Genomic DNA, 57,671 nt, shown 5'->3' with positions numbered 1-57,671 from the left:
TTAGAAAAAATTAATCGAAAATCAGAAGCGATGCAAGCCTTTTGCAATGCCCGCGAAATTTATCACGCAATGGGACTTGATGCAAATCTGCAAGATTGTAACCATGCGATTGAGCTTCTTTCTCAAAATATTTCAACTCTAACATCTCACTTCTGGTTTGGGAGATGGTTTAGTCATTTGTCGCAGTTGCTCAAAAATGGTTATAACTAGTAAGATATCTCATCACTGACTTAGATAGTGTGAGGATGTTTTAAAAGCATTAGGTAATTTCTAATCGTCAAAATAGATTAGAAAACCCACTTTTAAAATATCCTCTGAATATCTCAAGAGGATGGGTACTTATTGAATACTGCAACCGAGTTATTGCGATCGAAGGTAAACACAGTAAACGGATCTTTTTGATTTCCTATCTCCATCCCAGGAGTGCCTACAGGCATTTGGGGGACAGATAAACCAGCAACATTTGGCTTTTCTTGAAGCAGACGTTTAATATCGTTTGCTGGGACGTGTCCTTCGATGACATATCCATTAACAATTGCTGTGTGGCAAGATGATAAGTTATCCGGCACGTTGTACTTTTGTTTAACTTTTTCAATGTCAGGCGTGGGAAAATCTGTAATTTGAAAACCTTGTGTCTTTAAGTGGTCAATCCACCCGCCACAACAGTTACAATCGGGACTGTGATAGACAGTGGCATTTAGCGCTATTGGTTTTGATGGTATCTGTTTATCCTGGATGTGCTTAGTGGTACTTACTAGTTGAGCATTACTCATAGAAGCAGTGCTTCCCAAGATCCCCAACACTCCTGTTGTGAGGCAAATTGTTAGCACTGCACGGCTCAAGATGGGAAGTAACAATTTTTGCCAGCAATAAATAAACTGTTTGTGCAACATCTAAGGCTTCCTAAATCCGATAAAGCAAAAGCTATTCCTTATTAGTCATCATAACTGCAAACATCTGTAGACGCGTAGGGCTTGTCGCCAGACATCGCTCTTTGACCTTTTTTAATTAAAATTGGTATAAGTGTTTAGACTACCAAACTCGTGAATCTTGGAGTCGTAGTCGTCGTGTTGTTTCTAAAGTTGAGTATGAAGCGAAGGGAACTAATATTCGTTTTGTTGTTACTTCAATGACTACCAAGAAAGTACCTCCTGCTCAACTCTACACGCAAAAATACTGTAAACGAGGTGAGATGGAAAATCGCTTTAAGGAGTAATAACTTGAACTTTTTAGCGATAGAACCAGTACGCACACATTTGCAGGAAATCAATTACGTTTGTGGTTCTCTTCTATAGCTTACGTTTTGATGAATGCATTTCGACATCAATGTTTAGCTAAAACGGAATTACAAAATGCTTAAGTCGGAACTATTCGTACCAGTCAGCAGCAATCTTAAATACACATATAACAGATAGTGAATTATTTGTTAAGAAAGCGAAAATATTTTCCAAGTCCTGGCAAATCAATCTAGAATAGAAATAAGAGTTCGCAGTTAGCCCATTCGCCTCTATTCAATGGCTTAGATATGTGGACATAAGTAATAAAACAGCATTTGGGAACAAAACGATCCCCATTTACGTCGCATAAATGTCTTGCCTCTGGTTTTAGTGACGCACATTAAGCAGGATACAAGTTATGAGGAGCAATTGCGCTCGCGCAGACTCCCATCATAATAAGTACTTTTATCTTCGGAATACGCTTATAGACAGGTTCAAAAACAGTCAGAAACAAACTCAGTAAATCACCGTCATTACACATATCACACACAAAGGAAAACCCTCTTATGACTCGCCTACATCAATGGAAATCTGGAACTGTTGCACTTATGGCAATCGCCGTTACCACAAGCGTCATTAGCCCTCTATTCAGCTTTGCTCCTGCGAATGCACAATACAACAGAACTAGTCAATATGGAAACGTTACCATCCCTTCTGGGGTAAATTTTCCTGTCACCTACGATAAAGAGACAATTACTATTGCTCCTGGGGAAAGTAAATCTATAACCTTGAGAATAGCCAATGACATTATCGACAAAAATAGAAATGTCTTAATTCCTGCTGGTACTAAAGTAAATGGACGGCTAGAATCTGTTGACTTAGATAATTATTCAAGAAATACAGATGATAACCAAGGAAAAGGCGTGCGGTTTGTCGCTCAGGAATTAGAATTTTCTAATGGTCAGCGCCAGTCGATTAATGCAAGTTCTCGGACATATACCACAACTCAAAGAGTTTCACAGGGGCCTAGCACTAGTCAAGTTTTAACTGACGCAGCTATTGGTGGAGGTGCTGGTCTTTTAGGTTCACTAATTACTGGTAACAACAGAATTGACGACTTAAAACCTGTTCTTGGTGCAGCTGCGGGTGCGGGTGCGAGTGTCCTGTTGCGGAAAAAAGAAGTAAATGCATTTGTCATCAGACCCGCACAAGATTTAAGGCTCACACTGAATTCTAATTTGAATTTAGTACTACAATCCCGCTACTAGATTTAACTCTATTCAAGTCGTGAGTTTAATCATCCCTGATATGCGATCGCCACTTTAAATATAGTGTGCGATCGCATTCATTTTTAGACCTAAAAAAAATTATTTAACAGCAACTACTATACCTCTATATCGTCTTAATCAGTATCGATACTTATTGAATTAAGCTATCAAAACAGCTAATAAAATCGGCTTTATTTTATTCTCTATCTAAAAGAGTATTCAAAATTACGTAATATCCTGATACTTTTTGTTAAGTAGTAGTGATAAAGGAGCCTTTTCTTGTGGCGATTCAAGGTTTTAGTTTAAGCACATATCTTGCAATTCCCGTGGTGTTAAGTCTTTTGGCTCAGGGAGAAAAGATAAAAGCATCTTTAGTTGAAAACGTCCGTCAGATATCCACTAACAAGGAAATGAGCCTATCTAGCCGCGAGCTAATTAGTGCGAATTCAACACCGAAAACATACTACGTTAGTGGTACTGGAAACGACAAGAATAGCGGACTTTCTACTTCATCCGCATTTAAAACAATTCAAAAGGCAGCAGACCTTACCAACCCTGGTGATACAGTATTGATTATGAACGGGGTATACACAAATATACCCAATACTGGAAGTGTAGTAAGTATTAAACGTTCTGGAACTGCAAATGCATGGATTAGGTATAAAGCATATCCTGGACATTTCCCAAAAATTCAGCACAATACATGGAACGGGATTGTAATTTCAAATGGAGCTTCATATATCGAGATCAATGGGTTGGAGGTTGTCGGGAACAATGCCAACATAACCCTTGATTATGCGATGAGTCAGAAGACTAACAAACTAAACCCACTGACGAATGGAAACTGCATCAACATTGACGGACGAACCAGCGGTCATGTTCATCACATCCGTATTCTGAACAATAAAGTTCATGACTGTGGAGGAGCAGGGATTTCAGCGATTCAATCAGACTATGTGACAGTAGATAATAATGTGGTGTTCAATAATGCCTGGTATGGTGTTTATGCTTCTAGTGGTATTTCAATGTTGAATAGTTGGAATTTTGACAAAAACCAGGGATACAAGATATTTATTACCAACAACAAAACTTACAACAATCGCATGTATATTCCTTGGATTGCAGTCGGAAAGATCACAGATGGTAATGGCATTATTCTCGATACTTTTAGAAACGATCGGAGTAACTCGAAATTGGCTGCATATACAGGACGGACTTTAGTTAAAAACAATCTTACATTTAATAATGGTGGCTCAGGTATTCATGCATTTTCAAGCGATCGTGTTGATATTGTAAATAACACGGCTGTTTTAAATAATCAAAGTCCAGAAATTAAAGGTGGGCAAATATTTGCTTATTCATCATCTGATGTCAAAATTCTAAATAACATTTTGTATGCTTTCCCCGGCAAAGATGTTAATAATAACACGAAAAATCAAAACGTTATTTACGATTATAATATCTATCTCAATACTTCTAAGATAAGTGTTAAAGGGCCTCACGATATTGTTGCAGACTCAGAGTTTTTGAGTAAGCATCCCACTCTTGAAAAAATATCTGATAATTGGAAATCGCAGCTAGATAAACAAAATCCGCCAAAGCGGACTTATGTAGAGTCTAAGTCGGCAGGTTTTGTATGTGACTTGGTGACTTATAGCCTGCAAGGGAAACCCATCCAAGTGGGATGCTCTCCGCTATCTTTAGCTCAAACTGCTTTTTCTGATGTTTCATCTAACTATTGGGCGGCACAATTTATTCAACAATTGTCACAACGAGGTGTAATTGCCGGATTTCCTGATGGTAGCTTCCGCCCTGAAGAATCGGTCACACGCGCTCAATTTGCCGCTATGATCGACAAAGCTTTCCCAAAATCACAGCAACGACAGGCGATCAATTTTGCTGACGTTCCCAGCAACTACTGGGCATCCAGTGCCATTCAGCAAGCCTATACCATTGGTTTCTTATCTGGATATCCCGGTAATCGCTTTCAGCCTAACCAAGCTATTCCCCGCCAGCAGGTTTTAGTTTCCCTCGCTAACGGTCTGAAATTTACTTCTGGTGGTAATACCGAAAGCACTCTGAAATATTTCAACGATGCCTCTAACATCGCTAGCTACGCCCGTAGCCCGATCGCAGCTGCAACTGAAAAGCAAATCGTTGTAAATTATCCTAATGTAAAGTCTCTGAATCCAAGTGCAACGGCTACTCGCGCCCAGGTAGCAGCTTTTATCTACCAAGCATTGGTTAGTTCTAGCCAAGCGCCAGCAATTAACTCGCCCTATGTAGTGTCTAAACCTTAGCAATTAACTGCCTGATGTCGTGGCTGCTACTAGGTTTAACTGGATTCACGTCGTAACTTTAATCATCCCTGATATGCGATCGCCACTTTAACTATAGTGTGCGATCGCATTCATTTTTTATCCTAAAAATTAATTTGCCAGCAACTATTATACCTTTATATCGTCTTAATCAGTATCAATCTTTCTTGGAATACTGCTTTAATTAGGCTGACAGCTAATAGGGTAATTACACTACTCCTATTGTCTGCTTCATTTGACATAGATTTGGGAAAAATGACTGTATTACTAAAGTAATGGTTTTTACAAAAAACAGAAAAATTTGGGAACCAAAGATATTAGTAATTGTCTAATTAATTAACAGTAAAAAAATAATTACACCTGGAGTTAAAAATTAATGTTTACTTTAAATCGTTTGCAATCTGGAACAGCTGCACTCATGGCTTTGAGCATCACAGTCGGCACTGTAGCGCCTTTGATTACCGCTTCACCATCTTTAGCTCAAACCACTTTTTCTGATGTTTCATCTAACTATTGGGCATCACAATTTATTCAACAATTGTCACAGCGAGGTGTAATTGCCGGATTTCCTGATGGTAGCTTCCGCCCCGAAGAAGCAGTGACACGCGCTCAATTTGCCGCTATGGTCAACAAAGCTTTCCAAAAATCACAGCAGCGATCGCCAATCAATTTCGCTGATGTTCCCAGCAACTATTGGGCATCGAGTGCCATTCAGCAAGCCTATACCATTGGTTTCTTATCTGGATATCCCGGTAATCGTTTTGAGCCTAACCAAGCTATTCCCCGCCAGCAGGTTTTAGTTTCCCTGGCTAATGGTCTGGAATATAGTCCCAGTGGCAATACCGAAAGTACTCTGCAATACTTCAACGATGCCTCTAACATCGCTAGCTATGCCCGTAGCCCGATCGCAGCCGCAACTGAAAAGCAAATTGTTGTGAACTATCCTAATGTGAAGTTCCTGAATCCAACTGCAACCGCCACTCGCGCTCAGGTAGCAGCTTTTATCTACCAAGCATTGGTTAGTTCTAACCAAGCTTCAGCAATTAACTCGCCTTATGTCGTGGCTGTCGGGTCTACTACTCCAACACCTGTATCAGTCACAATTCCTCAAGGGACTGCTATTCCTGTGAAGTATGACAAGGCAGAAAAAATTCTGGTTACAAAGGATGAAACAGCGCCTTTAACATTGACAGTATCCCAAAATGTGGTGACACAAGACGGATCTGTAGTGATTCCGGCTGGTAGTCAAGTTATTGGTCAACTCAAACCTGCTACAGGCGGTTCTCAATTCGTTGCTGAAAAATTGGTTTTGACCAGTGGTCAAGAGTATCAACTTAACGCTACTTCTGAAGTGATTACCAAAACTGAAACCGTGAAGAAGGGTACTAGTATTGGTTCAATTATCAAGAATACTGTATTAGGCGCAGGTGCAGCGACTGCGGTATCTGCTGTAACTGGCGATCGCGCGATCGCCACAGAAGAAGTCTTGGGTGGCGCTGGTATCGGTGCGTTGGTTGGTCTGTTCTTCGGTAAGAATAGTGTTGATTTAGTGGCAATTGACCCAAATACCGATTTACAAATGACAATCAATCAAAACTTGTTGGTTTCACTAAGATAGTCATTGGTCATTGGTCATTAGTCATTAGTCATTAGTCATTAGTATTTACAAAGTACAAAGGACAAATGACTAATTTTGAACTTCCGGCAACCAAATAATAAACGTAGTCCCCGGTGCATTGGGTGAAGTTAATTTAGAGTTGATAGCAGGGCTGAAAACCTCGATTTCGCCCTGCATTTGCTCTATTAATTGTTTAGCGATCGCTAACCCTAAACCTGTGCCAGGGATTTCTGTTTGCGCTTGTACACCCCGATAATGCCGTTCTCCAAGATGTTCTAAATCTTCGGGTGGAATACCAGGCCCGTTGTCACTGATGATAATTCCTTGAAAATTAGCTTTTTCTTGCCCCGCCTGAATCAAAATTTTGCCCCCAGTGGGAGTGTATTTCAAGGCATTATCGATGATGTTAGTTAAAACCTCTCGTAATGCTTTGATGTTGGCGCGTACTAAGGGTGAATTCTGTTGAATTTCAGTTATTATTTTTAGCTTTCGCTCTTGGGCGATCGCTTTAGCTGATATTAATAATGGTTCTAATATATCTGCTAACGAGCAGTCAACGGCTTTATCTCCCGTTCCTGGCAATAATAACGGCGGTTTAGCGGATTTTTGGATAGTTGCTTCCACAAATACTTCATGTTCGGGTAGATGTAGCGGTGCTAAATCTTCCTCTGTCAAGTCAATTACTTGATCGAATTGTTGCAGTAATTCTTGGAGGCGATCGCTTTCCCGCACGATACTATTTGCCACATCCCGGTTGGTGTCTCCCGGTCGGAGTCTCTTCAACAGCAGTTTACCAAAAGTCCGCAACGCTGTTAATGGGTTACGAAACTGATGCAATAGATTATCCAGCAAATCCCTCTGTTTTTCTTGGAGAATTTGTTGTTCGCGCAATTGATCCTCAAACCATGCCCGCCGTTGATCTAAGATACAAGCGATCGCTAATGTTTGGGCTATTCGTTGAATCTGACTTTCTTCATGTTCATTCCATGCCCGATCTTGCCTACCCGTCACCAGTAACCCCATCATCACACCCTCATAGACCAGAGGTAAAACAATTTGGTTGCCACTAAAGAGGTATTCCTCTTTTAGATGGGGTTGAGATGCCTCAGACTCCTGTGATGAGGTTGGAGATTCCGATCCTGCTGTCAATAACCTTCTGCGATCGTTGGGTAATATAAACACATTTCCAACTTGAAGTTGCTTGTGTACTTTTGTCTCAGCACTCTCTTCTCCTGGCGGTAATAATGCTGTTTCCGGGTAAATTACCACTGGAATCAGTTTGGCCTCACCAGAAGGAGTCTCTACCAATTCTTGTGTCAGGTACACAATACTTAAAGTTGCTCCCAGCCCTTGGGTTAGCAGCGCTATTTGCTCTCGACACAGAGCAATAAAATCGGAACTGGCAGACATTAACATTTTTTAGCTCTTGCTCAAGATTACAGATTTTGAGGCATGATGATAAGAGAGGATACTTAATTTTTACCTCACTCATTTGATAAAGCTTAACTAAAATCTTCTCAGTGATGGTTTCTTTGTACCAAGGGATTATATCCTTAGGTAATTTTGTTTTCTCTATTTTCAAAGATGTTAACTTTCTTGCATTAAAAGGTTAAAAACTATTGATATTTTGAACTAGAACTTATATAATGACGACGGATTTTGTAGCTAACACTACAATCTATAGCTTGAAAGAGGAGGACAATAGATTGGCAAGGAGACGCAAAAGGAAAAGTCGCCGTCGTCAAGAAGGACGGCGGATTCTGGAGCACGTGCCTCAATATAGCATCGAGAGTGGCGAAGAAAAACCTGTGACCGCAGCGAGAAGATTCATTCAAGCTGAAGGGATTTTGCCACCGGCGTTGCTACTCGTAAAGCGAAATGAACACACTACAGATCGTTATTTCTGGGCAGAAAAGGGACTGTTTGGTGCTCAATACGTAGAGGAAAACCATTTCTTGTTTCCTAGCTTGAGGGTATTAGAACCTTCGCCAAGTCAAGAAACTCTTGCCTTAGCTAGTCGGTAAAGCATAGACAACCATCTGACGGATTGGATGTGGCTCCTGACTATCATTAACTAGCAAAATTGCTAAGTTTATGCAAAATTTAATTTTTTTTTAGTTTGGAGCTGATTTGCTTTTTAAGGCTAATCTAGGTAATTGGAAAATCAACTAGTCTCAAACCAAGCAAGATTGCATGGGTTGATACTAATGTCATGATACAGAAGGGAGTGGGTATAGAGCCAAGCGCCTCCAAAAGCGCTAGTGAAGTTGCGCTCTAATGCCGTAAATTGTTAACCAAGCTCTGTCAACGAATTTAAGTTAATGAATTTAAATTTTTCCCCACAACTTATGTCGTGGGGAAAATTGACAAAGTAGAAGTCTTGATTTCCTCCTTCCTACTTTTCATTATCTAAAGATTAGATCGGGTCAGAAGTCTGCATATCACATTTAAAAAAAACAACAATTATCCATCAGCCTTAAGCTGTAGTGTCCTCTGTAACTCGCTGAGTTCATCTCGATGGGCAACTACAGTTATCTTGCTTGAGGAGGTTTGTTCGCTCTTAGTTGTTTCTACTTTGAGTGATACCTTCTCAAGTCTTCCAGATTTTTTCCAATAAAATAGACCACTTAAAGGTGACAGCAGTACCAGAGCCAGAACAAGGGTACTGAGGTTAGGAAAAAGCAGGTATACGACTAGCGATAGACAAACAATCCCAGTCGCTGCCAGCATGGTTAAAAATATAGCTAAGAACCAACTGGGGCGAACATTACCTTCAAAAGTCACTTTATTTTGTTCTCGGTCTAGCGCTGCCACTCGGTAAGACCGGGAGCGAAAATACTCTTTTAATTGAGACATTAAAGCAGCTTCATCTTGCTCGGATACCAGTTGCACTGTTTGTATGCGGTCTTTAGTCGAGGCACGAATAAAGAAAAACAGCCCAACCGATAACAACAAGGTTAGCAGGAACGTAGATGGCAGAATAGCAGTATCCATAACTTATTGTTAGTGTTCGACTGGAGGAGACCTATCCATTATCAATTATTCGTTACTTTGTCCTCCTGTTGATGTAGTTAAGCCATTGAAAAGCTAAATCCTGCGCTTGAACTTGCCATTCTGGAGAAACTTGGTACATCCGTCTGGGCCGTCCTCGTCCTTCCAGTTTCTTCCAATATCCAGTGATTGCCTTTTCGTCTTCCAGAAATTTGATTGCACTATAAAGTACGGTATCCGAAAGCCGATAGGTTGGATATTCAGTTTCTAATTGCTCAATCAACTCGGTTCCGTAGGATTCACCTTGTAACAAAACAGACAGTATGTAACAAACTGCTACTTCCTGACAAAGGTAAGTTGGCGGAGGACTCTCAAAGAATTGATATATATCCTCTAGTTTCATGGTTAGTGAATGGCTAAAAAAATGCCTTAGGGTGAGGTCTACAATCCTTGTAGTCAGTATACAGTGCTACTGCTAAGTGAGTAACCTATATAATGCTACTTAGACTAGATATCCATTGCGTAAACACAAAATGATTACCCACATCTGTGAAGTTGTGGGACGAGTTTGCGAGTTTTAGGGATACAGGAAATTTCCCCTTACCCAAGCTCGATAGAGTGTGGTGAGGAGTGAACAGAGAGTGGCAAAGTTACTTAGTTTGGTCAGATTACGGCAAGTGCCAAGCCCCCACCTAAAGGCGTGGGTTTTCTGACTGTCTTGGTGTTAAGTGATGCCGAGCTAGTTAGAACTGCTTAAGCAATAAAATGCCATCGAAGAAATTTTACAGGTAAAATGCAATTTTGTCTGTAAAACTTAATAAACACTTTGTTTTACAGTGATTTTCCCCATGCAAATCCGAAAAACTTAAGCTAAGGGATATGTCGGGTTTAAAGCTGCTACGGTCGCGAACATACTTAAGTAGTAAGCATTACTGATTTGCTGGACAAGAGAATCTCTTGTCCTATTAGATAAATGTGATAGTAAATTTATCAAATAGGATGCAAAGACTAGGAGGCTAGAGACGCGAAGTGCGATACCTCTGAACAAAGTTCTCCATATCCCTATATCTTTGTATCCTTTAAAAGCGTCCCCAGCACATTGGCGATCATTATGTCACAGACTCCCGATGCTCCATCATCTTCATCTTCTTTGCGGGCAATTGCCCAAACCTTTCGCCTTACAGGTTGGATTAGCTTCTGGATTCAGCTAGTACTAGGCGTTGTTTCTAGCATAATTGTGTTGCTATTCGCCATCTTTAATCAAAGAACTGGTAGTTCTAGTAATAATCCTGGGACTGGTTTTGGCGTATTTTTAGCAATTTGTGGACTGGTTGTTTTGGGTGGAGGTATTTATTTAGCTTACCGTTACACTAGAATTGGCAAGCAATTGGAATCTTCTAATCCCAGTAACCGCCCTCGGAAAAGCGAGACAGTGCAAGTATTACGCTTAGGGCTGTGGGTGAATTTAGGGGGAACGCTGGTGACTCTTTTGGGGGCGCAGGCGATCGTTGGTACACTGGTAGCAAGATCCATATCTCCCCAAGCGATAACTACGCAATTTTTTGACCCTACCCGCATTATTAGCGGTCTAGATATGCTTGTGGTACAGGCAAATACCAACACCGTATCAGCCCATTTTGCAGGGGTTATAGCGTCACTTTGGCTACTCAATCGCATTAACCGACCTTAGTTATGAGTTTTGAGTGCTGAGTCTTCAGGAGTCAAAAGAAATTAATCATAATTTAATACTTAACCCAATATGCTTGGGTTAAATGCAGTATATGGTTTCTTAGTACTGGCAGTGATACTAGGGTAAAATCTTCATTAAGAGATTGAGACTGGATTTTGGCAATAAACTTTGTTTTTCCAGTCACAGCAAACCAAAATTACTATATGCTAAATGCTTAATGTGTTAACTGTATTGACAGGAAGATTTTAGGCTAAAAACTGAGAAAAATCTGTGCTGGATATCAAGCAAATACGGGAAAATCCGCAATTAGTTCAAGAAAGATTGAATAGTCGTAGTGGAAAATACGACATTGAACCGATTCTACAGTTAGATCGGCAACAACGAGAACTAGAGGGGACACGCAGTCAACTCCAAGCTCGGAGCAACGAAATCGGTAAAATTGTCGGGCAAAAGATTAAATCTGGGAGCAATCCTCAAGACCCAGAAATTCAAGCTTTGCGGGATGAAGGTAACTCTGTCAAAGCGACATTGAGCGAACTGGAACCTCAGGAAAAAGACCTCAAAGCTCAAATCGCTCAACTTGTACTGGCGCTTCCCAATTTACCAAGCGACTCTACACCCCTTGGGAAAAATGAGGAAGATAATGTAGAAGTTCGCCGTTGGGGTGATGAGTACATTCCCAAAAATCCGAATATTATTCCTCACTGGGAAATAGGCGAAAAGCTAGGTATTCTCAATGTTGAACGGGCTGTAAAAGTTGCCCAAAGTCGGTTTGTGGCTTTGGTGGGTGCTGGTGCGGCATTGGAGAGGGCATTAATTCAATTTATGCTGACTCTCCATACTCAAGCTGGATATGTGGAAGTCAGTCCGCCGTTGTTAGTTAATACCGAATCTTTGACGGCGACCGGTCAGTTGCCCAAGTTTGCCGAAGAAAGCTTTAAATGCGCTGATGATGATTTGTGGTTGATTCCGACTGCGGAAGTTCCGGTTACAAATCTCTACCGGGGTGAAATTCTTGCTGCTGAAGATTTGCCTATTTACCACTGTGCTTTTACTCCCTGTTTTCGCCGCGAAGCTGGTAGTTATGGGCGCGATATGCGGGGATTAATTCGCCTGCATCAGTTTAACAAGGTGGAAATGGTGAAATTTGTCGAACCTAGTACGTCTTTTGATGAACTGGAAAAATTGGTGGGGAATGCAGAAGCAATTTTACAGGCGTTGCGGTTGCCTTACCGAGTAGTAAATTTAAGTACTGGGGATTTGGGATTTGCCTCTACCAAAACTTATGATTTAGAGGTTTGGTTGCCTTCTTCTGGCAAATACCGCGAAATTTCCAGCTGTTCCAATACTATAGATTTCCAAGCAAGACGGGCTGATATTCGCTTTAAAGAGGCGGGGAAAAAAGGTACTCAGTTCGTACATACCCTGAATGGTTCGGGTTTGGCTGTGGGGCGGACTATGGCAGCAATTTTGGAAAATTATCAGCAACCTGATGGGACGGTGAGGATACCGGAAGCGCTGCAACCTTATTTGGGACGTGAAGTATTGTGATTTGTCATTGGTCATTGGTCATTTGTATTTTACCAATGAGCTATGCCCCATGCCCCATTCCCAATGCCCAATTAGAATAGAGATAACTATAGCTTAATATTTTCACTAATTTACTCTATGTCAGTTTTAGCAGCGATCGCAGTCTTGGCTGTTTTAATCTTGGTACACGAGTTGGGACATTTTGTTGCAGCCCGTTCTCAAGGCATTCTCGTTAACCGTTTTTCTTTGGGTTTTGGCCCAGTTCTTTTGAAGTACCAAGGTTCACAAACCGAATATGCTGTCCGCGCCTTTCCCTTGGGTGGCTTTGTGGGCTTTCCCGATGATGACCCTGATAGCGATATTCCACCCAATGACCCAAATCTGCTGCGTAACCGTCCAGTTTTAGACCGGGCGATTGTCATCAGTGCCGGTGTAATTGCAAATTTAATATTTGCCTATTTGGTGTTGGTTCTACAATTGGGTATCGTCGGCATTCCCAAGGAATTAAACTATCAAGCTGGTGTCGTTGTCCAGCCTGTTAATCAAGAATCTGTTGCTTATCAAGCAGGTATTCGGGAAGGTGATATTATTCTGGCTGTTAACGGTCAGGAACTCCCAGCTTCTGATAAGTCAACTCCTTTGCTGACCAAAGAAATTCAAACTCATCCCAATCAGCAAATCGAACTGAAAATCCAGCGTGAAAACCAACAACAATCCATCAAATTAACACCAAAACTGGGAGCCGATGGCAAAGGTGTTGTTGGGGTAGCGCTTAGTCCAAATGCTACAGCAATTTATCGCCGTCCTAATAGTCCTTTTGAAATTTTCGGTCTTGCTGCTAACAGATTTCAACAATTATTTGTTGGCACACTAAGCGGTTTTGGTCAGTTAATTACCAACTTTCAACAAACTGCTGGACAAGTTTCTGGCCCAGTTAATATTGTCAAAATTGGTGCAAAATTAGCTGAGGATAATGCTGTAAATCTGTTGTCTTTTGCGGCAATTATCAGCATAAACTTAGCTATTATCAATATTTTGCCTTTACCCGCCTTGGATGGCGGACAATTGGCTTTTCTGCTGATTGAAGGTTTGCGCGGTAAGCCTGTACCGGCTCGGATTCAAGAAGGTGTAATGCAAACTGGCTTGGTGTTACTCTTAGGCTTAGGAATTTTTCTGATCGTCAAAGAAACTACTCAATTAACTAGCCAATTGGAGTGGGTACAAAAATTATTCCAGTGAGCGTTACCCGCAAATCTTTATCTGAAAAGCAACGGGCGATAGAAATTTTAACTCGTTTGAAGCGTCTTTATCCAGATGCTACTTGCTCTTTGAATTACTCAACGCCAGTACAATTGCTGGTGGCAACGATTCTGTCGGCTCAATGTACTGATGAGCGGGTGAATAAAGTTACACCAGCTTTATTTAGTAAGTTTCCTGATGCTGCGAGTTTAGCGATCGCTGACTTGGTAGAATTAGAAAGCTTGGTGCGTTCCACAGGGTTTTATCACAATAAAGCTAAAAACATTCAAGCCGCCTGTCGGATGATTGTTAACGAGTTTGACTCTGTTGTGCCAAACCAAATGGAACATTTGTTAAAGCTTCCTGGTGTGGCGCGGAAAACAGCAAATGTAGTTTTGGCTCATGCTTATGGCATTAATGCTGGCGTAACGGTAGATACTCACGTCAAGCGTCTCACTCACCGTTTGGGTTTAACTGAGCATACAGACCCCGTTCGGATTGAGCAAGATTTAATGGGTTTATTGCCGCAGCCTGATTGGGAAAATTGGTCAATTGGGTTGATTTATCATGGTCGTGCTATTTGTAAAGCACGCTCTCCCGTCTGTGTTGCTTGCGAGCTTGCGGATTTATGCCCTACTGTGAATAAGCCGGTGGTTGTAGGGTAAACGACACAAGTAACCCCAGAATTGATGGAGAAACTGTAGAATGGAGAACGGTGTCTTTAAAGAAGTTAGAGAATAATGGCAAAGAAGAGCATGATTGAGCGCGAGAAAAAGCGCACCAGGTTGATAGAAAAGTATGCTGACAAGCGAGAAGCCCTTTTGGATGAGTTCAGAAGTGCAGCATCTCCTTTGGAGAAGTTGGAAATTCACCGCAAGATTCAACAGCTACCCCGGAATAGTGCGCCCACCCGCCACCGCAATCGTTGCTGGTTGACTGGTCGTTCTAGAGGTGTTTACCGCGATTTTGGGTTGTCTCGGAACGTGCTTCGAGAATGGGCGCATGAAGGTCTATTGCCTGGAGTTGTTAAGTCTAGCTGGTAAAAAGTTATGAGTGATGAGTTATGAGTGATGAGTTATGAATCAAGACAAACCTAACTCCTAACTCCTAACTCCTAACTCCTATTGACCACAACACTTATCAATTCCCAGACTTTCTAAGAGTAGATCGCTGACGGCGTTGGCGATCGCAAACTCTCCATAGAAGCTATGGGAAAAATCATAGGACTGCATCTCTGTGACAATGGCAATTACCAGAGAACCAAGGTCGTTTTCTCCTTCCATCCGTTGACGCACAAAAATCTGTGCGGCTCGTTGAGCAATATTTTGGTTTACCGCTTCGGGGATAAATTCTGTATCTAGCCACCGTTGTAAACGCTCTCGTAACCATTCACCTTCGAGCAACGGATTTTCGGGCGGTGGTAGGGTAATGGGTGGAATTGGTTGAGTCATCTTTATTTATATTAAACGCAGAGGGACGCGGAGGGAAACGCAGAGGAACGCTGAGGTTGAGTGATAGCATCAAATTGCGTTTCTAAGAGTGTTTTTTTATATTTATTTATGCAATATGATATCGCCGCTATTGTTGATGGTTATGCACAAGGCTATTTTCTCATGGCTGATGAGCGCGATCGCCTGAGTTGGTACGGAAGTCGCGATCGGACTTTTATTCCTTTGGATGAACGGTTTCGCTACCCCAAGTCTTTGCAGCGTGTCTTGAATCAAGAGCGGTTTAGTGTGGCGATTAATCGGGACTTTCAAGCTGTGGTGGCTGGTTGTGCTAACCGCGAAACAACTTGGATTTCACCGGAATTGCAAAAGATTTACTGGCAACTTTACCAGAATGGTTATGCTTTTAGTTTTGAAACTTGGCAAGGTGACGAATTAGCTGGGGGAATTTTAGGAATTGTCATTGGCGGTGCTTTCATTGGCGAGTCGATGTTTTACCACATTCCCGAAGGTTCAAAGGTGGCGATGGTAAAGTTGGTAGAAAGGTTGCGCCAAAGGGAATTTGTGTTTTTTGATGCCCAAATGATGAATCCGCATTTGGAGAGGTTTGGCGCTTATCGGGTTGAGGATGAAGAATATCAAGGTCTACTTCAACAAGCGTTGCAACTTACTTGTAATTTAGTATAAATAATGACAATATTCTTAATATTGAAGAAGTGATTTGATTGATGGTTTCCATTGTTATCAAACATGGATGGTTTCATCAAATTCTTGGGCAATGTGCCCAGAATGGTGGGTTTGTTTTTATTGCGCTATTGGGTGACTTGGGTAGCGAACTAGAAATCATCTCATATCGGAGGGTTGGAGAAGATCCAATGTTTCCTCTTTCAGACTACATTGAGGGACAACCTCCAAGTATTTTACAGAGATGTGAGGATCTATTTGGAGAATCAGTTAATGCAGTGTGGGTACGGGCTAGAATTCCAGCCGTATTTGGTTCTAATATTTTGATCGGCTTGTCTGTTCCAGACTACAAGTATGGACTCATAGAGCAAATGTTCATCGCTTGTGAGCTAGGCTCAAATGGATACTGGACAGCATACCCATTCATCTGTGAAGATTACAACCTTCGTGCTGGACTGCGTTTTTATCCAGATGCTTCATTAACTGAGATTTATGAACGTATTGCCAAGGCGTTTTGGGAACTATTGCTTCTTGAACCTAAAAGTGTTTGTGCATTCCGTGATGGCTACCTACACTATAACGATATGGATGATGAGGAATGGCATAATGTGGTATTTAAGCATGGTATATTCAGCATTGAAATAATAGACTCTCCCTTATTTTAACAATTAATTAGCAGCACCAAAATGTATTTATTCTTTAGCTCTAATTTAATTTAATTGCACAATCAATTGTGGGTGAGTTACATCACTTCAATATATACTTGGGGCTATGATTTTTGATTGACATAAAACGTGATTAATCTAGATATTAATACCGCAGTTGTATTCATTGCTAAGGGTTGTCCTGTTAGTTATTATAGAAACTACGAGCTTTCGTCAACAAGCAACAAGTGGTGATAGCCAGTGATAGACTAATTCCATTTCTGTATGAAGGTGCGCCGAACTATATGAGGAACGAACCGCAAAGGACGCAAAGAGCGCAAAGAAAGAAATAAGAAGCAAAGGAAATTTAATGCAGCTTCACAAATAAATGGTATAAGCAATAAAAAATTACCATACCATATATCGTTCAATACTTGTATCATTCTATAGATAGTAGAAATAACAATTTTACAAAGTTATTATTCAGCCTGTTAATGCCTGAAAAACGTGTATGTACCCTGGAATAATACCCAGGGTTTTTTTTCATAAAAACGGGAATATCCCAATTTGGCAAAAATATACGTAACTGACGCAAAAACCCTTTTAAATCCTCTTATATTTGTGTTCTTTGTGTCCTTTGCGGTTCGTTTTTTATCCTCCGGGGTAAGTCAAAATTCCTTATCAATTACATCCGATCAACACACTAACCTGCGATCGCCTATTTTTTAAGATATAACGAGTTTGAAAATACATCCTAGTACCAAATGCCCAATATTGATTTCACCCAAAAGTTGCAAGGTTTAATGCAACGGGTAGATATTTCTAGTTTTAAAGCGCTCAGTCGTGCTGCTGGTGTCTCAGAACGTCAAATTTTGCGGTTACGACAAGGAAAACTAGAGCAGATGCGGGTAGAAGTACTGCTTAAGCTTTCCTTAATATTACAGATGCCATTGAGTGAATTAGTCGTAACTTTTTCAACCGGAGAGTTGTTACAGGATAAAACAGCCTCAATTCAGGAATTATTGCAAGAAATTGCAGATTTAAAAAAAGAGTACCAGCGATCGCAACTTCAACTAGAACAGCAGCGAGAGATATTAGTACAAGAATTCCAGCAGTCAACTTTACAATTGCTGGAGTCTTTGTTACTGCAATGGCCAACAGCAGCACAGAAAGCGCAGGAGAATCCACAGCTAGCAGCAGTGAAAATAGTCCCGTTGGTGCAGAAACCCCTAGAAAAACTTTTACAAGCGTGGGGAGTAGAAGCGATCGCACCTGTGGGAGCAGAATTACCTTATAATCCGCAGCTACACCAGCTGATGGAGGGAACTTCACAACCTGGAGAAACAGTCAAGGTGCGCTACACTGGCTACCTTCAAGGTGAGAAGCTGCTTCACAGAGCCAAAGTTAGTCCTGTTTGAAAGAGTTAGGAGTCAGGAGTTATAAATTTATAACTCTTTACTTTTTGTGTTGGATGTTGAGAAATTATAAATATTGGGAATACTAGAGTAGCTGAGGCGATCGCCTCAGAGAACTTTCTGGTAGAGCCTTAAGGGTTGTTTTAAAAGTAGTCGGCTCTGATATTAGGCACTTATCGATCTCCCCTAACCCACGCCAGTCGCTCATGGGGGAAACCCCCAAGACCGCGCTGGCTCCCCTTAAAAGGGGGGAAACGGAATCAAAGTCCCCCTTTTTAAGGGGGATTTAGGGGGATCTAAAAGTATTTGATACATCACTAAGGACTTTTCAAACATCCTCTTAGTGTATTGAGATGGTAGTCCAGAGGTAAATTCTTTCAATTATGTAAGTAATTGGACATAAATAAAAAAATATTTGCGAAATAATCTGAAAAGCAGTAACTTCAGCTTGTAGATTCAGTATATCCCTAAATCAATGAGATACAGGTAAGTCGGCTTTAAAAATAAACCTATGTAAAGAGACTAAAATTATCGAACAGCTTAATAATCGGTTATCCTAACCTTTTTTCAAATCTAAATATACATATTTCTTTTGTGCTGACTTAACTTAATTTTTTATTTAAAATGGAATTTTTACTACTAGTAAAACTATATTTAATCAAGCTAAATATTTTTTTTCATTCTATAAAAAAGATATCAAATTATTTATAATTATTCTTTATCTATCCAGATTAATTGTCAATACTTACTCTATATTGAATTTAGTTTTTTATTTTACAAGCATTTTTAAATGTTCTATGATGGGTATATAATAGCGAAATCAGACCCTCATTTACAAAAATCAGCGTGACATAATTATGAGAGAACAAGTAAAAATTATTAAGCTCAACGGTAATTTAAACGCCACAACTTCACAAGAATTTCGACAAAATATCACTGATATTTTAGAAGGTAGTCCAAGGATTGTGTTAGTTGATTTTAAAGATGTAACATTTATGGATAGTTCCGGTTTGGGAGCTTTAGTATTAGCTTTTAAAACCTTGCGAGCAGCAGATACTAAGCTTGTTCTTTGCTCAATTAACGAGCAAGTTAGAATATTATTTGAACTGACTAATATGGATAAAGTATTTGAAATCTTTCCTAACCAAGACGCATTTAATCAGGTTTTAGTTTCCAATATGTAATTAATCAAACTGAAGTTGCAAAATAGATAAATCATCATCAAAAGCATCTTTGGAGTTCAAAGCGATTAAATAACTCAGTACACGATCGAGTTGGCAATCAACGGGATGTTGTAAGCTGACAAGTAACTGAATAAAAGCGTCCAAACTCCAAAGAGTGCCATCTGATTTAGTGATTTCATAAGCGCCATCACTAAAAATGTAAAGACTACTGAATTCTTCAATATTGCAAAATTCATCAACATATTTTGCTTCTGGAAACATCCCAACTGGCATACCGGGGGTTTTCAAGAGTTTAACTTCAGATTTTCTGGGCGATGCACCAGTTACTAAAACTGCTGGTGGATGGCCAGCACTAGCATAAACTAAATTACGATTAATTCGGTTGTAAACTCCGTACCAAATCGTAAAGTATTTGTCATTTTGATAATTCATCTGAAAAGTATCATTCAAAGCCTTTAATACATCACTAGGTTGATAGTAATTCAGACCTTTGAGCGCACGAGAACGCAGTAGATTCAGCACTGAAACTGAGGGAAGAGTCGCTTTAAGTCCATGTCCGGCAGTATCGAGTAAGTAAATTGCCAGATAATCATCATCAAGCCAATAGTAATCGAAACAGTCACCGCCAAGTTGTCGCGAAGGAATGAATCGGAAATTTATATTGAAGGGTTCAGTCATCGAAAGAGGTAGCAGCGATCGCACATATTCTGCTGCTTCTGACATTTCTGATTCTAAAAGTAACTTTTGAGCTTGCAAATCTCTACTCAATTGATGGAGGCGTAATCCTGCTCTTACCCGTGCTTGTAATTCATTATGCTCGATAGGTTTGGAAATAAAATCATCAGCACCAGCATCTAGACCTTTGACGCAATCGGCAACGGAATCTAAGGATGTTAATAAAATAAAGAATGTGGTGAAAAATTTTGGATCTTCCTTAATCCGGTGACAGACTTCCAAACCTGTCAATCCTGGCATGATCCAATCACAAATAATTAGTGCTGGACGGCAAGCTAGCGCTTTTTCTATTCCTTCCTCGCCACTACTAGCAGTAACTACTTCATAACCCTGTTTTTCTAACATCCTTTTTAGGAGGATTTTTATAGAATAATCATCATCGATTACTAGTATTTGAAACATATAAAATTGTATTGAACACTCATTAATAGTTTTCTAAATAGGAAATAAAAATATATGTTGCTAAATGAGTTAGTAATATTAATAAAGATATCTTACTAACTCACTTATATTTCACCGTCGAATTCATGACTTAATTAATGTCATAAAATATTATGGCGGTGCAAGAGGATTTACCCACAAGAGAATGGAACTTTTTAGCTGATTCAAGTCGCGGTATGCTTCTTGCTTGAACCATTGCCCTAATGCGTCAAAGGGGGTGAAAGATGTTCCAGTTTGCCATTTAATGTCTTGACCTAGAGGTGTTGTGTGATTTCCTGGTAAGGTTTGCGCTGTAACCATTTCATCAAAACGTTCTTGTAAGATTTTGGTTAAAGCTGCTGATTGATCGATGGTGTCATTACTAAATTTTATTAATAAATTACGTCGGATATTGTAACGCTCTTGGACAAGCTTGTTGGTTTCCAAGGGTGAGGGGGTAAACTCGATTGCAAAAGTAGAATTGAACTGTTCTACTAGGGGGATAGCTTCTTTAGCGGCGTAGTTGTTGAAGGATATTAAAATATTACCTGCGCGTTCTACTTTAAAAAGGCTACCAATCAGCAAGTGGAGTTTACAGCCCATACTGTGTCCAAGACCATAGATGGGGAAGTAAAGCTTGCGTAATGCCCCAGAGTCATGTAAGCGTTCGAGGGTGCGGTCAAAGTTTAACAGCACAGATTTGGCGATCGCAGTATGATCCAATGTGTTGACGAAAGGCGTAGCAATTACAACATAGCCTTTACTTGCCAGTTGTTCGAGTAACCAGCGATAAGTGATGTGCGGTGCAGTGGCGACAAATGCACCTCCTAAAAAATGGATGATACCGATGGGATTTCGGGGAATGATTACCCAATTACCTCTGATTTCTTTCCAGTCCATGCCGATAAGCGATCGCTTGAGGAATATTCTTTATGTTAGACCGGGGATCGCAACCGTGGGAAGGATTAGGCAAAAAGCCATTGAGGATGTCTAACATGTCGGTTGGAACCGAACCCATTCAACAGCGTCTTATGGACTTATAGAGAGCATCTACGCCTTCTCAAATTCACTTCTTTATGCACGTTGCCCTGAGTATTGGTTTTAACCCTGAGTCTGTAATCTTTTCATCTCGTCTTGCACATCTAATGCAATCTGTAACGCTTCATTGAGTAATCTTCCATGCTCAGTAGCCTGTTCATTTACTTGCATGGCCGTTAAAGTTGCTAAATTATTGACGAATAGTTCTGTATTACTAAGGATAAAACTCTTATTTTCTCTCAAAATCCTTTCTGTCTTCAAAGCGCGAACTAAATCAGCTTTGGTGAGCTTAAGCGCTGCAAGAACACTCTCTCTTTCCTTGATAAGCACTTCTGGATTACCAGCTTCTTCTATTTGATCGTTGATATCTATTGCTCTAATAACAGTATTATATCTTTCAACATCATTTAACAGAATTCGCAGAGAACTTGTCATGTTGAATTTGACAATTTTACTTCTACTTCTCCATATTAAATATAAGATAGTTTGCGTCAGACCGCCAACCCAAATACCTAAGAAAATTAGTAATATCCAGGATGGAATTTCTATCCATGATACAAATATTTTTAGAAATATATCAAATAAAAGATAGCTAAAAACAAATGTAGCAAACCCAATAAAAATTACAGTTGCGCCTTCCGAGCTTTGAATTTTTTTGATGTATATTTTTGCTAACTTTTGAAGAGCATTTGTAATGATTAAAAGTCGATCGTTAACAGGTAAATTAGTTAGTTTTTGCAGTTCATCCTGACTAATTTCCAAGCCCTGTAAATCATCCCGCACAGCTTTTTAATCCTTGCCAGAATAGTTATTTAATCTAATATAGCAATCAAATTTCTGGAATGCTGGCTTTTTGTCTAAACTTTTTAAGCCACTTAAGACTTCTAGCGAGCTAAAGATTTTTTGTACAATATGATACTCTTTTGCCAAGATAACTATTTATACAATAAGAGTAATCAGAACGAAAATCCATCAATTGGCTGTAAATGCAATTAAATGGCAAAAATAAATGGGACTGATGTAAAAACCCTTTTCAATGCTCTTCCCTTTGTGTCCTTTGCGTCCTTTGTGGTTCGTTTTTCATCCTTCCGGGTAAGTCACAATCCTGTATATAAATTAAACTTGCACATTTGGGATGCTCCCTGGTAAACAGCTATTAGTAACTATAAATAAAAAAATCCGTTTTTGCGGATTTTTTTGTTTACTTATAAAGAATTGTGTCTCACTAGCTACATTAACTGGCCTTTTAAGAAGATTTTTTCTGTTTTGAAACACTACGCTGAGGATTTAAAAATGGGGGAATAGGACAGTCTAGAGTCATGGCGATCGCTCTGAGCAAATCTGCTTCTGACTGCGTAACTTTGTTGTCTAATAGTACCGTGTGAGCGCAGGCATCTACAATAGCTTGCTTGAGTTTTGGACTAGCAAGGCGAAGGCGTTCAATACTCTTCTTAAGTTCAGTGAAATTACAGGTAAGTGGTATTTCTGGTTTTTCTTGCTCTCCGGCTTTAGGAAGTCGAAAAACTCCAGAACGAAAAGCATAGGCAATGTCCTCGATGTAGGCATCGGGCTGAGAGTGTCCAACGCGAGCAATTACAGATAGTACTAATAGACAATCTGGCCAAATCTGTTCTATGGAGGTGAATTCTACCGTTGTAGTAGATGTGGGATTTATACTAGGTTGGAGACGATGCCACAGTATTAACTGCAAGACGAAATGCCACAGTGATAAACTTTCGGTGGCTACAACTAAACCGTGGACGCATTTACACAACCTTTGGCATTCTTTGGCAGAATTTTGGCGCAATATGGGTACTGCCAAATCTACAAGTGGTAAACGAATTTTAGGATCTAACTGGCTAATTTCGCTACTCAATTCCAAGGTTTTATCTACCAACTCAGGCGGCTGCACCTCGCGTAACCAAGCAATTTGACGTTTTTGGATCTCGATATTTTCAGAATCTAATGCTAGGGCAAAAGCGATCGCCATTGCACTTTGCTGTTCTCGCACGCCCAAGCGTAGAGATTCTGGTAACTGCGATAACAGCCCTTGAGCATGGGAAAAATGCTCTGGGGTAACGCTTCCTACCTGGTTTACAAACTGTTCTGGCGTGGCGCTAGAACCACCAGCAAAGCCCATTGTTAGAGATTCCTGGGAGGGGGAACGCATTTGATTGCGAGATGGCATTGCTGCCAAATTGCTGCCGTTCAAACCCCCAACGCGACGGATACGTTCTGTTAGGGGCGGGTGGGTAGAAAACATATTTTCCCAGAAAGAGGGGTTGAGGGCATTGCCAAAAAACATGTGGCTAGCGGCTTCTGCTGCGGGCGAAATCAACCGCGAATCCATCTGTTGGAGTTTTTGGAAGACTCCGGTAAGTCCGTTGGGGTTGCGAGTAAACTGTACAGCCGAAGCATCGGCGAGAAATTCGCGTTGGCGAGAGACAGCGGCTTTAATCAATCGCCCGCAGAGTAATCCGATACCGCCAATTGCCATCAGTGCTAAACCAAAAGCCCAGATAGGTAAACCCTTATCTTCTTTTCCTAAACGGAAATCACCGCGAATTCGCCACAACAACTCCCCAGTTAAATAAATGAACAAAATCCCGTGTAATAGTCCCACCAAACGCAAATTGAGCCGCATATCTCCATTGAGAATATGACTGAATTCGTGGCCAATGACTCCTTGTAGCTCATCTCGGCTCAAGTGTTGCAAAGTTCCACGGGTGACTCCAATTACAGCATCATTGGGGGTAAATCCGGCAGCAAAGGCATTAATGCTGGTTTCTCTTTCAAGGAGATAAACTTGTGGGACAGAAATACCAGAAGCGATCGCCATTTCCTCGACAATATTTAATAGTTGTCGCCCTTGTTCATCTGCCATATCTGGGAGTAGGAGGCTTCCCCCCAACTCCTGAGCAATTAAACTTCCGCCTTGACGGAGACAGGCAATTTTATATAAGCTTCCGACTGCGATCGCAATTATTGTAATCCCAGCTACGTAGATAAATAATCCTGGATGCCACCAAACACGGGGAGCCATGCGGAACAGAAATAAAGCGGCAATGTAAATCGCCATAATCATAACTGCGATCGACAGGGAAAATAAGCCAATTAATTGTTGCGTGTTTTGGCGTGCCCGATCCTGATGTTCAAAGAAATTCATAGATATTTAAAAAGACACGCGGGGAGCATTTCTTATTTCTGGAGTAGCTTCGGCGAGTAATTCTGCGACAGTAAAGTTAAAAGTATTCGCCACAAGATTGCTGGGGAAAGATTCGCTCTTGGTGTTGTAAAGTGTTACAGCATCATTAAAAGCCTGACGTGCAAAAGCAATCCGGTTTTCAGTGGAAGATAATTCTTCCATAACTTGAGTCATGGCGCGATCGGCTTTCAATTCTGGATAAGATTCTGAAAGTACCATCAAGCGGCTTAATGCACCCGTCAGCGCCCCTTCAGCGTTACCCAACTGTTGCATCGCTTGAGGATCGCCAGGATTTTGCACAGCACGACTGCTAGCATTAATTGCAGAATTCCGGGCAGCAATAACTGCTTCTAGGGTTTCTCGTTCATGTTTCATATAACCTTTCGCAGTTTCCACTAAGTTGGGAATTAAATCATAGCGGCGCTGCAATTGAACATCGATTTGAGAATAAGCATTTTTGTACCGATTGCGATATTTGACTAAATCGTTGTAGCCATTAATGATAATTACAGCAATAATGGCAACTAAAGCAACAGAAAATATTAAAAGCCCCATATTTTTAGATTATTTCCATTAAATACTTACTTTATATCCAACAATATTTATGTGGATATAAAGATGAGTCTACTTGTAGGAAGTTGGCTTCGTCGTCTGTAAAATTAGTTACGCAATTGCACTGATATAGATAATTTGTAGGATTTTTTAAATAAGGGACTTCCAAGAAATAAATTATCCATCTTGTAGGGTGGGCATCTTGCCTGCCCTAAATCTGGGACGGGTGGGGACACCCATCCCACAAAAAATTTGGGATGTTTTTTTATTTGGAAGTCCCTAATCATAGAAAATGCAGAGAGAGAAACACAAAGATAAGATAAATAATTTTCCACACTTATAAATTTTTGTGAATTCTATAATCTTCTCTGTGTTGCGCCAGTTGCTTCAAGTCGGGGAACCCGCCCAACGCACTGGCTTCTCTGCGTCTCTGCGGTTGATTAAAAATTGCGATCAGTTAAGTTACCCATGAATATGAATAAAGAGTGAATAACCACTGATAGCAAAAATAAAAAGGATGGCGGCAGGAAAAATTACTACATCCCTGACAATAAATAAAATCCAATCTTTTCTTAATTCCTGTTTAAACTTGAGTTCTCGTAGTTTTCGCTCAAGTTCTACGTCTTCTTGTGGCTGCAAGTTTTCAGTTGACATAATGAGTGAATCGTCACCTTTACTCGCAATTATTTCTGATAAATCTTTTATATCTGTCATGCTGTTCAAATACCAATAATTTCTAATTTTAAGATTGTAGTTATGACCATTCTGCCCTGTACAATTTTTCATACGGAATATGCCATTTTATGTAAAGCTTCATTTATCCGCATCAATTCCGTTTCACGCCTGACCAAAAGCACATCATAAATTGAGCAAACACTTTACCTACATTGAACCTGGCTATATGATGCTCTAGACTCGACCTTAGCGCACCTTTATCAGATCGTGAAAGAATGATTGAGAAAAACGAGTATAGACAAACATGATAAAAATATTAGCTGAAAACTTGATGGGAATTGAAGCAGGATTACAAACTAATTGGGTTTGGTTAAATACCAGCTTGCAGTTTGTTAGCTGGGGACTTTTTTCACTTTTGCTTGCTGAGGTCTTGAGAGACAGCTATCATGCTTTGTGTCACCAAGTCAACTGGCTTGCTAAATGGCACAATAAGCACCATGCAGCCTATCGCCGCGATTTATCGATAGTTTCCCTGAAAATTTATCAAGAATCCCAACTCTATCACGACATTTTAGAGTCGAGTCTACTGCTGGTGATATTGGTAGTCATTGCCTTAATTGTCCAGCAGATGGGGTTATGGCTGGGAGTAGCTTATGGTTCCACCTTCTTGTATGGCGCGTCTATGCGATATTTCCAGGGAAAAATTGATACAGATTTCAACCACCTCCCCGGCCCTTTAGAGACAATTCCATCCATTTGGTGGGTGAATCGCTCTTATCATTGGCGGCATCATTTTGATGATGTCAATGCTTATTACAGTGGTGTCTTTCCCCTGGTGGATAAAATTATTGGTACAGGACTATCTCTCAAGGGGAAAACCATCGCTTTAACCGGAGCATCAGGAGCATTAGGGCAAGCGCTGGCGGCTGAACTTGTAAAGAATAATGCTAAAGTCGTGGCGTTAACCACTAATCCCGAAAAATTAGTAGAGCAAGTTGGGGTAAAGGTGGTTCCCTGGCAATTAGGTAATGAAGCTGAACTGAAGAATAGTTTAGAGAAAGTAGATATTTTAATTATCAACCACGGAATTAATGTCTACGCCAGCCGCACACCAGAGGCTATCAATTCCTCTTATGAGGTGAATACCTTTTCAGCATTACGGCTGATGGATATATTTGTAACAACTGTAACAGGGCCACAGGCAAAAGCAACGAAGGAAATTTGGGTAAACACTTCTGAAGCTGAGGTTTCTCCAGCACTGAGTCCGCTTTATGAACTCAGCAAAAGAGCGTTAGGAGATATTGTTACCCTGAAGCGTTTGGATGGGGATTGTGTAATTCGCAAGTTAATTCTTGGCCCATTCAAGAGTCAACTTAATCCTTATGGAGTGATGTCTGCACAGCAAGTTGCTCGTGCTATCTTATTTTTCGCGCGGCGAGACTTCCGAAATATTATTGTGGCAATAAATCCTCTCACCTATCTGCTATTTCCCTTAAAAGAAATTAGTACGTCGCTATACTATCGAGTCTTCAGCCGCACAGCGAAAAGTGAACAGGACTTACGTAAACAATAGCCGAAACCCTGATTTTAGGTAGGGGCAATTTATGAATTGCCCCTACAGAGTTTAGTTTTGCGTAGGCGTAGCCCGCCGCAGGCATCGCTCCGAGTAAGTGCTGATTATTTAATCTTGAAAAAAGCATACTCTTATGGAGTTTTAAAATGTAAAGGCTATTCTATTCTGTTTCATTTACCCTCAAAACTATTTAAAATCTCTTCAGGTAAGGGACTATCAAAATCATCTGGAACAATGAACTCCCCAGCACATAAGCCATAAGGTCTAATTTGTTGAAAGGTGGCTGAAACTGGTTTAATTTCTGCAATAGGTAAACCTGCTTGCATGATAATAATACTTTCTCCTGCTGCTACTTTTTGAATATAACTAGTTAGATTTCGCTGGATTTCATCAATTGTTACGGTTAACATAAGATGTGTGTGTAGAAATATTTCTAGTATATGAAGTTGAGAGTTTTAAGTTATAGCAATGACTATTCTAGATTTAACAGCAGCTTTTATGCTTAATTAACTAACTGCAAATTCAGTATACTGTCTGATATCGGCTGGTTGGAAGGCAAGAACAATTTGATTTTTAGGAATACCAGCGTTAACAAGTTCGTTGGCTATACCGTATTCTGTACCGTCTCTTTGAATCCATATTTTGCCGTTGATAATATCAAGATGGACTAAGCAACCATGCACCCGTTGATTATTTTCCCAGCCTAATGTTAGTAGTAGGTAATGGTTAGCGGTTTGGTCTATAATTAGTTGTCTTTCTAGTTCTCCGTAAGCATAGGTAAGTTGGGCGTATTCAATTAATATTTTTTGAATGACTTGGCGATAGTTATCTAAGGTATCCATTGCAGTACCACCTTTCGTTTTGAGTCGAAGACAAGTAAAAAAAGGCACGGTCTTTTATTATAATTAAATTTTATATGACAATAGTACGTGTTTTTACTGTTGCCATATAAATTTAATCATAGTAATTTTAAAAGTCAAGTATACAACTAGATAAAAAAATGACTGAAGATAATACAGAAATTATATTAATACCAACAAAGATTACATCATCTCAAATTGAAAATTCTATTACAGCATTGGATAAGCCATACATTGATTTGCTAAATTATCTTGGACTACCAACGGATAATATTTTTTCATCTGTTGATGAAAGGAGAAAAGCGATATTTGCACTGTACAGTGCTTTAGAGACTCTTCCAATAGAAGAAAAAAGCAAAGCCACATATTTATCAAAATTTGTAGCATCAATCATTAACGGCTTATTTGATGGTGCTTTAGCTTTCCTATGGGATGAAACTATCAGGGCATTAAATAGATTAATAATTGGTTATGATTTACAATATTTTTATGATGTGGCAGGAAGCATATCTTCAAAATATAAAGGTTTACTTTCAGAAGAAGAACTTGAAGCTATATCTGCTCATGACTTACTAGAAATATCTCAAAGAATAGGGTTAATTAATAATATTAACTTTAAAAGATTAGAGACTGTTAATTTTTTCAGAAATCATGCTAGTTCTGCACATCCAAATGATACTGAACTTACTGGAACAGAAATGATTGTTTTCTTAGAATATTGTTTGAAATATGTAATAAATGCAAAACCAGATTATTCTGTAGTTAGCTTAAAACAACTGAGAGATAATATAAGAAAAAATGTAATAAATGCAAATGATTTTTCTATCATTGGTAATGATTTCTCTAAACAACCTCAAGTCAGAAAAGATGATTTCCTCCTTTCTATTTTTGGAATCTATTGTGATAATAAACAAGAGCAGTTTGTTAGAGTTAATATAGAAAAACTAATTCCTCATGTCTGGAATAATGCAACGGATGAAGCTAAATATCGTATAGGTTCTAAATTTGGATTATACAGAAAAAATGCTGATACATTTAGAAGAGAAGCAACTGAGAGAATTTTAGAATTAGTCGATGGTCTTCGGTATAAAGACGAAGATAGTTTAGCAGCAGAGCTTATTGAGAAACTACAAAATTTGAGGACAGTTCATTTTGAATATAATAACTTTTATAATGAATATCCTCATGCTAAATCTATATCAGTTTCGATCCCAACAACCGGTATACCAAAATCAGTTAGAAGTTTATTTGTCAAGATTATTTGTATTTGTTATTGCGGAAATGGCAAAGGCTATAAAGATGGTATTGATGAGAGAGCATTAACTTACTACGAAAAATTTATTGAAGGTTTTAAAATAGAAGAGATTAAAGAATATATTAAACTCTTCAGTGATAATGAATTTGTATTTGATCTAGATACACCAAAAGCTGATCTCCGCATGAAGAAACTAGCGAAATCTCTTAGAGATAAAACAACCGATGTTCTCATAAATAAGGCACTATACATAATTTCTAATTTTCCTAAAAATAAGTTGCCTAAAATTTCTCTAGATTCTTCTTATCAAGAAGCTATTAAGTACATTTAAAGTCTTGGCAACTACGGCTATGCAAGAGAATACAGCATTGCCTAGTATCATGCAGTGACTACTATAAAGCAATACGGGACAAGCCCAAAAGCCTATCCCCCCCCAAAAAAATCAACTAATCAATGTATCAAGTTCCCGAAGTCTAAGAATTGATGTACTTAATTTGCTCAGGAGTCAAACTCTCAATTCCAATACCCAACGCTTTCAACTTCAATCGGGATAGAATGCAAGAAATTAAACAGATGCAAAACCAGTAAACTGCCGGACATAAGGTGATCTAAAACCTAAAACAATATCTGTTGTCGGCACACCTAATTCTACTAATTGATTAGCTATTCCTTCTTCAGTAAAATCGCGCTGAATCCAAATTTTATCATCCTTGATACTAATATGAATGGGGCATCCATACACTCTTTCTTCATCATGCCATCCCACATATAATAATAAATAGCGATCGCGTTCTGTATCAAAGATAATTTCAGTATTTTCTAAATCTTCTTTTGGTTGTTCATTTACATATTTATAAATAACTTTTTTCACTAATTCCTGATAATTTAATTTTTCCATAATACTATCTCCTGTTTTTGGACATGAAAAACCAATAACTTGATTTCATATCGTTCTAATACACTTTGAATAAAAGAATCCAGAAAAAATTCTTGGTAGATATCTTTAGCTATTGCCAAGTATAATACTCGCTCAGAGTCCTTCTGCTCCAAGGCTACTCTGTAGTTCAAAAATTGACCGACAGCTGTATGAAATTCTGAGATTGCTGATATCCCAATAAAACTTTTTACCTCCACTGCTATTTTTTGCTCATCTTTATCAGCCGCAATTAACTTTTGCGCTCCCATGTCTATTTTAATTCTAATTTGTTCAGTGAGTTGAAAGAACAAGGGATCGTGTGTAATTTTCCAGCCATCTTTTTCTAAGGCTACTTTCACAGTATTATGAAAAATATCTTTTGCTGACATATAAAAAAGAATAGTCTAAATTATAATCTTACCTAATTTTTTAAGTAAGCTATTGCACTTGCGTCTACTCTACAGGAATGCTTCAGCGAATGTGCGAACACAAAAAAAGGGATAAGCCTAAAAGCCTATCCCCTAAAAAATCAATTAATCAATGTATCAAGTTCCACTTGTCCAAGAATTGATGTACTCAATTTGATCTGCTGTTAGGCTATCAATTGTAATGCCAATAGCTTGCAACTTCAACCGAGCAATTTCTTGATCGACTTCAACAGGAATTGAGTGCAAACCTGGTTCCAACTTACCTTTGTTCTTCACCAGGAATTCACAAGCCAAAGCTTGGTTCGCAAAACTCATATCCATTACCGCACTGGGGTGTCCTTCAGCCGCAGCTAGGTTAATCAAGCGTCCTTGTCCGAGAACGACAACTGATTTACCATTTTTCAACTTATACTCTTCAGTGAAAGGACGAACATCTTTGACTTCCTTAGCTTGTGCAGCCAAGTATTTCAAATCAAGTTCTAGGTCGAAGTGACCGGAGTTACAAACGATCGCACCATCTTTCATGACATCGAAGTGTTCGCCGCGAATGACGTGCTTGTTACCAGTCACAGTGATAAAAATATCACCTTCAGATGCAGCTTTAGCCATTGGCAGGACGCGGAAGCCATCCATTACGGCTTCAATTGCCTTGATGGGGTCGATTTCGGTGACGATGACGTTAGCACCCATTCCACGAGCGCGGAGGGCTGTACCTTTACCACACCAGCCATAACCGACGACAACAACGTTCTTCCCAGCCAACAAAATATTTGTGGCGCGGATAATGCCATCTAGGGTTGATTGCCCAGTACCATAGCGATTATCAAAGAAGTGCTTGGTATCAGCGTCGTTGACGTTGACTGCGGGGAAGGTGAGAACGCCTTCTCTAAACATGGCGCGTAACCGCACAATACCAGTGGTGGTTTCTTCGGTGCTACCAATCAAATCAGCGATTTGGTGTTGGCGGTGTTGGATTAAAGCCGCAACTACATCGCTACCGTCATCAACAATAATGTTGGGGCGATGATCTAAAGCTATTTGGACGTGGCGGTTATAAGTTTCGTTATCTTCGCCTTTTTGAGCAAAGACGGGAATTTCATGATCGACAACGAGGCTAGCGGCTACGTCATCTTGAGTTGATAAAGGATTGCTAGCAATTAAAAGCGCGTCTGCACCACCGGCTTTCAGAGCGATCGCCAAGTGTGCTGTTTCTGTTGTAATGTGGGCGCAAGCTACAAGGCGTAAACCAGCGAATGGTTTTTCGATCGCAAAGCGATCGCGGATTTGCTTCAAAACTGGCATTTCGCGTCCAGCCCATTCAATGCGCTGTCTACCCAAGGCAGCTAGGCCGAGGTCTTTAACCTCGTGCTTTAATCGGGGAGAAGTTGCGGTCATCAAAAGTTACCTCAAAAAATTAAAAAAGGTACGTAAAATTTACGCACTCTACTAGGTTATTCTACTACTGGCGATTTTTGCTTGTTATGAAAGCAAATCACTAGTTAATAGCCCTCAAAACTAGCTTGACGTTTGATCGGTGGAATGTCAACTTTCTCTCCAGGTTCTTCCTTTTTGTTTTATCTTTGGTAAGAGCAAGACTCTTATCAGCCTTACCTGCTGATTCTCAATACCTTGTCACCTGTCTAAAGATAGAGGACAAACAAAAAAACATCGAAATTTCATCGTCTAAAGGGAAAATCTCAACTTTAGATAGGTACATCTACCCAAAGTTATTGCGGAGGATAGTTATAGAAGTAGTCACCAGTAGATTTGATTTAAGGAGGTGTTTGAGTGCGTTTTCAATTTTTGGCGATCGCTAGTTCAATGGCCGTATGCGTTGTATCTGTACCGAAAGCCACAGCCCAGATTCCATTTTTACCGCAACTGCAAGCTCCCAGCAGTGTGAGCAATGATTCAGATAACAGAGTTGTTTCGGGCTGGATTTATTTAGATGGTCGTCGGTTATTTCAAATAGCGGCATCAAGAACCAACTTTCCTGAACGTTCAGAAGATATTCAAAAGAAGTTGGAGAAAATTGGTCAAAATTACTTTCAGTCACCAGCAAAAACAGCAATCAAGGTAGAAGTTCGGAAAGTCAACGAATTACCAGTAATTTATGTCAATGACCAATATCTGATGACCGTTACTTCCGAGGATGCTGGACTGCGACAAGTAGATATATCGACATCGGCAAATCAAGTCGCTGAATCGTTACAAGAAGACTTACAACAAGCAAAGCAAGAAAGACAAACTCAATCTTTAATCGACCAAGGTAAAATTGCTACGGGTACCGGAGTAATAATGGTGATTATGAGTTTGGGTCTATATGGCTGGCAGCGACGTTCCCAAAAGGATTCTTCAGTCAATCCTATCGCCTCCCAACCCCCCAGAGAGCTGCTAAACTCCCCAATTTCACCAGCAGCAAATCAACCAATTACAACACAACTGAATCAACAGCAAAAGAAGCATCTTCAAGAAGTCAAAAGACGATTATTTCAGCTAAGTCAAGCCGGGATTTGGGGAGGTGGAAGCTTTTTTATTTTGGGTCTATTTCCCTATACACGAGGGTTTCAGATAGGAATTCTTAATGCTTTCCAATTCCCTTTGCGATTAGGTGTTGTATGCCTGGGAATCTATGTAGCCATCCGTTTGACATACGCCCTAATTGACCGCTTCGCCTCCACTCTGATCAGTAGTGGTGCTTTCCTGACCCCAGAAAGTTCTGCACGGCTACAACTGCGAGTTTCCACATTTTCTGGCGTGACTAAAAGTATCACTACTGCTATCTGGATAGGAGTAGGTTTTTTGCTAGCGCTGGTATCCTTGGGGATAGATATTGTTCCCTTGCTAGCGGGTGCCAGTTTAGTTGGTGTTGCATTATCTTTGGCTTCACAAAACTTAATTAAAGATGCGATTAATGGTTTTCTGATTATTTTAGAAGACCAGTATGCTTTAGGCGATGTAATTAATGTGGGAGACGTGGGAGGCTTAGTAGAAAATCTGAATCTGCGGATGACCCAAGTGCGGGATTCCGAAGGGCGCTTGATCACAATTCCCAATGGTGAAATTAAAGTTGTAGCGAATCTTTCTAGTCGTTGGTCACGTGCCGATTTAACGGTTCCCATCGCCTATCAAGCCAATACAGAAGAGGCTTTGAAGTTGATTGAAACAGTTGCTTTCGAGATGAACCAAGAAATGCAATGGCAGCGTCAAATTTTGGAACCGCCGCAAGTTTTGGGAATAGATCAATTTGGCGATCGCGGTTTGATTATTCGTGTCTGGATTAAAACACAGCCCCTCAAGCAATGGGATGTAGCACGGGAGTTTCGCCGCCGTCTGAAAGTTGCCCTAGACGAAGCCGGAATTTCCATTTCTGTGCCTCAACAAGCAATTTGGGTAAATGACGAGCAGTCGTTAAATTTTCAGGGTAACGGCAAAACCCATTAAAAATTTGGATTCATTACTGAGTGGCACTCTTGTTAAGCCCAAAAGCTTGTGTCGCCTCGAAGTCTAAGTTTGGGCACACCCCTGTGATTACCGAACCCTACGCTGTATACGAAGCTTGCAGCGTAGGTAGTTTACAAATACCTAAGCAGCAACGAAAATATCTGCATTACTCAGGGACAATCCGGTATTGAGTGTAGCAATCTGGATTTTGCCGATCGCTCCTGCGCCATCTCGATCGAAGAAGAGAGAACCATTACCTTTGTCGTAAATGAATCTTTGGCTACTTGTATTTGCTGCCGAACCAATAAAAAATTGATTGGTAGCGATCGCCGCACCAGCAACTAGCCCTCCAGCAAAACCAGCCGCAAAGACAAAAATCGTATCATCCACTACGCTAAAATCAGTAATCCGATCGATTCCTTCGCTGCTAGAGTTGAATGTAAAGCGATCGCCTCCGGTACCACCAGTGAGGATGTCATTACCAGTACCACCAGTGAGGATGTCATTACCAGTACCACCAGTGAGGATGTCAATACCAGCGCCACCATTGAGAGTGTCATTGCCAGCATCACCATTGAGTTGATTGTTAGCAGCGTTACCTGTAATTGTGTTGTTGAGACTATTACCAGTGCCGTTGATTGCAGAACTGCCTTTGAGAATGAGGTTTTCTAAATAAGCTGGGCCTAAGTTAAAGTTGTAGGCAGACTCAACCGTGTCTGTGCCTTCATTAGCATATTCGGTGATAGTTATGTAATTATCACTATTGAATATATAGCGATCGTTGCCAGTGCCGCCATAGAGAGTATTATTGCCAGTGCCGCCATTGAGCGTATCATTTCCAGCGCCACCATAGAGAGTGTCATTGCCAGCGCCGCCATCGAGACTGTCATTTCCAGCTTTTCCATCGATGACATCGTTCCCGCCTTGGCCAGAGAGATAATTGTTGTATTGATTCCCTGTTAAAGTGTCATTAAAGTTGCTTCCTATGGCATTTTCAATAACAGATATACCGCCTTGGGAATTGGCGATCGTAAATCCTCCTTTAACACCAACAACTTGACTAATGAAGCCGCCAGCATCAGGATCGTTATTCGCCAAAGTAGCATTGTTCAAGTCGATAATGACTGAATTAGTTGCGTTTTGACCACTTATGGTATCTGTTCCGCCTGCATCCCAAATACAAGACCAATAGGTTCCTGCGCCATTAGAGGATGGAAGCAAATAGACGTTATTACCTGTGTTGTATGTCTTATTGATACCGTAAATATGTTGGATGGCTGCAATATCAAATGCCATTGGCCCCGCAGCAAATCCCCAATTTGCGTCATACCCAGGAGAAAAGGGACTGTTATCAGTGTTGTAGGACATGATTGTTGTCACAAACTGATTGAGACTCAAGTTACCTTTATCAAAAGCATTGTCAACGCCAGGAAATACGGAAGAAGTTCCTCCATTATCGTGAGGATGGGCTAATCCCAAAGCATGACCAATTTCGTGAACAAAAGTGTAGTAGTAGTAGCTACCAACTACGAGTTTTGCATCAGGATTGTCTTGGTAAACCTCCCAGTTAACTCGAACATCTCCTTGCCCATAAACGTCATCAGATTCTCCTGGTGGATTTGCTTCACCTAGTACGCCATCACTGTCCCAAAGAGAAGAATCAACACTATGAAAGGTTAACTCAGCTTGAGAATCATTAAAACCAGAATACTCTAGTTGGAAGTTAGCCACATTTGACCAGGCTTTTATTGCATTGGTATAGGCATTCTTTTCAGCGTTATAGAAAGTGTCATCCCAAGACTGATTATCAACAAACGAATAAGTAATTTTTCTATTGTCGTTTTCAATTTTCCAACGAGTGCCCCATAATAAGCTGTCTACATAAATTGAACCAGTTTTAGTAACACCACCAGTAGAACCAACAAAATTAGACATAGGTTTCTCTTTTTCAGAATCAGAAATAGATAGTTACTTCAATTATTTTTGGGAAAATATAGCCAGGATTTTACTAAATACAAGCAGAAGTAAAACCCCTTGTAGCTTGGTATCTTGCCCGTTGGTGTGATTATGCTTATAACTAAAGTTACGAACTCATTCACAAAATAGATAATAAAAAAAGTATAAAAATTAGTCATTCACCTTTTATGCAGTTTTATATGCAAGATTTAGCATCCACATATACATAAACATGTATGTAAGATTGCAGAAAACTGCATTGTAATTTAGCCAGAATTAGCGATTAATTTTGACTCGCTGAAAAATAGCGATCGCGCCTTTACCTGTCTAAGGGGACTCTTAAGATAAGTATGGGGATTCAGACCCAAACCAAATTTTACAGTATTTACTGAAGTTATGAGGTATACTAATTAATCGAATTATCGTTGATCTGGGGTAAAAAAGTTCCTAGTCAGGACTAAAGTCCTGATTTTCTAAGCACGCTTTGTTCTTACTACAAACTTTTCATTACTAGCTTGACAGACTACTAATAGCATTCCAAGTATCTGTACCTCATAGCAGCAGGAAGTGCTGTAATCGAGTTTCTTGCTCAGTCCCCTGCCCCCAGTCCCCAATAAGCTTGTCGAGGGGAATCCTGGGCGCGACCTGTTGAACTCCACTCCCTTGCTCTCCTTGGCTTCTGAAAAATCCCCAATCCCCAATTTTGTGCGATCGCTAACACTAAGGCTTAATAAATTCTTATATTAATAACAAGCTACTCCGTCCATAACCAGTATTAAACTGTTCCTGGATTTATGTTTGTCAATACCTTCATCAAACGTCCAGTCCTAACTACGGTCTGTACGTTCATTATCTTACTGCTGGGAAGCATCTGTATTCCGATCCTTCCCATTTCTCAGCTACCAGACCTCGCTCCGGTGCAAATCACCGTTAGCTCTAACAATACTGGTGCGGATGCTCAAACAACAGAAAATACTGTCACCAACATTATTGAGCGACAAATTAATGGTGTTAAAGATGTATCTTATATATCTTCTAATACGGGTAATGATGGTTCCAGCAATATAACCGTCTCCTTCCCAACTAATGTCAATAGCGATATTGCTCAAGTAAACGTTCAAAACAAACAAGCACTTGCTGAACCTCAACTGCCAGATACTGTTCAACGAACAGGTGTCACCGTTGAAACGGCATCAAGCAGTCTCCTTCTGGTCTATGGGTTTTACTCAGACAATAATGAGTATGACAACATTTTTATCAGTAACTATGTCGATCTGTATATTTTCGATCAGATCAAACGCCTTCCTGGTGTAGGAAGTGCCAGGGTTTTTGGGGAGCGTAAATATGCCATGCGTCTTTGGCTCGATCCCAACAAGCTTGCCCAACATCAACTAACTCCTCAAGATGTGACAACTGCCCTGCAAGAACAAAATATTCAGGTGGGTGCAGGGGCCATTGGTAAGGAACCAGCACCAGATAATCAAAGCTTTGAATTTGCTTTACGGGCAACCAGTCGATTTAAAGATGCGGCTGAATTTGAAGACATGGTGCTGAAGGTGAGTCAAGGCGGCACTAATAGCACTACTAATGGTACTACTAATGGCACCACTAATAGCACCACTAATAGCACCCTAGTTAAGGTCAGAGATATTGGTAGAGTTGAACTAGGAGCAGAAAGCTATCTCGCTGATGCCAAATTCACTATCCCCGGAAATGCTCCCAAGGCAGCCGTGGGTTTGGGGATATATCAACTTCCCGGTAGTAATGCCCTCAACGTTGCTCATGCTGTTGAAGAGCAGATCAAAATCTTAGAGAAGAGTTTTCCACCTGGTCTCAAAGCACAGCTGGCATTTGATACCACTCCGTTTGTAGAAATTTCTTTAGAAGAAGTTTTACATACTCTGGTTGAGGCAATTGTCCTAGTGGTCTTGGTAATTTTCGTCTTTTTGCAAGACTGGCGTACCACGATCATTCCCACTGTTGCGATCCCCGTCTCTTTGGTTGGGACATGTGCAGCCCTTTTGGTTTTAGGATTTCAGATTAATACACTGACCTTATTTGGTTTCGTTCTGGCGATCGGTATTGTCGTTGATGATGCCATTATTGTAGTAGAGGCAGTTGCAGTCAAACTAGAGCAGGGTATGAGACCCTTTGAGGCAGCTGTCGAAGCCATGAAAGAGTTGACTGGGGCAATTATTGCCACTTCACTTGTACTCATGGCGGTATTTATTCCAGTTGCATTCATTCCAGGCACTACTGGGATTGTCTACAAACAATTTGCGTTAACCGTTGCTTGCTCCATTGCCATTTCCACCTTCAATGCTTTAACCTTCTCCCCAAGTATGGCAGCCATCCTCATGCGCCCGGCTCAGACTCCACGGGGCCCTTTGGGGTGGTTTTTTACGCAGTTTAATCGGGGATTTAGCTGGTTCACACGCCGATATGTCGGGTTTGTTAGTTACCTCACCCATATCAAACCGATTGTAATTGGGGTTTTTATTACTGGTTTAGTCGCAACGGTTTTGATGTATAGAGCAGTACCTACCGGATTTATTCCAGAGGAAGATCAAGGTTACTTCTTTGTCGTTGTCCAGGGGCCTGATGGGGTTTCTTTGAAATATACCGAATCTGTAATGAACAAGGTTGTCAAAGAAGTAACATCGGCTCCCGAAGTTAGAGCTAGTTTTATGATCAGTGGCTTTGGTTTCGATGGCAATGCTTCTAATTTAGGCATTGCCTTTGCGAACCTAAAACCCTGGAAAGAGAGAACTAAAGAATCTGAGTCTGTCTATGGAATACTTCAGAGGTTGAACCAAAAGCTCTCTGCAATTACAGAAGCCAGAGCGATCGCTGTGAATGCGCCTCCGGTTAGAGGGTTAAGTAGTACGGGTGGTTTTGAGTTTATCATTCAAGACAAAACTGGAAGTGCGCCAATTCAAACCCTGGTTGATACTGCTCAAAAATTCATTGCGGCGGCAAATAAAAAGCCTGTTTTACAAAGAGTCTTCACTCAGTTTACCGCCGACACTCCTCAGTTTGACATCCAAGTGAACCGTAACCAAGCAAAAGCTCTAAATGTCGAACTCAACGACATCTTTGGGACATTGCAAAGTTACTTGGGGTCGCAATATGTGAATGACTTTGTACAGGGACAGCGACAGTATCGGGTATATGTGCAAGCGGATGGAGTTTTCCGTTCTAATCCAGATGATATTGGCAAGCTGTATGTTCGCTCTGCAAGTGGGGCAATGATTCCATTGAGCAATTTGGTGACAGTTACTCCCTTTGTCGGGCCGAAAACCATCTCGCATTATAACTTGTACAGGTCAATCAAAGTACAAGGCGCTCCGGCTCCCGGTTCTAGTTCGGGAGAAGCGATTAAAGCGATGGAGCAAGTTGCAGCAGAGACTTTACCTCAAGGTTTTGGTTACGAGTGGACAGGGACTTATCTCCAGGAAAAGACATCAGGGGGATCTACGGGCTTGATTTTTGCCTTAGCGATCGTTATTGTCTTTCTGGTGCTATCGGCTCAGTATGAAAGCTACATTGACCCGATCATTATTTTGCTGACAGTTCCCCTAGCCGTTTTGGGAGCGATGACCGCGATTTGGCTACGTTCTAATATTTTCATGGCAGATAGCCTCTTCCCCAAAGTTGTAGATGATATCTATTGCCAAGTCGGTTTAGTAACTTTGATTGGTTTAGCCGCAAAGAACGCGATTTTAGTCGTGGAATTTGCCAATCAATTGCACGAGCAAGGCATGAGCTACACGCGAGCGGCGGTAAAAGCAGGGGAAGAACGTCTGCGACCCATCTTAATGACTTCCTTTGCAGCGTTGTTAGGATTTTTGCCCTTGGTGATCTCTCAAGGGGCTGGAGCCAGCAGCCGTTGGTCTTTAGGAACAGCGCTTTTTGGGGGACTGCTGCTTGCGACATTCTTGAGTTTGTTCCTAGTGCCAATTTTGTACATCTTAGTCAAGACGTTGGCTCAGGCTATATTTTCTCGGAAGCGATCGGGTGGCTCAAAACCTCCAGATTATCCAGATGGAACTTCGGCATCTGAACATAGGGCTTTACCTTCTGGTTCAAGTCTGCCAGAGGCACAACTCAGGTCTCAGCAAGATGGGATAACCTAAATTTTATGATTGACCCTTTCCCCTAAACCCGCTAGAAAATGGCTTTGACAAAGAGTACTGGCTGAATCCAAGCGTATTGCATTATGGGTGAAGCCTTAATAAGACTTACGCAAACAATAGCCAAAAAGAAAAATTTTCTTCTTAGAGCAATTCATGAATTGCCCCTAGTGCGTTAACTTTTGCGTAAGTCCTACTTAAGTAGTGAGAGCGTAATGTTCATAACATCCTCCAACTTTGATACCATTTTCTGTAATTTCCTGCTTGCTAAAAAAGTTAGTCGAATAGAAATTAAGTACTTAGATAAGGAAAAGTGAAATGGGACTTAACGAAGGACTTTCAAACCCGACCAAAAAGGCTATGGTCATAGATGAATGTTGCAACATGATAGAAGTACAGCTGGCATCCAAGTCAGGTATGAGCGGTATTGCTTTGAAAACTGCCTTCGCCGCCCTGAAGGGAGTCAAGCCAGGGTATATCCCCTACGTAGTTGAGCAGATCCTGCCGCAGTGCTTCACGGCACTCGATCCCATTTGGAGTGAAGGCGTAGAAAAAGGCGATCCGATTGGACACCTGAGTAAAAATCGCTCTCATACAGCAGATGCGCTACTGAGTGTCACTGATGCTAGGGTCAAGAACGCCAAACGCCAAATTGTGCGAGGAACCTATGAAAAATTTCGCGGTTCAGCTAAAAAGCACGTGGAAGAAGCAGTGCCAGATTTTGCCAAGGTAATCGATAATTACACTAAGGTTTAAGGCAGAAGGCAGGAGTAATATAACTTATAGGATTCGACACTTCGGCAAGCTTACTGACCGCCCCTCCTGAAGTAAGAAGGAAGCTGACGCAACATTGGGAGTCTTAAACCCTTGTTCTCTAGCGATTGATAAACGTATGCTGCCATTCGGTGCGCCGATGGCCGGCATACGGGGCAAATATTGTACTTGTAGTACCAAGGTGTTTGGTGAGGATCTCGATTTTAAAGATGCTCTATCTGCTAAACGTCCTGATATTTTCCGAGTTAGCTTGAAACAGCAAATAATCAGAAACTATCTGAATTATTGTTTTAATAAGCTTGCAATTTATGAAAAAAATTACTGTTTATCGATACCGCACTTATGGATTAATTGGGTTAATATCCTTAACCGTCGTCTTAAATACAACTACATCTGCCCTAACACAGTTAGCAAGTGATTCTCCAATACAGCATACTCCTATCCCTGCTTCTAACCTGATTTGGCCAACCCAAGGGTTTATTTCTCAAGGCTTTCGCAAATATCAACATGAAGGAATTGATATTGCAGGGGCATCTGGAACTCCGATTATTGCTGCTGCATCGGGTAGGGTTGTAAAAGCAGGTTGGGATAATTGGGGATTAGGCAATGCCATAACTATTAAACATCTTGATGGCAGTATTACTATTTATGGTCACAATCGCCGTTTGTTGGTGAGCAAGGGCCAACAGGTCATTCAAGGTCAAATTATTGCTGAGATGGGATCTACGGGCAATAGTACAGCCCCTCATCTCCACTTTGAAGTTCATCCAAATGGTCAAATAGCAGTTGATCCCCTTCGTCTGTTGACATCCTTAACTGCAAGTGTTTCTCCTGCTTCTAAAGTTCAACAAGTTGATAACCCTAACCACCCAGTCTCGACACCCCCAATAGCAAAGCAAGCTTCACCTTCACAGCTAATTCCAATAGCTTTTGCACCTATTAATAATATTCAGTGTAATGGAGTTATCATCATTGAGGGTGAGACTGCAAATATTCGTGTAAAAGTCTGTGAAGAAAATGGTCAGTTATTTTATATTGGACAGTCGAAGCAAGACCCAAGCAAGCCGATAAAAATTGCAGCTTTAAATATTGGTCAAGGCAAATATCGAGCAGATAATGGTAGTTTCTATTATCTAGTCAGCCCTGAAAAAGTAGAAGTTTGGCGAAATGGCACTCAGATGCGTTCTGACAGATTTTATTCTTTAACCAAATCGCCATAAAGTTAGCATTTAAGATTCGTTAATAGGGATTTTAGTTGATTGCGATTAGGCGGATGATAGTACTAAAGTTCAAAAATGGGTTTCAATCCCTAATAGGGATTTTAGTTGATTGCGATCCTGTAACAGTTGAATTCTGATGTTGAGTCAAGTTTCAATCCCTAATAGGGATTTTAGTTGATTGCGATTGTAGTCGGCGGTATTGTAGTAGCAACGGATAAGTTGAGTTTCAATCCCTAATAGGGATTTTAGTTGATTGCGATTCAAGATGTAATTGGTGCTAGTGCCAAACCTGGGTTTCAATCCCTAATAGGGATTTTAGTTGATTGCGATGCGTTCCCCGGTGTACCAAGCAAGATCCAAAAGCAACTTAGTTTCAATCCCTAATAGGGATTTTAGTTGATTGCGATTAGAAGATACTTCTCTGATTTAGGAGATGATTGGAGTTTCAATCCCTAATAGGGATTTTAGTTGATTGCGATCTCAGCAACTGGTTCGTCTTCGTTGGTTATTAAAGTTTCAATCCCTAATAGGGATTTTAGTTGATTGCGATTTGTACTTATCTTTGTTTTATTAACGTCTACTAGGTTTCAATCCCTAATAGGGATTTTAGTTGATTGCGATCTCTATCTAAACAAGCCAAACTACCTAATAGAGGTAGTTTCAATCCCTAATAGGGATTTTAGTTGATTGCGATTTTAATCGCATAAGAAACATTTCTGTCAGAGAAAGTTTCAATCCCTAATAGGGATTTTAGTTGATTGCGATCCTTTCTTTCATCGGAAATGCTAGCAAGGGAGAGGTTTCAATCCCTAATAGGGATTTTAGTTGATTGCGATTTAAGCCTAAAACTGGTAAGAGTAGATTAGATTTGTTTCAATCCCTAATAGGGATTTTAGTTGATTGCGATATTAGGAACTTTATTAATTCCTGTTTCATCATACAGTTTCAATCCCTAATAGGGATTTTAGTTGATTGCGATGCAATATTCTCAATACATCCGAAGGGCGAAAGCAATGTTTCAATCCCTAATAGGGATTTTAGTTGATTGCGATCTTCGTCGCGGGAGCGGAAAGTTTGAGGTACTTTTCGTTTCAATCCCTAATAGGGATTTTAGTTGATTGCGATTTTAATTTGCAAGCCTACCTAGTAGTTCGTAGTGTTTCAATCCCTAATAGGGATTTTAGTTGATTGCGATATATTGAGTACTATTTTTTGGTAGAAATAATCAAAGTTTCAATCCCTAATAGGGATTTTAGTTGATTGCGATAAAGATATTTTGAGATTTTTGAGGTATAGGTACTAGTTTCAATCCCTAATAGGGATTTTAGTTGATTGCGATCTGAATTTCCCCCTGAATATAGGGGATAGCAAAGGGTTTCAATCCCTAATAGGGATTTTAGTTGATTGCGATGTTCCACTCTTGCCGCCCCATGCTATAGATCGCGTTTCAATCCCTAATAGGGATTTTAGTTGATTGCGATAAGTCGTATTAGCTCTAGAGGTAGTGAAGATCCCAAGTTTCAATCCCTAATAGGGATTTTAGTTGATTGCGATGATTGCATAGCGGCAACAGGTTTAACTGTTTCTTGTTTCAATCCCTAATAGGGATTTTAGTTGATTGCGATCGCTGGCATCTGAAAGCCTTTTGTTATTTGGTTTTCAAGGTTCAATAGCGCGAATAGGAAAATCATAACATGAGGAGTGGCAATTGTGCCAGCCGAAAATAGCTGAAAGCCAGTCCAGATAAAGTGCGCGGATGGCTTTAAGATTCTACAGCCGTCAAGTTCTTACATACACGGCAATTCAGCCATTTTTATAGTAACCTCTTCACCAACACCTACCCATTCGCGCACTTGGCAAAAAAACTGGTCTGATTGCAAAGCAGTTTACGATCTATGAGCTTACTACAGACGGGAGCATCCCAATTTGGCAAAAATATACGGAACTGACGCAAAAACCCTTTTAAATCCTCTTCCCTTTGTGTCCTTTGCGTCCTTTGCGGTTAGTTTTTTATCCTCCGAGGTAAGTCAAAATTCCGTATGTAAATTAACCCTGCATATTTGGGATGCTCCCACTAGAGACTTTCTTTTATTTCTAGCGAAAACAATTGCTACCTCTCAAACTTCTGCATCTTACTTTGTAATCCTCAATTTGTGATAAAACTTAAAATTTTTCCTTAGCAGCTAACATTTGTAAAATCTTTTCTACATGATCCAACTCTCCAACAATTCGCCGAATTGGGTGAGGCCAAACCTTGACAAGGGTAGGCGTTGCAGAAACCTGATTTAGTTCTGCTTGTTCTGGATGACTTAAAACATCAATCACTTTCAAAGTATAAGGATGTCCCAGCGATCGCTCCAACAATTCGTGTAGATTTTGCAGAATGCGTTCGGTTGTACTGCTATGGCCTGCTACAAACAAGCGGAGAACATAGCCTTGTGTAATTACTTCCTTTTTTTGTACTATTACTGGCTGGTGGTATTTTGGTACAGGTTCAGAAAGGTCAAGACGAACAATTAAATCGCGATCTTCCCAAAGCTGCGGGAATGAGGAACGATAAGTTGTTAGCACCATGCGATCGCACAACCCCTCTTGCCAAGGAGCTGCTTGCCATACTAACTCCCCTGTGCCAAAAATGGCATTAAGCAAAGCTTGATGTCTAATTACAGCCGGATAAGCTTCAGCAAAAGTTCGCACTTGTTGAGTGCGCGGATCTAACCAGTGGTCAATAGTCGCAGTATAACAAGGCACTAAAAAGTGCGGTGGCTCTGGTAAATCTAGGATTTCTTGCAAAGCCGAACATAAATGCAAGTGCCATCGACCCTGCTTGCTAGGATCGATGCAGTAAATTAAATCTCCTCCAGGTGTAAATAGGGCAATGCCTTTAAACAACTGAGGTGTAGATAGTTTGTTTGTTGTCAAGTTATTCACAAAGGCTAGCTAAAAGTAAAAATTCTCTCTTTTACCTTTTACCTTAGCTATAACTGCAACCAGGATCGGAAAGATATTTGGAATTGGGGACTGGGGACTAGGCAATATTTAGTAGACAGCAATTATTCTCCCCTAATCCCCAATCCCTAATCTCCAGTACCCACTTAAACTCGACCTCGGAGAAACTGAGCCATTTCATTAGGAGTTGGCGACATTTCTAAAGCAGTTTCTTCAGTGATACGACCATCTTGATAGAGATTTAGCAATGACTGATTCATCGTAATCATCCCGTCAAAGCTAGCTTGTTTCATCAACTCGCCAATTTCATCATACTTACCGTCTTTGATCCATTCTTTAATCGCCTCAGTATTAATCAGCACATCGTGGAAAGCAGCCCGCTTCCCGTCAGTTGTACGACACAAACCTTGAGCAATTACTGCCACTAAAGACTCAGAAATTGCTACCCGCATTGCATCCTGTTCGTCACCAGAGTAGAGGTTGAGAATCCGCTCAATGGTTTTGACAGCGCTATTAGTGTGTAGGGTTCCCATGACCAAGTGACCAGTCTGAGCGGCTTTTAGGGCGGTGTTGACTGTTTCCTTATCCCGCATTTCACCCACCAGAATCAAATCTGGGTCTTCCCGCAAAGCTGCTTTCAAAGCGTTGTCAAATTTCCGGGTATGCATTCCCACTTCTCGTTGTTTGACTAAAGACTTGCGGCTTTGATGGATAAATTCGATCGGGTCTTCAATGGTGATGATATGCTTGGCCATCTCCTTATTGATGTAGTCAACCATCGCTGCCATTGTGGTGGACTTACCAGAACCAGTGGGCCCGGTCACTAAAATTAAACCTTTGTGGTGATGGCAAATATCCCGAAAAATCGGGGGTAATCTCAACTGTTCCATAGTTAAGATTTTTAGAGGAATCAACCGCAACACCATCGCAGGCCCTCTAAGGGTGCCAAAAACATTAATCCGCACGCGAGCAAAGTCATATTGAGTTGCTCCGTCAAATTCTAGGTGTTCTTCAAAGCGCTGAATTTCCGCCTCACTCATCACCTCCCGCAACCAACTCATAAAAGCTTCTTTATCTGTTTCTGGATAATCCATTGATTGAATTTCTCCTCGGCTGCGGAAGCGAGGTACTTCATTTACACCCAAGTGCAAATCAGAATATCCCTGATCGTAAGCTTCCCTGATCAACTTCTCTAAAGTGGGTCCCGCACTGCTGTTTTTAGAGGTAACTGAACTAGGTATTGGCGGAGGAGCAACCGGACGATGACCTGCAACAGGAGCGTTAGTACTCCTCTCCATTGACATATCCAATGTTTGCGTCATCTGCCTCTGTGTGCTAAAGGTTGGCGGAGGTGGCGGCATTGGGGGCGCTGGGGGCAGGTTACGTTCGGTAACAGAGTTAGAATTTGATGGAGGCTGTGATTCTGTCATATATCTTCACATTTGGCGGTTAAAAAGTTGAATTAGCGAGAAGTCAAGTCACTTACTTTGATGACTTTTGGAGAATGCTTGCGTGCAAGCTCTCATGGTGATGGGAGGCGATCGAAATTCTAGAACCACGGTCAATCCATTTCATCCACCTCAATTTGTATCTTTTTTTTCAGAAATTTTGCTAATCAGAAAATTTAGAGAAATTATTTAACCTATCTAAACTGGTTTAACACACCCAATGGCTCAAAAGACCTCAGTAATAGCACATAGGTTACTTTGTAATTTATATAACGCTAGTTTAAACATAAATATTTTCAGTCCTTAGATGAGAAATTTATCTCAGATATGGACGCGAATTACCAGCAATTAACAACACAAATACTGATTGTTCATTTATTCAGCCCATTTAAAAATTATGAGAATAGCTATTAATTTTTATAAGAAATGTTAAGCTGAGTAGGAGCAATATCTGGGGATCAAGGTTAAAAGCTCATACCTTTGAGGTTATACACCTGAAGATAGATGCAGAAGACCAGTTCTTCTAATAGATGTAAGGTCAAGCTTACATCCACAATTACAAAAAACTAACTGTAAAGTTTAGTAAATAAATGCTCATTTTTCCGATTAGTTTTTATATACTGGATTTCACTGAGAAAGAAAATCAGTTGACTCGCGAAAAGCGGAATCTAACTGAAATTAAAAATTGTTGTGTATTTTTGGGAGGAAAAGTCAATGGTTTCTGCTCAAAGCTCTAATCAAGGAAAGACCTACTCCTTGTTGATGATTAAAAGCTTTTTAATATGGACTTTTACATTAGCAGTATGCTTGTTAGTTGTGGGTTTTCCACTAGTTGTCTTGATGGCTACGGTCGGATGTCTGTTGTCAATCGTTTTGCAATCTGTGATGCCTGTTAGTGCTGTTTTGCTTGTAGCAGGCGCTTTAATCATGTTTAATGTCATGGCAGTTGTATTGGCTGCGGGTGTGCTAACTCTTAAAGGAGTTCATCCTAATGAAGTCAAATGGTTAAGTTGGCTGCATGGAGAGGCAGACCAAATGCAGGCTACTGTTTACGCTGCTTGCCCTTTAACTTGTGAGATTAAAATTTAGTCATTACAGGTAAATACGACAAACAGTGCGTCTGCCCGGTTAAGCCGGGTTTTTTCATGCTTTTTAGTTATGCGATCGCATTTTAATTCGATAAACAGTGCATCTACCCGATTAAGCCGGGTTTTTTCATGCTTTTTATATGATTTATCCTTTTATATTTATGATTTGTGTGATGATTGACTGCCAACTCTTGACTATTTACCATAGACCATTGACTATAACCATTGGCAAATGACAGATGACTAATGACTAATGACTAATCAAAAACGGGTTTGCATTATCTTGGGTACTCGTCCCGAAGCGATTAAACTCGCTCCAGTGATTCAGGTTTTCCAGAAGTCTTCAGCTTTTGAGTCGCAAGTAATTTTAACTGGACAGCATCGGGAGATGGTTGAGCAAGTTATGCAACTGTTCAACATCAAGGCAGATAATGATTTGGAAATTATGCAGGTTCAGCAATCTCTAAATGATATTACCTGCCGCAGTTTACAAGGGTTAGAAGCGTTATTTAAAGAGAAAAAGCCAGATTTAGTGGTGGTGCAGGGAGATACTACAACGGCTTTTGCGGCAGCTTTGGCAGCGTTTTATCAAAAAATTCCTATTGGTCATGTGGAAGCAGGTTTAAGAACTGATGATATCTTCAATCCTTATCCAGAAGAAGCTAATCGGCGGTTGATTTCTCAAATTACTCAGTTGCACTTTGCGCCGACTCCTTGGGCTGTGGAAAATTTGCACCGTTCTGGTGTTTTGGGTGAAATTCACATGACGGGTAACACGGTAATTGATGCGCTGTTGAATGTCGCTGCAACCCAATCTGTTTGTAATGTACCAGGCTTAGACTGGGATTCATATCGCGTTCTGCTAGCAACAGTTCATCGGCGGGAGAATTGGGGAGAACCCCTCTTAGCGATCGCTCAGGGCTTTTTACAAATCTTAGACAAGTTTCCTGATACAGCAATACTTTTACCATTACACCGCAATCCGACAGTGCGAGTCCCATTACAAGAGCTTTTAGGGAATCATCCGCGAATTTTCTTGACAGAACCTCTCGATTATGGCGAACTGGTGGGAGCAATTGGGCGATCGCATCTTTTGCTCACTGACTCTGGTGGCTTGCAAGAAGAAGCCCCCAGCTTGGGAAAACCAGTATTGGTTTTGAGAGATACCACCGAAAGACCAGAGGCTGTTACAGCAGGTACAGCCAAACTTGTAGGGACTACGAGTGAGAATATTTTTGCAAATGCTGCTGAGTTACTGAGCAATTCAGATGCTTATGAAGCAATGGCAAATGCAATTAATCCCTTTGGAGATGGTCATGCAGCAGAGCGCATTTTACAGATTGTGCAAAATTACTTGGGTCTTTTATCAGAAACATCAACTTAGGAACTTAGATTAAACTTCCCGCCAAATTTCTGTTTTTTAGGGTGCTTAAAGAAGAATTCAGGAGTCATAATCGCCTAAACCTGAGCTATCCGCTAACAGGAGTCAGAATATTTGTTACTCTCCCAGAAACCGCTTTGCATCTACAAGACACGACACGCTGATTAAATCCCCTAAATTTATTTATGGGGATTATGTTTTGACTTCTTAAAAAGAGCATAGAAAAAGTAATTAGCTACAAAGCCACAAAATAAGGCGTATTTTTGTGTATGCTTTGTGGCCAAGTGCCTTAGCGATACCTTTCTGGGAGTAAATATGGAACGCGCCATCTCTGCGTTGGGAATCTTAGTTTTTATCGGTATATCCTACGCCTTTTCGGTTAATCGTCAAGCGGTGCGTTGGCGGATAGTGGGGTGGGGTTTGGGATTAGAGTTTGCATTGGCACTAGTGATTCTTAAAACTCCTTGGGGTTTGAATGTGTTTAAATTTCTGGGAGATTTTGTCGGCAAATTTTTAGCATTTTCTGATGTTGGTGCCAAATTTGTCTTTGGAGAAAATTTTAAGGATCATTTCTTTGCCTTCCAAGTGCTACCGACAATTATCTTTTTCTCTGCCTTCATTAGCGTCTTGTATTACTACGGCATTTTACAGCGAGTGGTAAATGTGATGGCGTGGGTAATGATGAAAACAATGAAAACATCGGGTTCTGAATCTTTATCCTGTGCAGGTAACATCTTTTTAGGGCCAACAGAGTCGGCGCTGATGGTTAAACCATACATAGCAAAGATGACGCAATCAGAACTTCATGCTGTGATGACGGGTGGTTTTGCCACAATTGCGGCTGGAGTACTAGGGGCATACCTTTCCTTTGGGATACCAGCAGAACACTTAATTGCTGCTTTTTTTATGACTGCTCCTACATCGTTGGTGGTATCAAAACTACTCTATCCAGAAACAGAAGTATCAGAAACGGTTGGAAAAGCAAAAGCAAATGTAGAAACCAATTATGTAAATGTAATTGATGCTGCTACTACCGGAGCAATTGACGGCGTGAAGCTAGCAGTTAATGTTGGGGTGATGATTATCGCCTTTTTGGGATTATTGGCTGCTTTAAATGCACTGCTGGGATGGTTGGGGGCATTTGTAGGTTTACAACAAATGTCATTACAGTGGATTTTATCTTTTGTTATGGCTCCAGTGGCGTGGCTGATGGGCGTACCTTGGGCTGATTGTCGGCAAGTGGGAGCGTTATTGGGTACAAAGACAATTCTCAATGAGTTTATTGCTTTTCTGGATTTGAAGGCATTAATTGAAGGTGGTAAAATTTCTCAACGGGCAGTAATTATTGCGACTTACGCCTTATGTAATTTTGCAAATATAGGTTCAATTGGCATTACAATTGGCGGCATTACTGGGATAGCACCTAATCGCCAGCATGATTTAGCTCGGATGGGTTTAAGAGCGATGATTGGCGGATTGTTAGCGGGTTTTATCACCGCTTGTATTGCTGGGATATTGATTTGAAAAAGCTCAAAATCTATCAAAATAAAAGTTGATGATTTTTATTTGATGAGAGTAATAAAAAGGGATAGACTGCCCACTTATCAAGAAATAAACCAGCGATCGCAGTAGCACCATAAGTCTTCAGTCATAATACCCACTAGCTAGTAATATTTAGGCTAAAATTGACAGAATTGCCCTAAAATCTATGTAAACACGATCTGCTAAATCCTACGTTAAATTTAAATTTATTTAACTTTATAGAATGCCAGACGCGGAAAAGTCCCAAAGTCAGATGGCTAATGAGAAACTGCTGCACCAGCAAGTTAGTAACAAAGCAGATTATTCGCTGCAAGCCTGGAAAGAAGAGGGAATGATGCTTCTGTTGGCTGATGGCACTATTCAGGCTTGCAATACAGCTGGTAATCGCATTCTGGGACTAACCGCAGAAGAGCTTGTAGGGCAAAATTTGCTCAATTTCAAGTGGCAATTTATTCATGAAAATGGCTCTCCAATGCTGCGTGAGACTCACCCGGCGATCGCTGCTCAGAAAACAGGTAAACCTTACTTGAATGTCGGATGTGGCTTTTATAAGCCCAATGGTGAGCTAATCTGGCTATTGTTGTCTTCACAACCTCTATTCCAAAGTGGAGGAACCACTCCCTACGCGATCGTCACAACTTTTTCGGATATTACAGGATCTCAGCCCGCACAACTTGATGAAAACTGTAACTGTACTGAAGAGACTCAACAAGTTGATGGAAATGAATTTCCGGCACTGTGGGATAGTCAAAGTTTGTTTAAAAAAATTGCTGCTACTCTTCCAGGGATACTCTATATATATGACCTAATTGAGCAGCGAAATGCTTACGTTAATTACGAAATTGCTCAAGGTTGGGGCTACACACCAGCACAAATCCAGGCAATGGGAAAAGAGTTATGTACCCAGCTTCTCCATCCTGAAGATTTGGCCCGACTCCCTACCTATCTTGAAAAATTTAATTCTACCTGTCAGGGCGAAGTTCTCAGTTTTGAATATCGGATTCGACATGCTAATGGAGAGTGGCGTTGGTTTTGTAGCTATGACACTGTGTATAGCAGAACTGCTGAAGGATTCCCAAAAGATATTGTGGGAATCGCTTTTGATATTACAGAACGACGACACACAGAAATTTCCCTGCGCCAAAGTAATGAAAGGTTTGAACTAGCGGCGGCGGCGGTTAATTGCCTAATCTATGACTGGGAGATGCAAAGAAATACTGTGGAAAGAACTCAGGGTCTAACTGAGGTTTTTGGCTACCCGCAACAAGAAGCTGAACCAACCTTTGAGTGGTGGCAAAAACTCATCCACCCTGATGACCAAGAAGGAGTTAATGACCAGTTCATGGCTAGTATGGCCAATGGCAACCGTTATAGCATTGAGTATCGAGTCCGTCACCAGGATGGCCGCTATTTGTGGGTGAAAGACCAGGGGTTTGCTGTCCGGGATGGAAATGGTCAGGTAGTCCGGGTAGTTGGTGCTAGTACTGATATTACCGAACAGCAAGCTGCGCTACGCGATCGCCAACAAATTGAAACAAACCTGCGCGAAAGTGAAGAACGGATTCGGTTAGCGACTACCGCCGCAGAAATGGGTATGTGGTTTTGGAATATCACTACCAACGAGTTAATTTGGACAGAGAAATGTAAGCAGCTGTTTGGACTAAACCCAGAAGTCGAAATGGACTATGAGCTTTTTCTCAACTGTGTACATCCAGAAGACCATCAACGCATCAATCAAGCGATCGCTCGTTCTTTTAAAGAAAAGGTTGAGTATGACATTGAATACCGCAGCCTTTGGTCTGATGGTAGCATTCATTGGATTGCTGCTAAAGGTCGTATTTTTTGTGATGCTGAGGGTAAGCCAATCAAAATGATGGGTACTGCTCAGGATATTACCCAGCGCAAACAGGTAGAAAATGATTTGCGCCAGCGGGAAACTCAGTTAAGGCGCTTAGTTGATTCCAATATTATTGGCATTATGTTCGCCAATCTTGACCAGATTACTGAGGCGAACGAGGCTTTTTTAGAAATGGTGGGTTACACGCGAGAGGAACTATTAGCAGGTAAGGTACGCACACAACAAATTACTCCACCAGAATATCACGCTCTCGATCGCCAAGGGCTAGAGCAACTTTTAACGGTTGGAGTATGTAATCCTTTTGAAAAAGAATACATCCGCAAAGATGGCTCGCGCATTCCGATCCTAATTGGTGGTGCTTTGGTGGAAGAAGATCCGGTATCTTGGATCTGTTTTATTCTTGACTTAACCCCAAGGAAGCAATTAGAAAAGGCACTTAGACAACAAGCAGAAGAACTCAAACAGGCAAATCGGAACAAAGATGAGTTTCTCGCTATTCTCTCCCACGAATTGCGATCGCCCCTCAACCCCATTCTCGGCTGGTCATCCCTCCTCAGAAGCCGCAAATTTGATGAAGTTACCACAAATCGGGCCTTGGAAACCATCGAAAGAAATGCTCAATTGCAGATTCAATTAATTGATGAGTTGCTGGATGTCTCCCGAATTATTCGCGGTAAGTTGAACTTAACTTTTGCCACTGTTAATCTGGCATCTGTAATTAATTCTGCATTAGAAACAGTCCGGTTAATAGCAGAAAGCAAATCTATTCAGATAAAAATGCAGCTTGACTCCAATGTTGGTAAAGTATCAGGCGATCATCATCGCTTACAGCAAGTTGTGGGGAATTTACTCTCCAATGCTGTCAAGTTCACTCCTGCCAATGGTTCAGTGGAAATCAATTTATCATTGAGTAGGGAACTGACTTCCCATTCAGCGCTGATTCAAGTTAAAGACACAGGTCAAGGTATTTCCCCTGAATTCCTACCCCACGTATTTGAACATTTTCGTCAAGCTGATAGCAGTACAACCAAAAAAGTTGGTGGGCTGGGACTGGGATTGGCAATAGTTCGCCATCTGGTAGAGTTGCATGGTGGTATTGTCACCGCAGATAGTCCAGGAATTGGACAGGGAGCAACTTTTACTGTTACACTGCCCCTGATGGCAGAAAGTATGGTGACAGAGCAAGCAGAGGAAACAGAGAAGAAATTTAACTCGTCAGCGATCGCCGGAATACGGATATTAATTGTCGATGATGATGCTGACACCCGGGAGTTTTTGCATTTCTTGCTACAACAAAATGGGGCGCTGACAAAAGTTGCAGCATCGGCAAATGAGGCGATAGCTGTCATTGTCAAGACCGTACCTGATTTATTAATCAGCGATCTCGGAATGCCAGAGATAGATGGCTACAACCTAATTAAGCTACTTAGAGCTATGCCCAAGGAAAAAGGAGGGAAAATCCCGGCGATCGCTCTTACCGCTTATGCTGGAGAAAGCGATCGGGAGCGAGTCTTAGCAGCTGGTTTCCAGAAACACATTGCCAAACCAGTAAAACCAACTGAATTACTAACCTCAATTGCAGATTTGCTAAAGCAAAGATAAGTAAAGCTTCTGACTTGCTCAAAACACGAAGAGACGTTGCACTTCTATGAAATTCAAAAACCCTAGTTTATCCTTGGGTTGATTTTTAGAAAACTGGCTTTTGCAAAAGAATAATTCTTAGCCAAAAACCTCGGCGCAATCATGCCCCTAATTTCTGATTGCGATCGCTAATTTCCAGTTTATTATTTGAAATTTTACCATCAAGGACAACTATCTAAAGAGTGAAAGTTTTTCCTCAAAATCCAGCCGTTAGTTAGTTGTATAATATTAATCAAAGATTAATAATACAGCATATCGCCAAAACACATTTTATTTCTTAAATCTTGCTAAAGATCGTGGTACATTTAACTTGACGGTATTAACCATCCTCGGTAATTATAAAGACGCGGCTATAAAAAGCCAATGACCTTGTTGCTTGACTGCGATTTTATCAGTTATAAAATCGCCTAATCGCACTAATTGTCTTTATTGTTGCAACATACTATCTTACCACAGGAACGCTGCTTATCGTTATTAGTGTGACCTGCGGTTCTTTAAAAATCAAATAGGAATCCCAATACTATGTGTGGTGAACATTTGGATAAATGTGGTGAGGTGTCAGAGCAGCTACTCATAATGTCCAACATTTAAATTTTCCAGAGTTAAGGGTTGTATTTGTGGTTCCCATGTCGAGGTAAACCAAGCAACCATCTGGATACTTAATATTCACTTAACCTTGCATCCAGTATTTTCCCAAAGTCAATCCAAGAATTTCAAAAGAGGGTATTTTCCATGTTTAGTTTTTTTCGTTGGCCATCAGCAAGGGTTGCTTTACTAGTTCTGGGAATGACAGCTGCTACAATAACTCCTATCGTAATTTCTACCCCAGCTTCATCTCAAAATACTGTTCCATCAGCGACACCATCGCCTACTTCAACAGTTAACTTGTCTGATGTCTCCACAGATTATTGGGCGCATCCCTTCATTCAAGCCCTAGCTGACAATAACGTGATTGCTGGCTTTCCTGATGGCAGCTTCAGACCAAATCAAGCTGTGACTCGTGCTGAATTTGCTGCCCTGATTCAAAAAGCTTTCCCTAACCAAAACCGAGTTCGACAATTAACCGCAGGCGGATTTAGTGATGTTCCTGCTGGCTATTGGGCGGTTTCTGCAATTCAGTTCGCCTACGAAACTGGATTTTTGGCAGGCTATCCTGGGAACGTATTTTCACCAAATCAACAAATACCCAAGGTACAGGCGATCGTTGCTTTAACAAGTGGTTTGGGTTTGACCGCTAGCAGCACTGGAACCAGTAGTGACCTCAGCACCTACTACACTGATGCCTCAAGTATCCCGAACTATGCTGTTGCAAGTGTTACTGCTGCCACACAATCCAATATTGTTGTTAATTATCCAGATGTTAAACAACTCAATCCACAACAGTCTCTGACTCGTGCTGAAGCTGCGGCACTTTTATATCAAGCTTTGGCTAAACAGGGACGAGTGCAACCCATTGCTAGCAATCTTTCAGCTAGTCAGTATATTGTCGGTGGAACTCAAACCGGTAGCGATATTGTGACTCTTGCTTCATCCAGTAGTTCTCTTACAACTCTGACTTCTTTATTAAAGACAGCTGGTTTAACAGATATTCTTCAACAGGCAGGCCCTTATACAGTCTTCGCTCCCACCGATCAAGCATTTGCCGCTTTACCTGCTGCGACATTACAGCAGTTACAGCAACCAGAGAACAAACAAGCATTGATTAAGATATTGACATACCATGTCGTTCCTGGTGCAGTAACTTCTAGTCAACTCACGGCTGGGGAACTGAATACTGCTGAAGAAAAACCGGTAAATATTCAAATCGATCGCGCTAGCAATCAAATCTCGGTGAATAATGCCAGAATTATCCAAGCAGACGTTAAAGCAAGCAATGGTGTTATCCATGCAATTAACCAAGTTCTTGTCCCGCCTGATGTTAACATCAGTCAATTAAATCAACCACCAACAGGAAATACAGATGGCACAACACCTAGTGTTAGACCAGGTAGAACTACTCTTGGTGGCCCTAGCTATATAGGGGTTGGTGGTAACATTGGTTTGAGCGGTAACGATTCAGCTTTAAGCGATAGTAACTTTGCAGTATTCAGCAAAATTGGTCTGACACGCAATATCTCAGTGCGGCCATCAGTCATCTTTGGCGATGATACATTGTTTATGGTTCCCTTGACTTTGGATTTTACTCCTCGCGCAAGTGCCGAGGTGGGTCAACGAAGCTTTTTTATATCTCCTTATATCGGCGCTGGCGTAGCCATTGAAATTAATAACAATACCGATATTGGATTACTCCTAACTGGTGGTGTAGACATTCCTCTCGGTTCTCGATTTACGTTAAATGGGGCTGTAAATGCTGCTTTTTTGGATGATACTGATGTCGGGCTACAATTAGGGCTTGGCTACAACTTCTAACTAAAGATACAACTAGGGGCAATTCATGAATTGCCCCTATGTGGAAATAATGGTTTTGGCTATTGTTTTGCTAAGTAATTTGAAATCAAACTATATTAAGATCGCTTGATAGCTAAAGTCAGCCCATCTGCGATCGGGACAAGGGAGAGTGTAACCCGCTCATCATAATGTAACTTTTCGTTAAGCGCCCGGATAGCTTGGGTGCTTTCATCTTGGTTTTGCGGGTCAGCAACTTGCCCAGACCATAAAACATTATCAATAGCGATCAATCCGCCTGGACGAACTAATTGCAGCGATCGCTCATAATATCCATCATAATTTTCTTTATCAGCATCAATAAAGGCAAAATCAAATGTCTCGGCTTGATCGGTTGCCAACAGTCGATCTAAAGTTTCCAAACCTGGTGCTAGTCGCAGATCGATTTTATCAGCAACTCCGGCTTCCTGCCAATATCGCCTGGCGATCGCAGTAAATTCTTCACTCACATCAGCAGCGATAATCTTGCCATCTTCAGGAAGTGCTAAGGCTACTGAGAGGGAACTATAACCTGTAAATACGCCAACTTCCAGGGTTTTCTTGGCTCCAATCAGCTGCACCAGTAGTCTCATAAATTGTCCTTGTTCTGGTGAAATCTGCATTGTACTTCTGGGATGGCTAGCGGTTTCTTGGCGCAACTTCAAAAGAATCTCCGGTTCCCGCAGCGAAACCGATAAAAGGTAATTATAGAGTTGGTTATCAAGACCTAGAGACTGTTTTGGCATGATAGATGAGAGAATTTCAAGAATCTACAGCTATACTATCGCCTAAGAGCAGTTTAATAATATACTAACTAAATTTTAGAATTTATCTGCTAAGGGACTTCCAAATAAAAAAATATCCCAAATTTTCTTGTGGGATGGGCATCTTGCCCGTCCTAATATTGGGG

Annotated in this window: 46 protein-coding genes, 2 pseudogenes and 1 CRISPR repeat array (1 of these 49 running past the window's edge); of the genes and pseudogenes, 26 read left to right on the top strand and 22 right to left on the bottom strand. The window is 40.8% G+C overall.

Going from position 1 to position 57,671, the window contains the following annotated elements; genetic code table 11:
- Positions 1–210 carry the final stretch of a tetratricopeptide repeat protein gene (locus tag CDG77_RS08700; protein ID WP_094328999.1) on the top strand. Its footprint begins 735 nt before the window's first position, so the window shows 210 of its 945 coding nt (coding positions 736–945); its start codon lies off the left edge, out of view; its stop codon occupies positions 208–210.
- A gap of 113 nt (positions 211–323) precedes the next feature.
- On the opposite strand, the gene CDG77_RS08695 is transcribed toward CDG77_RS08700, so the two are convergent.
- A complete protein-coding gene (locus tag CDG77_RS08695) occupies positions 324–893 on the bottom strand; it encodes a DUF411 domain-containing protein (RefSeq protein WP_094328998.1) in 570 nt (189 codons plus the stop codon).
- A 122-nt stretch (positions 894–1,015) separates the two neighbouring features.
- Here CDG77_RS08695 and CDG77_RS08690 point away from each other — a divergent pair.
- From CDG77_RS08690 to CDG77_RS08675, 4 genes and pseudogenes are all read left to right on the top strand, one after another.
- A pseudogene (locus CDG77_RS08690) lies at positions 1,016–1,357 on the top strand (transposase); the annotation flags it as partial.
- Between the two features lie 426 nt (positions 1,358–1,783).
- Positions 1,784–2,485 (top strand): conjugal transfer protein TrbI, encoded by a 702-nt coding sequence (locus tag CDG77_RS08685; RefSeq protein WP_094328997.1) that lies wholly within the window; start codon positions 1,784–1,786, stop codon positions 2,483–2,485.
- Positions 2,486–4,128: 1,643 nt separating this feature from the next.
- Positions 4,129–4,776: pseudogene (locus tag CDG77_RS36340) on the top strand (S-layer homology domain-containing protein); the annotation flags it as partial.
- 403 nt (positions 4,777–5,179) lie between these two features.
- Entirely contained in the window at positions 5,180–6,421 is a 1,242-nt protein-coding gene (locus tag CDG77_RS08675) for an S-layer homology domain-containing protein (RefSeq protein ID WP_094328996.1), read from the top strand.
- Positions 6,422–6,490: 69 nt separating this feature from the next.
- On the opposite strand, the gene CDG77_RS08670 is transcribed toward CDG77_RS08675, so the two are convergent.
- The gene (locus CDG77_RS08670) at positions 6,491–7,837 is read right to left on the bottom strand and encodes a GAF domain-containing sensor histidine kinase (protein ID WP_094328995.1); all 1,347 of its coding nucleotides are present in this window, start codon (positions 7,835–7,837) and stop codon (positions 6,491–6,493) included.
- A 290-nt stretch (positions 7,838–8,127) separates the two neighbouring features.
- Here CDG77_RS08670 and CDG77_RS08665 point away from each other — a divergent pair, with 290 nt between their 5' ends.
- Positions 8,128–8,445: a DUF3155 domain-containing protein gene (locus CDG77_RS08665; RefSeq protein WP_094329017.1), complete on the top strand. Its 318-nt coding sequence runs from the start codon at positions 8,128–8,130 to the stop codon at positions 8,443–8,445.
- A 439-nt stretch (positions 8,446–8,884) separates the two neighbouring features.
- On the opposite strand, the gene CDG77_RS08660 is transcribed toward CDG77_RS08665, so the two are convergent.
- Positions 8,885–9,415, bottom strand: a complete 531-nt coding sequence (locus CDG77_RS08660; protein ID WP_094328994.1) for a cofactor assembly of complex C subunit B — start codon at positions 9,413–9,415, stop codon at positions 8,885–8,887.
- Positions 9,416–9,467: 52 nt separating this feature from the next.
- Positions 9,468–9,815, bottom strand: coding sequence for a PadR family transcriptional regulator (locus CDG77_RS08655; RefSeq protein WP_094328993.1), 348 nt, complete (start codon positions 9,813–9,815; stop codon positions 9,468–9,470).
- A 708-nt stretch (positions 9,816–10,523) separates the two neighbouring features.
- Between CDG77_RS08655 and CDG77_RS08650 the strand changes: the two genes are divergently transcribed.
- The 5 genes from CDG77_RS08650 (at position 10,524) to rpsN (ending at position 14,914) form a co-directional block, all read left to right on the top strand.
- The gene (locus CDG77_RS08650; RefSeq protein WP_094328992.1) at positions 10,524–11,102 is read left to right on the top strand and encodes a DUF3611 family protein; all 579 of its coding nucleotides are present in this window, start codon (positions 10,524–10,526) and stop codon (positions 11,100–11,102) included.
- A gap of 270 nt (positions 11,103–11,372) precedes the next feature.
- The gene (gene serS / locus CDG77_RS08645) at positions 11,373–12,653 is read left to right on the top strand and encodes a serine--tRNA ligase (protein ID WP_094328991.1); all 1,281 of its coding nucleotides are present in this window, start codon (positions 11,373–11,375) and stop codon (positions 12,651–12,653) included.
- A gap of 117 nt (positions 12,654–12,770) precedes the next feature.
- The gene (gene rseP, locus CDG77_RS08640; protein WP_094328990.1) at positions 12,771–13,871 is read left to right on the top strand and encodes an RIP metalloprotease RseP; all 1,101 of its coding nucleotides are present in this window, start codon (positions 12,771–12,773) and stop codon (positions 13,869–13,871) included.
- The gene (gene nth / locus CDG77_RS08635) at positions 13,847–14,536 is read left to right on the top strand and encodes an endonuclease III (RefSeq protein WP_094328989.1); all 690 of its coding nucleotides are present in this window, start codon (positions 13,847–13,849) and stop codon (positions 14,534–14,536) included. The genes rseP and nth overlap by 25 nt, the downstream gene beginning before the upstream one ends.
- 75 nt (positions 14,537–14,611) lie before the next feature.
- Positions 14,612–14,914: a 30S ribosomal protein S14 gene (rpsN, locus tag CDG77_RS08630; RefSeq protein WP_094328988.1), complete on the top strand. Its 303-nt coding sequence runs from the start codon at positions 14,612–14,614 to the stop codon at positions 14,912–14,914.
- Between the two features lie 78 nt (positions 14,915–14,992).
- Here rpsN and CDG77_RS08625 read toward each other — a convergent pair whose 3' ends face one another.
- Complete coding sequence (locus CDG77_RS08625; protein WP_094328987.1) at positions 14,993–15,322, bottom strand: hypothetical protein; 330 nt, start codon at positions 15,320–15,322, stop codon at positions 14,993–14,995.
- Between the two features lie 108 nt (positions 15,323–15,430).
- Between CDG77_RS08625 and aat the strand changes: the two genes are divergently transcribed.
- The 3 genes from aat (at position 15,431) to grpE (ending at position 18,065) form a co-directional block, all read left to right on the top strand.
- A complete protein-coding gene (gene aat, locus CDG77_RS08620) occupies positions 15,431–16,006 on the top strand; it encodes a leucyl/phenylalanyl-tRNA--protein transferase (RefSeq protein ID WP_094328986.1) in 576 nt (191 codons plus the stop codon).
- A gap of 41 nt (positions 16,007–16,047) precedes the next feature.
- Positions 16,048–16,668, top strand: coding sequence for a hypothetical protein (locus CDG77_RS08615; RefSeq protein WP_094328985.1), 621 nt, complete (start codon positions 16,048–16,050; stop codon positions 16,666–16,668).
- 743 nt (positions 16,669–17,411) lie between these two features.
- A complete protein-coding gene (gene grpE / locus CDG77_RS08610; protein WP_094328984.1) occupies positions 17,412–18,065 on the top strand; it encodes a nucleotide exchange factor GrpE in 654 nt (217 codons plus the stop codon).
- 82 nt (positions 18,066–18,147) lie between these two features.
- On the opposite strand, the gene CDG77_RS38465 is transcribed toward grpE, so the two are convergent.
- Positions 18,148–18,270, bottom strand: coding sequence for a hypothetical protein (locus CDG77_RS38465; RefSeq protein ID WP_262985143.1), 123 nt, complete (start codon positions 18,268–18,270; stop codon positions 18,148–18,150).
- A 649-nt stretch (positions 18,271–18,919) separates the two neighbouring features.
- Here CDG77_RS38465 and CDG77_RS08605 point away from each other — a divergent pair.
- Positions 18,920–19,246, top strand: a complete 327-nt coding sequence (locus CDG77_RS08605; RefSeq protein ID WP_094328983.1) for an STAS domain-containing protein — start codon at positions 18,920–18,922, stop codon at positions 19,244–19,246.
- On the opposite strand, the gene CDG77_RS08600 is transcribed toward CDG77_RS08605, so the two are convergent.
- The 7 genes from CDG77_RS08600 to CDG77_RS08575 form a co-directional block, all read right to left on the bottom strand.
- A complete protein-coding gene (locus CDG77_RS08600) occupies positions 19,247–20,383 on the bottom strand; it encodes a SpoIIE family protein phosphatase (protein WP_094328982.1) in 1,137 nt (378 codons plus the stop codon).
- 150 nt (positions 20,384–20,533) lie between these two features.
- Positions 20,534–21,301, bottom strand: coding sequence for a DUF1350 family protein (locus CDG77_RS08595; protein WP_094328981.1), 768 nt, complete (start codon positions 21,299–21,301; stop codon positions 20,534–20,536).
- Positions 21,276–21,419: a hypothetical protein gene (locus CDG77_RS36335; protein ID WP_181154277.1), complete on the bottom strand. Its 144-nt coding sequence runs from the start codon at positions 21,417–21,419 to the stop codon at positions 21,276–21,278. Before CDG77_RS36335 ends, CDG77_RS08595 begins: the two co-directional genes overlap by 26 nt.
- Before the next feature lie 83 nt (positions 21,420–21,502).
- Positions 21,503–22,222, bottom strand: a complete 720-nt coding sequence (locus tag CDG77_RS08590) for a hypothetical protein (protein WP_094328980.1) — start codon at positions 22,220–22,222, stop codon at positions 21,503–21,505.
- Positions 22,223–22,685: 463 nt separating this feature from the next.
- On the bottom strand, positions 22,686–24,605 hold the full coding sequence (locus CDG77_RS08585; RefSeq protein ID WP_094328979.1) for a M48 family metallopeptidase: 1,920 nt from the start codon (positions 24,603–24,605) through the stop codon (positions 22,686–22,688).
- Between the two features lie 6 nt (positions 24,606–24,611).
- A complete protein-coding gene (locus CDG77_RS08580) occupies positions 24,612–25,199 on the bottom strand; it encodes a LemA family protein (RefSeq protein ID WP_094328978.1) in 588 nt (195 codons plus the stop codon).
- Between the two features lie 459 nt (positions 25,200–25,658).
- Positions 25,659–25,982 carry a hypothetical protein gene (locus CDG77_RS08575; protein ID WP_223269743.1) on the bottom strand — a complete coding sequence of 108 codons (324 nt, stop codon included), beginning with the start codon at positions 25,980–25,982 and terminating at the stop codon, positions 25,659–25,661.
- 193 nt (positions 25,983–26,175) lie between these two features.
- Between CDG77_RS08575 and CDG77_RS08570 the strand changes: the two genes are divergently transcribed.
- Positions 26,176–27,444 carry a bifunctional sterol desaturase/short chain dehydrogenase gene (locus CDG77_RS08570; protein ID WP_094328977.1) on the top strand — a complete coding sequence of 423 codons (1,269 nt, stop codon included), beginning with the start codon at positions 26,176–26,178 and terminating at the stop codon, positions 27,442–27,444.
- A gap of 170 nt (positions 27,445–27,614) precedes the next feature.
- Here CDG77_RS08570 and CDG77_RS08565 read toward each other — a convergent pair whose 3' ends face one another.
- Positions 27,615–27,854: a type II toxin-antitoxin system Phd/YefM family antitoxin gene (locus CDG77_RS08565; protein WP_094328976.1), complete on the bottom strand. Its 240-nt coding sequence runs from the start codon at positions 27,852–27,854 to the stop codon at positions 27,615–27,617.
- 96 nt (positions 27,855–27,950) lie between these two features.
- A complete protein-coding gene (locus CDG77_RS08560) occupies positions 27,951–28,286 on the bottom strand; it encodes a XisI protein (RefSeq protein WP_094328975.1) in 336 nt (111 codons plus the stop codon).
- Positions 28,287–28,444: 158 nt separating this feature from the next.
- Between CDG77_RS08560 and CDG77_RS08555 the strand changes: the two genes are divergently transcribed.
- Positions 28,445–29,890: a hypothetical protein gene (locus CDG77_RS08555; protein ID WP_094328974.1), complete on the top strand. Its 1,446-nt coding sequence runs from the start codon at positions 28,445–28,447 to the stop codon at positions 29,888–29,890.
- Between the two features lie 234 nt (positions 29,891–30,124).
- On the opposite strand, the gene CDG77_RS08550 is transcribed toward CDG77_RS08555, so the two are convergent.
- The 3 genes from CDG77_RS08550 to ahcY form a co-directional block, all read right to left on the bottom strand.
- A complete protein-coding gene (locus CDG77_RS08550) occupies positions 30,125–30,457 on the bottom strand; it encodes a XisI protein (RefSeq protein WP_094328973.1) in 333 nt (110 codons plus the stop codon).
- A complete protein-coding gene (locus CDG77_RS08545; protein WP_094328972.1) occupies positions 30,445–30,864 on the bottom strand; it encodes a XisH family protein in 420 nt (139 codons plus the stop codon). Before CDG77_RS08545 ends, CDG77_RS08550 begins: the two co-directional genes overlap by 13 nt.
- Positions 30,865–31,020: 156 nt before the next feature.
- Entirely contained in the window at positions 31,021–32,298 is a 1,278-nt protein-coding gene (gene ahcY / locus CDG77_RS08540; protein WP_094328971.1) for an adenosylhomocysteinase, read from the bottom strand.
- Between the two features lie 393 nt (positions 32,299–32,691).
- Between ahcY and CDG77_RS08535 the strand changes: the two genes are divergently transcribed.
- Positions 32,692–34,347 (top strand): mechanosensitive ion channel family protein, encoded by a 1,656-nt coding sequence (locus tag CDG77_RS08535; protein WP_094328970.1) that lies wholly within the window; start codon positions 32,692–32,694, stop codon positions 34,345–34,347.
- Positions 34,348–34,488: 141 nt separating this feature from the next.
- Here CDG77_RS08535 and CDG77_RS08530 read toward each other — a convergent pair whose 3' ends face one another.
- A complete protein-coding gene (locus CDG77_RS08530) occupies positions 34,489–36,282 on the bottom strand; it encodes a matrixin family metalloprotease (protein WP_094328969.1) in 1,794 nt (597 codons plus the stop codon).
- An 815-nt stretch (positions 36,283–37,097) separates the two neighbouring features.
- Between CDG77_RS08530 and CDG77_RS08525 the strand changes: the two genes are divergently transcribed.
- From CDG77_RS08525 to CDG77_RS08515, 3 genes are all read left to right on the top strand, one after another.
- Positions 37,098–40,439: an efflux RND transporter permease subunit gene (locus tag CDG77_RS08525; protein WP_094328968.1), complete on the top strand. Its 3,342-nt coding sequence runs from the start codon at positions 37,098–37,100 to the stop codon at positions 40,437–40,439.
- 315 nt (positions 40,440–40,754) lie between these two features.
- Positions 40,755–41,192 (top strand): DUF6918 family protein, encoded by a 438-nt coding sequence (locus tag CDG77_RS08520; RefSeq protein WP_094328967.1) that lies wholly within the window; start codon positions 40,755–40,757, stop codon positions 41,190–41,192.
- A 326-nt stretch (positions 41,193–41,518) separates the two neighbouring features.
- The gene (locus CDG77_RS08515; protein WP_094328966.1) at positions 41,519–42,430 is read left to right on the top strand and encodes a M23 family metallopeptidase; all 912 of its coding nucleotides are present in this window, start codon (positions 41,519–41,521) and stop codon (positions 42,428–42,430) included.
- 9 nt (positions 42,431–42,439) lie between these two features.
- A CRISPR array of direct repeats spans positions 42,440–44,055; the repeat unit is 37 nt; unit sequence GTTTCAATCCCTAATAGGGATTTTAGTTGATTGCGAT.
- A 538-nt stretch (positions 44,056–44,593) separates the two neighbouring features.
- Here the strand turns inward: CDG77_RS08515 and CDG77_RS08510 are convergent.
- Entirely contained in the window at positions 44,594–45,361 is a 768-nt protein-coding gene (locus CDG77_RS08510) for a circadian clock KaiB family protein (RefSeq protein WP_094328965.1), read from the bottom strand.
- 164 nt (positions 45,362–45,525) lie between these two features.
- Positions 45,526–46,809 carry a type IV pilus twitching motility protein PilT gene (locus CDG77_RS08505; protein ID WP_094328964.1) on the bottom strand — a complete coding sequence of 428 codons (1,284 nt, stop codon included), beginning with the start codon at positions 46,807–46,809 and terminating at the stop codon, positions 45,526–45,528.
- Between the two features lie 732 nt (positions 46,810–47,541).
- Here CDG77_RS08505 and CDG77_RS08500 point away from each other — a divergent pair.
- From CDG77_RS08500 to CDG77_RS08480, 5 genes are all read left to right on the top strand, one after another.
- Positions 47,542–47,916, top strand: a complete 375-nt coding sequence (locus tag CDG77_RS08500) for a hypothetical protein (protein ID WP_094328963.1) — start codon at positions 47,542–47,544, stop codon at positions 47,914–47,916.
- A 252-nt stretch (positions 47,917–48,168) separates the two neighbouring features.
- On the top strand, positions 48,169–49,299 hold the full coding sequence (wecB, locus tag CDG77_RS08495; RefSeq protein WP_094328962.1) for a non-hydrolyzing UDP-N-acetylglucosamine 2-epimerase: 1,131 nt from the start codon (positions 48,169–48,171) through the stop codon (positions 49,297–49,299).
- Positions 49,300–49,611: 312 nt separating this feature from the next.
- Positions 49,612–50,820 carry a NupC/NupG family nucleoside CNT transporter gene (locus CDG77_RS08490; protein WP_094328961.1) on the top strand — a complete coding sequence of 403 codons (1,209 nt, stop codon included), beginning with the start codon at positions 49,612–49,614 and terminating at the stop codon, positions 50,818–50,820.
- Between the two features lie 241 nt (positions 50,821–51,061).
- Positions 51,062–54,298: a PAS domain-containing protein gene (locus CDG77_RS08485; RefSeq protein ID WP_094328960.1), complete on the top strand. Its 3,237-nt coding sequence runs from the start codon at positions 51,062–51,064 to the stop codon at positions 54,296–54,298.
- Positions 54,299–55,069: 771 nt separating this feature from the next.
- Positions 55,070–56,746 carry a fasciclin domain-containing protein gene (locus CDG77_RS08480; protein ID WP_094328959.1) on the top strand — a complete coding sequence of 559 codons (1,677 nt, stop codon included), beginning with the start codon at positions 55,070–55,072 and terminating at the stop codon, positions 56,744–56,746.
- 95 nt (positions 56,747–56,841) lie between these two features.
- Here the strand turns inward: CDG77_RS08480 and CDG77_RS08475 are convergent, their stop codons facing one another.
- Complete coding sequence (locus CDG77_RS08475; RefSeq protein WP_094328958.1) at positions 56,842–57,507, bottom strand: class I SAM-dependent methyltransferase; 666 nt, start codon at positions 57,505–57,507, stop codon at positions 56,842–56,844.
- Positions 57,508–57,671: the final 164 nt, after the last annotated feature.

Origin of the sequence: Nostoc sp. 'Peltigera membranacea cyanobiont' 213, from assembly GCF_002245975.1 — a bacterium.
Classification (GTDB): Bacteria; Cyanobacteriota; Cyanobacteriia; order Cyanobacteriales; family Nostocaceae; genus Nostoc.
The sequence above is the reverse complement of the archived record's forward strand: the minus strand, read 5'-3'. Positions and strand labels throughout refer to the sequence as shown.

Coding starts and splice junctions, on each gene's coding strand:
- CDG77_RS08695 (WP_094328998.1), bottom strand. CDS start 893: ATGTTGCACAAACAGTTTATTTATTGCTGGCAAAAATTGTTACTTCCC.
- CDG77_RS08685 (WP_094328997.1), top strand. CDS start 1,784: ATGACTCGCCTACATCAATGGAAATCTGGAACTGTTGCACTTATGGCA.
- CDG77_RS08675 (WP_094328996.1), top strand. CDS start 5,180: ATGTTTACTTTAAATCGTTTGCAATCTGGAACAGCTGCACTCATGGCT.
- CDG77_RS08670 (WP_094328995.1), bottom strand. CDS start 7,837: ATGTTAATGTCTGCCAGTTCCGATTTTATTGCTCTGTGTCGAGAGCAA.
- CDG77_RS08660 (WP_094328994.1), bottom strand. CDS start 9,415: ATGGATACTGCTATTCTGCCATCTACGTTCCTGCTAACCTTGTTGTTA.
- CDG77_RS08655 (WP_094328993.1), bottom strand. CDS start 9,815: ATGAAACTAGAGGATATATATCAATTCTTTGAGAGTCCTCCGCCAACT.
- CDG77_RS08650 (WP_094328992.1), top strand. CDS start 10,524: ATGTCACAGACTCCCGATGCTCCATCATCTTCATCTTCTTTGCGGGCA.
- rseP (WP_094328990.1), top strand. CDS start 12,771: ATGTCAGTTTTAGCAGCGATCGCAGTCTTGGCTGTTTTAATCTTGGTA.
- rpsN (WP_094328988.1), top strand. CDS start 14,612: ATGGCAAAGAAGAGCATGATTGAGCGCGAGAAAAAGCGCACCAGGTTG.
- CDG77_RS08625 (WP_094328987.1), bottom strand. CDS start 15,322: ATGACTCAACCAATTCCACCCATTACCCTACCACCGCCCGAAAATCCG.
- aat (WP_094328986.1), top strand. CDS start 15,431: ATGCAATATGATATCGCCGCTATTGTTGATGGTTATGCACAAGGCTAT.
- CDG77_RS08615 (WP_094328985.1), top strand. CDS start 16,048: ATGGTTTCCATTGTTATCAAACATGGATGGTTTCATCAAATTCTTGGG.
- grpE (WP_094328984.1), top strand. CDS start 17,412: ATGCCCAATATTGATTTCACCCAAAAGTTGCAAGGTTTAATGCAACGG.
- CDG77_RS38465 (WP_262985143.1), bottom strand. CDS start 18,270: ATGAGCGACTGGCGTGGGTTAGGGGAGATCGATAAGTGCCTAATATCA.
- CDG77_RS08605 (WP_094328983.1), top strand. CDS start 18,920: ATGAGAGAACAAGTAAAAATTATTAAGCTCAACGGTAATTTAAACGCC.
- CDG77_RS08600 (WP_094328982.1), bottom strand. CDS start 20,383: ATGTTTCAAATACTAGTAATCGATGATGATTATTCTATAAAAATCCTC.
- CDG77_RS08595 (WP_094328981.1), bottom strand. CDS start 21,301: ATGGACTGGAAAGAAATCAGAGGTAATTGGGTAATCATTCCCCGAAAT.
- CDG77_RS36335 (WP_181154277.1), bottom strand. CDS start 21,419: ATGGGTTCGGTTCCAACCGACATGTTAGACATCCTCAATGGCTTTTTG.
- CDG77_RS08585 (WP_094328979.1), bottom strand. CDS start 24,605: ATGAATTTCTTTGAACATCAGGATCGGGCACGCCAAAACACGCAACAA.
- CDG77_RS08580 (WP_094328978.1), bottom strand. CDS start 25,199: ATGGGGCTTTTAATATTTTCTGTTGCTTTAGTTGCCATTATTGCTGTA.
- CDG77_RS08575 (WP_223269743.1), bottom strand. CDS start 25,982: ATGAAAAATTGTACAGGGCAGAATGGTCATAACTACAATCTTAAAATT.
- CDG77_RS08570 (WP_094328977.1), top strand. CDS start 26,176: ATGATAAAAATATTAGCTGAAAACTTGATGGGAATTGAAGCAGGATTA.
- CDG77_RS08565 (WP_094328976.1), bottom strand. CDS start 27,854: ATGTTAACCGTAACAATTGATGAAATCCAGCGAAATCTAACTAGTTAT.
- CDG77_RS08560 (WP_094328975.1), bottom strand. CDS start 28,286: ATGGATACCTTAGATAACTATCGCCAAGTCATTCAAAAAATATTAATT.
- CDG77_RS08555 (WP_094328974.1), top strand. CDS start 28,445: ATGACTGAAGATAATACAGAAATTATATTAATACCAACAAAGATTACA.
- CDG77_RS08550 (WP_094328973.1), bottom strand. CDS start 30,457: ATGGAAAAATTAAATTATCAGGAATTAGTGAAAAAAGTTATTTATAAA.
- CDG77_RS08545 (WP_094328972.1), bottom strand. CDS start 30,864: ATGTCAGCAAAAGATATTTTTCATAATACTGTGAAAGTAGCCTTAGAA.
- ahcY (WP_094328971.1), bottom strand. CDS start 32,298: ATGACCGCAACTTCTCCCCGATTAAAGCACGAGGTTAAAGACCTCGGC.
- CDG77_RS08530 (WP_094328969.1), bottom strand. CDS start 36,282: ATGTCTAATTTTGTTGGTTCTACTGGTGGTGTTACTAAAACTGGTTCA.
- CDG77_RS08525 (WP_094328968.1), top strand. CDS start 37,098: ATGTTTGTCAATACCTTCATCAAACGTCCAGTCCTAACTACGGTCTGT.
- CDG77_RS08520 (WP_094328967.1), top strand. CDS start 40,755: ATGGGACTTAACGAAGGACTTTCAAACCCGACCAAAAAGGCTATGGTC.
- CDG77_RS08515 (WP_094328966.1), top strand. CDS start 41,519: ATGAAAAAAATTACTGTTTATCGATACCGCACTTATGGATTAATTGGG.
- CDG77_RS08505 (WP_094328964.1), bottom strand. CDS start 46,809: ATGACAGAATCACAGCCTCCATCAAATTCTAACTCTGTTACCGAACGT.
- CDG77_RS08500 (WP_094328963.1), top strand. CDS start 47,542: ATGGTTTCTGCTCAAAGCTCTAATCAAGGAAAGACCTACTCCTTGTTG.
- wecB (WP_094328962.1), top strand. CDS start 48,169: ATGACTAATCAAAAACGGGTTTGCATTATCTTGGGTACTCGTCCCGAA.
- CDG77_RS08490 (WP_094328961.1), top strand. CDS start 49,612: ATGGAACGCGCCATCTCTGCGTTGGGAATCTTAGTTTTTATCGGTATA.
- CDG77_RS08485 (WP_094328960.1), top strand. CDS start 51,062: ATGCCAGACGCGGAAAAGTCCCAAAGTCAGATGGCTAATGAGAAACTG.
- CDG77_RS08480 (WP_094328959.1), top strand. CDS start 55,070: ATGTTTAGTTTTTTTCGTTGGCCATCAGCAAGGGTTGCTTTACTAGTT.
- CDG77_RS08475 (WP_094328958.1), bottom strand. CDS start 57,507: ATGCCAAAACAGTCTCTAGGTCTTGATAACCAACTCTATAATTACCTT.